51 protein-coding genes and 1 pseudogene (1 of these 52 running past the window's edge) are annotated in these 55847 nt (G+C 72.1%); 24 read left to right on the forward strand and 28 right to left on the reverse strand.

Translation table 11 applies throughout. The features are described 5' to 3' along the window. Positions 1–255 precede the first annotated feature (255 nt). The 4 genes from AWQ68_RS17730 to AWQ68_RS17745 all read right to left on the reverse strand — a co-directional run bounded on the left by AWQ68_RS17730 (position 256) and on the right by AWQ68_RS17745 (position 3630). Positions 256–774, reverse strand: a complete 519-nt coding sequence (locus AWQ68_RS17730; RefSeq protein WP_066941749.1) for a hypothetical protein — start codon at positions 772–774, stop codon at positions 256–258. Positions 775–872: 98 nt separating this feature from the next. Then, a complete protein-coding gene (locus AWQ68_RS17735) occupies positions 873–1769 on the reverse strand; it encodes an SMP-30/gluconolactonase/LRE family protein (RefSeq protein WP_066941751.1) in 897 nt (298 codons plus the stop codon). Continuing rightward, on the reverse strand, positions 1766–2545 hold the full coding sequence (locus tag AWQ68_RS17740; protein ID WP_066941753.1) for an IclR family transcriptional regulator: 780 nt from the start codon (positions 2543–2545) through the stop codon (positions 1766–1768). Before AWQ68_RS17740 ends, AWQ68_RS17735 begins: the two co-directional genes overlap by 4 nt. A gap of 233 nt (positions 2546–2778) precedes the next feature. Further along, entirely contained in the window at positions 2779–3630 is an 852-nt protein-coding gene (locus AWQ68_RS17745) for a fumarylacetoacetate hydrolase family protein (protein WP_306306808.1), read from the reverse strand. A 532-nt stretch (positions 3631–4162) separates the two neighbouring features. On the opposite strand from AWQ68_RS17745, the gene AWQ68_RS17750 reads away from it, so the two are divergent. The 6 genes from AWQ68_RS17750 to AWQ68_RS17775 all read left to right on the forward strand — a co-directional run bounded on the left by AWQ68_RS17750 (position 4163) and on the right by AWQ68_RS17775 (position 9139). Beyond that, positions 4163–4465 carry an urease subunit gamma gene (locus AWQ68_RS17750; protein ID WP_066941757.1) on the forward strand — a complete coding sequence of 101 codons (303 nt, stop codon included), beginning with the start codon at positions 4163–4165 and terminating at the stop codon, positions 4463–4465. After that, positions 4462–4785 carry an urease subunit beta gene (locus tag AWQ68_RS17755; protein ID WP_066941758.1) on the forward strand — a complete coding sequence of 108 codons (324 nt, stop codon included), beginning with the start codon at positions 4462–4464 and terminating at the stop codon, positions 4783–4785. The genes AWQ68_RS17750 and AWQ68_RS17755 overlap by 4 nt, the downstream gene beginning before the upstream one ends. Next, the gene (locus tag AWQ68_RS17760) at positions 4782–6530 is read left to right on the forward strand and encodes an urease subunit alpha (protein ID WP_066941760.1); all 1749 of its coding nucleotides are present in this window, start codon (positions 4782–4784) and stop codon (positions 6528–6530) included. The genes AWQ68_RS17755 and AWQ68_RS17760 overlap by 4 nt, the downstream gene beginning before the upstream one ends. An 81-nt stretch (positions 6531–6611) precedes the next feature. Continuing rightward, positions 6612–7484, forward strand: coding sequence for an urease accessory protein UreF (locus AWQ68_RS17765; protein ID WP_066942125.1), 873 nt, complete (start codon positions 6612–6614; stop codon positions 7482–7484). 46 nt (positions 7485–7530) lie between these two features. Further along, positions 7531–8265, forward strand: a complete 735-nt coding sequence (gene ureG / locus AWQ68_RS17770) for an urease accessory protein UreG (RefSeq protein ID WP_084464126.1) — start codon at positions 7531–7533, stop codon at positions 8263–8265. A gap of 49 nt (positions 8266–8314) precedes the next feature. Continuing rightward, on the forward strand, positions 8315–9139 hold the full coding sequence (locus AWQ68_RS17775; protein WP_066941762.1) for an urease accessory protein UreD: 825 nt from the start codon (positions 8315–8317) through the stop codon (positions 9137–9139). 39 nt (positions 9140–9178) lie between these two features. Here the strand turns inward: AWQ68_RS17775 and AWQ68_RS17780 are convergent, their stop codons facing one another. Then, a complete protein-coding gene (locus tag AWQ68_RS17780) occupies positions 9179–10786 on the reverse strand; it encodes a fatty acyl-CoA synthetase (protein ID WP_066942126.1) in 1608 nt (535 codons plus the stop codon). Positions 10787–11057: 271 nt separating this feature from the next. On the opposite strand from AWQ68_RS17780, the gene AWQ68_RS17785 reads away from it, so the two are divergent. Beyond that, positions 11058–11612, forward strand: a complete 555-nt coding sequence (locus AWQ68_RS17785) for a TetR/AcrR family transcriptional regulator (protein ID WP_218006912.1) — start codon at positions 11058–11060, stop codon at positions 11610–11612. 49 nt (positions 11613–11661) lie between these two features. Further along, complete coding sequence (locus tag AWQ68_RS17790) at positions 11662–13209, forward strand: MFS transporter (RefSeq protein WP_066941767.1); 1548 nt, start codon at positions 11662–11664, stop codon at positions 13207–13209. Positions 13210–13277: 68 nt separating this feature from the next. Here AWQ68_RS17790 and AWQ68_RS17795 read toward each other — a convergent pair whose 3' ends face one another. Continuing rightward, entirely contained in the window at positions 13278–13730 is a 453-nt protein-coding gene (locus AWQ68_RS17795) for an Lrp/AsnC family transcriptional regulator (RefSeq protein WP_066941769.1), read from the reverse strand. Positions 13731–13793: 63 nt separating this feature from the next. Here AWQ68_RS17795 and AWQ68_RS17800 point away from each other — a divergent pair, with 63 nt between their 5' ends. Both AWQ68_RS17800 and AWQ68_RS17805 read left to right on the forward strand, forming a co-directional pair. Then, on the forward strand, positions 13794–14540 hold the full coding sequence (locus AWQ68_RS17800) for an AzlC family ABC transporter permease (protein WP_066941771.1): 747 nt from the start codon (positions 13794–13796) through the stop codon (positions 14538–14540). Between the two features lie 6 nt (positions 14541–14546). Further along, positions 14547–14876, forward strand: a complete 330-nt coding sequence (locus tag AWQ68_RS17805; protein WP_066941773.1) for a branched-chain amino acid transporter permease — start codon at positions 14547–14549, stop codon at positions 14874–14876. 170 nt (positions 14877–15046) lie between these two features. Here AWQ68_RS17805 and fabG read toward each other — a convergent pair whose 3' ends face one another. Both fabG and AWQ68_RS17815 read right to left on the reverse strand, forming a co-directional pair. After that, the gene (fabG, locus tag AWQ68_RS17810) at positions 15047–15820 is read right to left on the reverse strand and encodes a 3-oxoacyl-ACP reductase FabG (RefSeq protein WP_066941775.1); all 774 of its coding nucleotides are present in this window, start codon (positions 15818–15820) and stop codon (positions 15047–15049) included. Positions 15821–15905: 85 nt separating this feature from the next. Next, positions 15906–16661: an SDR family oxidoreductase gene (locus tag AWQ68_RS17815; RefSeq protein ID WP_066941777.1), complete on the reverse strand. Its 756-nt coding sequence runs from the start codon at positions 16659–16661 to the stop codon at positions 15906–15908. Between the two features lie 218 nt (positions 16662–16879). Here AWQ68_RS17815 and AWQ68_RS17820 point away from each other — a divergent pair, with 218 nt between their 5' ends. From AWQ68_RS17820 to AWQ68_RS17835, 4 genes are all read left to right on the forward strand, one after another. Beyond that, positions 16880–17488 (forward strand): TetR/AcrR family transcriptional regulator, encoded by a 609-nt coding sequence (locus AWQ68_RS17820; protein ID WP_066941779.1) that lies wholly within the window; start codon positions 16880–16882, stop codon positions 17486–17488. A gap of 230 nt (positions 17489–17718) precedes the next feature. Beyond that, a complete protein-coding gene (locus AWQ68_RS17825) occupies positions 17719–18213 on the forward strand; it encodes a DUF8711 family protein (protein WP_066941781.1) in 495 nt (164 codons plus the stop codon). A gap of 213 nt (positions 18214–18426) precedes the next feature. Next, positions 18427–18939, forward strand: a complete 513-nt coding sequence (locus AWQ68_RS17830; RefSeq protein ID WP_157545409.1) for a DUF6640 family protein — start codon at positions 18427–18429, stop codon at positions 18937–18939. A 62-nt stretch (positions 18940–19001) separates the two neighbouring features. Continuing rightward, a complete protein-coding gene (locus tag AWQ68_RS17835; protein WP_066941786.1) occupies positions 19002–20825 on the forward strand; it encodes a glycoside hydrolase family 15 protein in 1824 nt (607 codons plus the stop codon). A gap of 145 nt (positions 20826–20970) precedes the next feature. Here AWQ68_RS17835 and AWQ68_RS17840 read toward each other — a convergent pair whose 3' ends face one another. Then, entirely contained in the window at positions 20971–22020 is a 1050-nt protein-coding gene (locus AWQ68_RS17840) for a LacI family DNA-binding transcriptional regulator (protein WP_169808939.1), read from the reverse strand. Between the two features lie 209 nt (positions 22021–22229). On the opposite strand from AWQ68_RS17840, the gene AWQ68_RS17845 reads away from it, so the two are divergent. The 4 genes from AWQ68_RS17845 to AWQ68_RS17860 all read left to right on the forward strand — a co-directional run bounded on the left by AWQ68_RS17845 (position 22230) and on the right by AWQ68_RS17860 (position 25724). Further along, positions 22230–22463 carry a hypothetical protein gene (locus tag AWQ68_RS17845; RefSeq protein WP_066941789.1) on the forward strand — a complete coding sequence of 78 codons (234 nt, stop codon included), beginning with the start codon at positions 22230–22232 and terminating at the stop codon, positions 22461–22463. Between the two features lie 2 nt (positions 22464–22465). Continuing rightward, complete coding sequence (locus AWQ68_RS17850) at positions 22466–23965, forward strand: sodium:solute symporter family protein (RefSeq protein WP_066942128.1); 1500 nt, start codon at positions 22466–22468, stop codon at positions 23963–23965. 15 nt (positions 23966–23980) lie between these two features. Then, positions 23981–25108, forward strand: a complete 1128-nt coding sequence (locus AWQ68_RS17855; protein ID WP_066941791.1) for a histone deacetylase-like amidohydrolase — start codon at positions 23981–23983, stop codon at positions 25106–25108. 382 nt (positions 25109–25490) lie between these two features. Continuing rightward, positions 25491–25724, forward strand: a complete 234-nt coding sequence (locus AWQ68_RS17860; protein ID WP_157545413.1) for a hypothetical protein — start codon at positions 25491–25493, stop codon at positions 25722–25724. A 183-nt stretch (positions 25725–25907) separates the two neighbouring features. Here the strand turns inward: AWQ68_RS17860 and AWQ68_RS17865 are convergent, their stop codons facing one another. Together AWQ68_RS17865 and AWQ68_RS17870 are read right to left on the reverse strand one after the other, a co-directional pair. Next, a complete protein-coding gene (locus tag AWQ68_RS17865) occupies positions 25908–27443 on the reverse strand; it encodes a class I adenylate-forming enzyme family protein (protein ID WP_066941795.1) in 1536 nt (511 codons plus the stop codon). After that, positions 27424–28230, reverse strand: coding sequence for a crotonase/enoyl-CoA hydratase family protein (locus AWQ68_RS17870; protein WP_066941797.1), 807 nt, complete (start codon positions 28228–28230; stop codon positions 27424–27426). Before AWQ68_RS17870 ends, AWQ68_RS17865 begins: the two co-directional genes overlap by 20 nt. A gap of 82 nt (positions 28231–28312) precedes the next feature. Between AWQ68_RS17870 and AWQ68_RS17875 the strand changes: the two genes are divergently transcribed. Together AWQ68_RS17875 and AWQ68_RS17880 are read left to right on the forward strand one after the other, a co-directional pair. Next, on the forward strand, positions 28313–29107 hold the full coding sequence (locus AWQ68_RS17875) for a hypothetical protein (protein ID WP_084464128.1): 795 nt from the start codon (positions 28313–28315) through the stop codon (positions 29105–29107). A 456-nt stretch (positions 29108–29563) separates the two neighbouring features. Then, positions 29564–30382 carry a (2Fe-2S)-binding protein gene (locus AWQ68_RS17880; protein ID WP_066941799.1) on the forward strand — a complete coding sequence of 273 codons (819 nt, stop codon included), beginning with the start codon at positions 29564–29566 and terminating at the stop codon, positions 30380–30382. Positions 30383–30388: 6 nt separating this feature from the next. On the opposite strand, the gene AWQ68_RS17885 is transcribed toward AWQ68_RS17880, so the two are convergent. The 6 genes and pseudogenes from AWQ68_RS17885 to AWQ68_RS17910 all read right to left on the reverse strand — a co-directional run. Beyond that, positions 30389–30670: a hypothetical protein gene (locus tag AWQ68_RS17885; RefSeq protein WP_157545415.1), complete on the reverse strand. Its 282-nt coding sequence runs from the start codon at positions 30668–30670 to the stop codon at positions 30389–30391. A 141-nt stretch (positions 30671–30811) separates the two neighbouring features. After that, positions 30812–32170: a TldD/PmbA family protein gene (locus AWQ68_RS17890; RefSeq protein ID WP_066941803.1), complete on the reverse strand. Its 1359-nt coding sequence runs from the start codon at positions 32168–32170 to the stop codon at positions 30812–30814. Continuing rightward, positions 32167–33642: a TldD/PmbA family protein gene (locus AWQ68_RS17895; RefSeq protein WP_218006914.1), complete on the reverse strand. Its 1476-nt coding sequence runs from the start codon at positions 33640–33642 to the stop codon at positions 32167–32169. Before AWQ68_RS17895 ends, AWQ68_RS17890 begins: the two co-directional genes overlap by 4 nt. Beyond that, entirely contained in the window at positions 33639–35687 is a 2049-nt protein-coding gene (locus AWQ68_RS17900) for an iron ABC transporter permease (RefSeq protein WP_066941805.1), read from the reverse strand. The genes AWQ68_RS17895 and AWQ68_RS17900 overlap by 4 nt, the downstream gene beginning before the upstream one ends. Further along, complete coding sequence (locus AWQ68_RS17905) at positions 35684–36652, reverse strand: ABC transporter substrate-binding protein (RefSeq protein WP_066941807.1); 969 nt, start codon at positions 36650–36652, stop codon at positions 35684–35686. Before AWQ68_RS17905 ends, AWQ68_RS17900 begins: the two co-directional genes overlap by 4 nt. A 331-nt stretch (positions 36653–36983) precedes the next feature. Then, positions 36984–37505: pseudogene (locus tag AWQ68_RS17910) on the reverse strand (ABC transporter ATP-binding protein); the annotation flags it as partial. A 119-nt stretch (positions 37506–37624) separates the two neighbouring features. On the opposite strand from AWQ68_RS17910, the gene AWQ68_RS17915 reads away from it, so the two are divergent. Continuing rightward, entirely contained in the window at positions 37625–38383 is a 759-nt protein-coding gene (locus tag AWQ68_RS17915) for a PAS domain-containing protein (RefSeq protein ID WP_084464130.1), read from the forward strand. A 22-nt stretch (positions 38384–38405) separates the two neighbouring features. Here AWQ68_RS17915 and AWQ68_RS17920 read toward each other — a convergent pair whose 3' ends face one another. From AWQ68_RS17920 to AWQ68_RS17960, 9 genes are all read right to left on the reverse strand, one after another. Then, on the reverse strand, positions 38406–39557 hold the full coding sequence (locus tag AWQ68_RS17920; protein WP_066941812.1) for an alanine racemase: 1152 nt from the start codon (positions 39555–39557) through the stop codon (positions 38406–38408). Next, positions 39554–40915 carry a serine hydrolase domain-containing protein gene (locus tag AWQ68_RS17925; RefSeq protein WP_066941814.1) on the reverse strand — a complete coding sequence of 454 codons (1362 nt, stop codon included), beginning with the start codon at positions 40913–40915 and terminating at the stop codon, positions 39554–39556. The genes AWQ68_RS17920 and AWQ68_RS17925 overlap by 4 nt, the downstream gene beginning before the upstream one ends. A 45-nt stretch (positions 40916–40960) precedes the next feature. Continuing rightward, a complete protein-coding gene (locus AWQ68_RS17930) occupies positions 40961–42361 on the reverse strand; it encodes an amidohydrolase family protein (protein ID WP_066941816.1) in 1401 nt (466 codons plus the stop codon). Positions 42362–42439: 78 nt separating this feature from the next. Then, on the reverse strand, positions 42440–44029 hold the full coding sequence (locus AWQ68_RS17935; protein ID WP_066941818.1) for an amidohydrolase: 1590 nt from the start codon (positions 44027–44029) through the stop codon (positions 42440–42442). Between the two features lie 25 nt (positions 44030–44054). Beyond that, a complete protein-coding gene (locus AWQ68_RS17940; protein ID WP_066941820.1) occupies positions 44055–44495 on the reverse strand; it encodes a RidA family protein in 441 nt (146 codons plus the stop codon). 209 nt (positions 44496–44704) lie between these two features. Next, complete coding sequence (locus tag AWQ68_RS17945) at positions 44705–46255, reverse strand: amidohydrolase (protein WP_084464131.1); 1551 nt, start codon at positions 46253–46255, stop codon at positions 44705–44707. A gap of 54 nt (positions 46256–46309) precedes the next feature. Next, positions 46310–47980, reverse strand: coding sequence for a PucR family transcriptional regulator (locus AWQ68_RS17950; protein ID WP_084464132.1), 1671 nt, complete (start codon positions 47978–47980; stop codon positions 46310–46312). A 193-nt stretch (positions 47981–48173) separates the two neighbouring features. Next, positions 48174–48788, reverse strand: coding sequence for an FMN-binding negative transcriptional regulator (locus AWQ68_RS17955; protein WP_066942138.1), 615 nt, complete (start codon positions 48786–48788; stop codon positions 48174–48176). An 89-nt stretch (positions 48789–48877) separates the two neighbouring features. Beyond that, the gene (locus AWQ68_RS17960) at positions 48878–50890 is read right to left on the reverse strand and encodes an AfsR/SARP family transcriptional regulator (protein ID WP_066941822.1); all 2013 of its coding nucleotides are present in this window, start codon (positions 50888–50890) and stop codon (positions 48878–48880) included. A gap of 128 nt (positions 50891–51018) precedes the next feature. On the opposite strand from AWQ68_RS17960, the gene AWQ68_RS17965 reads away from it, so the two are divergent. Further along, positions 51019–51897: an alpha/beta fold hydrolase gene (locus tag AWQ68_RS17965; RefSeq protein WP_066941824.1), complete on the forward strand. Its 879-nt coding sequence runs from the start codon at positions 51019–51021 to the stop codon at positions 51895–51897. 153 nt (positions 51898–52050) lie between these two features. Beyond that, a complete protein-coding gene (locus AWQ68_RS17970; protein WP_066941826.1) occupies positions 52051–52779 on the forward strand; it encodes a class I SAM-dependent methyltransferase in 729 nt (242 codons plus the stop codon). Positions 52780–52815: 36 nt separating this feature from the next. On the opposite strand, the gene speB is transcribed toward AWQ68_RS17970, so the two are convergent. Then, positions 52816–53844, reverse strand: coding sequence for an agmatinase (gene speB, locus AWQ68_RS17975; protein WP_066941829.1), 1029 nt, complete (start codon positions 53842–53844; stop codon positions 52816–52818). A gap of 182 nt (positions 53845–54026) precedes the next feature. On the opposite strand from speB, the gene AWQ68_RS17980 reads away from it, so the two are divergent. Beyond that, complete coding sequence (locus tag AWQ68_RS17980; protein WP_066941831.1) at positions 54027–54914, forward strand: hypothetical protein; 888 nt, start codon at positions 54027–54029, stop codon at positions 54912–54914. 22 nt (positions 54915–54936) lie between these two features. Here the strand turns inward: AWQ68_RS17980 and AWQ68_RS17985 are convergent, their stop codons facing one another. Beyond that, positions 54937–55847: the 3' portion of a TetR/AcrR family transcriptional regulator C-terminal domain-containing protein gene (locus AWQ68_RS17985; RefSeq protein ID WP_066941833.1), read on the reverse strand. The gene runs 4 nt beyond the window's last position; 911 of the gene's 915 nt are visible here — the last part of the coding sequence; its start codon lies off the right edge, out of view; the stop codon is at positions 54937–54939.

The raw sequence follows: 55847 nt of genomic DNA on the forward strand, positions 1-55847 counted from the left end.
GTGTTCGCATTTTACTAGCCCTTTGCCTAATCGGCAGGCGAAAGGAGAACGTCGTGAGCGCTTCGCGCTCTGGGCTGTCCCGGCTCCGCCGGGCCACCCTTTGTGGGGTCCGGATTCCTCCCGGCCCTGAAGGACCGGGCTTCCTCCGGAGGTTTCGGTGAGACCTCCCGTAGCCCTGGCCGAACGAGACGCATTTCCGGGGGCTGCTGCGGGGGCATTCCTGAACGGCACTCCGGGCAGCGCGCGACCAAAGGGTCAAGTGAGGTAGGGCAGGCGCGCCGACCTGTACAAGCTGATGATGAACCACGCGATGACGATGAAACCCGTGATCGCGACGATGAATGCGATGGCCTGCATCTGGACGACCGCGTACCCGAGCAGCAACGCCGCAACGCTGACTATCGTCAGAATCCAGCGGATCGCGTCGAAAGTCGAAGCAGTGGAGACATCGCCGAAATCTCGTGCCCGGGCGATGATGCCCGCCGCCACGAGCCATGTCGTGACCAGCTTGCTCGCTCCATAAAGCAGGCCGATGACGATGTTCCCCGTGAGCCCGGCGAGTTCCGCGAACGAGAGCACCAACGTCACGAGGGCGGCCATGCGAGCCTTGCCGAAGGCGGGATCGCTTGCTGATTCCAGGCGCGAGAGCCCCGAAACCACGAGCCCCCATCCGACGGCATCTATGAGCAGGTCGAATCCGTTGATGCGTAACGCCAGTGAGGCGATGAGGAATCCGGCCGCGACGCGATGGAGAGGAAACACGGTCGAGATCATCTCATGAGCGGCAAATGCCGATCGCCCCACGCGCTCTGCCAGAATTCGGTCACACGTCAAGAAGGAGGTACGGCAGCCGATGGGCGCCACGCACCGGATCAGGCGGCGGAGGTCTGCGGCTGCCCCGACCAAACCGGGACGGGCGAGCCGGGCACCTCGATGCGGGTGGTGAACAGCCGGCCCGAGTCCGGGTGGGCGAGGCGCCGGTCGTCGGTCAGCTCCGCCGAGGCGGTGGTGATGACCAGGGTGCGCAGGTCCTCACCGGCGAAGGTGAGGCTGGAGGTGTGCGGGGCGGGCACCGGGATGCGCTCGGTGAGGGTGGCGTCGGGGGCGTACCGGCGGACCTCGCCGATCTCCCACACGGCCACCCACAGGTGGCCTTCGGCGTCCAGGGCGATGCCGTCGGGCAGGCCGTCGTCCACCCGCAGGTGTGCCCGCCGCTTCCCCGCCGCGCCGGTCGCCGGGTCGTAGTCGCGCACGAAGACGGTGTGGCGGTAGGTGTCGACGCTGTACATCGTGCGGCCGTCGGCCGACCAGGCCAGGCCGTTGGACAGCTGCAGGTCGCCGTCGATCTCGGTGAGCCGGCCGTCGGCCTCTACCCGGACGAGCGTCTCGCGCTGCGAGGGACCGTCCAGGGACAGGGTGCCCACCAGGAAGCGGCCGGCCGGGTCGACGCCGGCGTCGTTGAGCCGCCGGCGCTGTCCGGCGGGGACGATGCGGGGCCCGCCCCGCCGGGTGCCGTCGGGGTGGAGCACGACGAGGTGTTCCTGGGCGGCCACCAGGAAGGTTCCGTCGGCCGCGACCGCCACCGCGCCGACCATGGAGTCGAACTCGTGCCGGCCGGTCACCTCGACGCGGCCGGCGTCGAGGCGGCCTTCGAGTACCGCTCCGGCGAGGATGTCGACCCACAGCAGGCGGTCCCGGGCGGCGTCCCACACCGGCCCTTCGGCCAGGTGGAACGTCTCGATGGTCGCGGGGACCGGAGGGTTGGTCATCGTGGTTCTCCCAGCTCGCCCAGCAGGGCACGGATGTCCTCGACGGCGTCGACCAGCGCCTGCAGGGGGGTTCGGTAGGTCAGGCCACTGACACTCAGCGCGCCCGAGGGAAGGGTCGGCGAGGTCGCGTAGACGGGGAGGGCGACGCAGTTGATGCCCACCTCGTTCTCCTGGTCGTCGACGGAGTAGCCCTGCGCGCGGATCGCCCGCAGTTCCTCATACAGCTCCTCGGCCGTGCAGCGCGTGTGCGGGGTGCGGCGCACCAGCGGCGCGTCGCCGACCCACTCGGCGACGGCTTCGGGGGTGTCCAACCGGTAGGCCAGCAGCAGCTTGCCGACGGCGGTGGCGTGCGCGGGGTTGCGGCCGCCGATCGTGGAGGTCAGCCGGATGGCACCGGTGGGCGGGTCCACCTTGGCCCGGTAGACGACCTCGCGGCCGTCGAGCACCGCGTAGTGCGCGGTCTCGCCGAACCGGGCGGCCAGCGTCTCCAGCAGCGGCCGGATGCGCACGTGCTCGGGGCGGGCCTCGTGGTGGGCGAAGGCCATCCGCAGGAACTCGTCGCCGAGCATGTAGTGGCCGCGGGCGTCCTGGTCGGCCAGCCCGGCCCGGCGCAGCGCGCCCAGCGCGCGGTGCACGGTCGGCTTGGGGCTGCCGATGGCCCGCGTCAGCTCCTCCAGTCCGACGCCGTCGGGGTAGCGGGACAGCTCCTTGAGAACGGCGAGGACACGATCGGAGCCCACCAGGCGGCCGTCGTCGGCTGGCACGTCAACCGTCATCTGCGTATCCTCCCTGCAATTCCAGAAATTAGACCGCCCGTGCGGTGTGGCGTCCCACGGTGCCGATGGCGGACGTCGCCCAGGGGTGCCGGCGAGTCCGCCCCCGGCTACCGGGACGACCATTCTGGCGAGTGGCCGGGAGGGATCTCACCTCCCGGCTCGCGCAGAACCGTGCGTGAATCTCTGGATTCACAGCCCCCGGCCGTACCGGCCGGGGCCCGTGGGGACGCCTCCTACCGCGGGGCCACGACGTGCTGCCGCTGCGCGCCGAGGCCGGCGATGCCGAGCTCCATCACGTCAGCCGGCCGCAGCCAGATCTGGGGGTCGTGGCCCATGCCAACGCCGGGCGGGGTGCCGGTGTTGATCAGGTCGCCGGGTTCCAGCACCATGAACTGGCTCAGGTGGTGGACGATGAAGTACGAATCGAAGATCATCGTCTTGGTGTTGCCGGTCTGCCGCCGCACGCCGTTGACGTCCAGCCACATGTCCAGGTCGTTGACGTCGGCGATCTCGTCGGGGGTGACCAGCCACGGCCCGGCCGGGTTGAAGGTCTCGGCGGATTTGCCCTTGACCCACTGGCCGCCACGCTCCATCTGGAAGGCGCGCTCGCTGACGTCGTTGACCACACAGTAGCCGGCGATCACGTCCGCGGCGTCCTCCACCGAGTCGAGGTAGGAGGTGCGCCTGCCGATGACGATGCCCAGCTCGACCTCCCAGTCGGCCTTGGTGGACCCGCGCGGGATGCGCACGTCGTCGTTCGGGCCGATGAGGGTGTTGGGCGACTTGGTGAACAGGATCGGCTCGTCGGGCACGGCCTGGCCGGTCTCGGCGGCGTGGTCGCTGTAGTTCAGGCCGATGCACAGGATCTGGTGCGGGCGGGCGATCGGGGCACCGATCCGCTCACCGGCGAACTCGCAGGTCTGCCCGGCGGCGATCCGCTCGGCGACCGGCCCGGCGAGTAGGGCGGTGCCGCCGGCGGCGAAGAACTTCTCGTCGAAGTCCGCGGTCAGGTCGGAGACGTCGATGTAGCGGGTGTCGTCGACGCGGACGACCGGCTTCTCGGCGCCGGGGGCGCCGATGCGCATGAGGTACAACGCTTCTTCTTTCGGGGTCGGGACGGGGCGGAGGGCACCCGGCGGGGCGTGGGGACACCGGCGCGCGACGCGTGCCCGGCCCGGCACCGGGACGGCGCCGGGCGGACCCGGAGGGCCGGTCCCACCGGGGCGCGGACCGGCTCGGGCGGCGCCGCAGACGCTCGGCCGGCGGACCCGCAGCCGGTCTTCGCGTCGCCGGAACGTCCCTCGACGCCGATCACATTCCGAATGTTAGACCACGATTCCGGCAAACGAAATACCACCCTCTCCGGCCCCGTTCATGCGGATCGCCGAACGGCGCGTACTCGGCTTCGAGGAACAACCCGCCAGCCACAAGGCGCCCTCCGCCGTGACCGCCCGGGACCTCGCCTTCCGCCGCTCCGGTCGCCGACGGCAACGGGACGGGCAACCACCTTGCTGCCTGGCAAAATGTCACGGCATCGGGAGAGCGCGGTTACCGGCTGACACGTCGGTGAAATGCGCGGGAAACGCGGCGGAAACGGCGGCTTCCTATGGTCCCGTCATGAGGCTCACTCCACACGAACAGGAACGCCTGCTCATCCACGTCGCCGCGGGCGTCGCCCGCGACCGCCGGGAGCGGGGCCTTCGCCTCAACCATCCCGAGGCCACCGCGATCATCGCGTCCTTCCTGCTGGAGGGCGCGCGGGACGGCCGCAGCGTGGCGGACCTGATGGACGCGGGCCGCAAGGTGCTCCAGCGCGAGGACGTCATGGAGGGCGTCCCCGAGATGCTGGAGTCGGTGCAGATCGAGGCGACCTTCCCCGACGGCACCAAGCTCGTCACCGTCCACCGGCCGATCACATGATCCCCGGCGAGATCGTGTACGGCGACGCGCCGGTCCCGCTCAACCCGGGCAGGCGGCGGATCACGCTGCGGGTCGTCAACACGGCGGACCGGCCGATCCAGGTGGGTTCGCACTACCACTTCGCCGCGGCCAACCCCGCGCTGGAGTTCGACCGGCGGGCCGCCTGGGGCACCCGCCTGGACGTGCCGGCCGGGACCGCCATCAGGTTCGAGCCCGGCATCGAGCGCGATGTGACGCTCGTTCCCCTGGCGGGCCACCGCGTCGTCCCGGGGCTGCGCCCGGAATGGGCGGGCCCGCTCGACCGCGAGGAGTCCCGATGACCGCCGTCGAACGGGCACACTACGCCGCGCTGTACGGCCCGACCGCCGGCGACCGGATACGGCTGGCCGACACGGATCTGTTCGTCGAGGTGACCGAGGACCTCGCGATGGGCCCGGCCGGCGCGGGCGACGAGGCCGTCTTCGGCGGCGGCAAGGTGATCCGCGAGTCCATGGGGCAGGCCCGCGCCACCCGGGCCGAGGGCGCGCCCGACCTGGTCGTCACCGGCGCCGTGATCCTCGACCACTGGGGCGTCGTGAAGGCCGACATCGGCATCCGCGACGGGCGGATCTCGGCGATCGGCAAGGCGGGCAACCCCGACACGATGGACGGCGTCCACCCGGATCTCGTCATCGGGCCGTCCACCGAGATCCTCGCGGGCAACGGCAAGATCGTCACGGCGGGGGCGGTGGACTCCCACGTGCACCTGATCTGCCCGCGACTCCTGGACGAGGCGCTGGCGTCGGGCGTCACGACGATCATCGGCGGCGGCACGGGCCCCGCCGAGGGCACGAAGGCCACCACGGTCACCGGCACGTGGTACCTCGCCCGCATGCTGGAGTCGCTGGACTCCCACCCGGTGAACGTGGCGCTGCTCGGCAAGGGCAACACCGTGAGCGTCGAGGGCCTGTACGAGCAGCTCAGGGCCGGGGCGTCCGGGTTCAAGCTGCACGAGGACTGGGGCACGACGCCCGCCGCGATCGACGCCTGCCTCCGCGTGTGCGAGGCCACGGGGGTGCAGGCGGCGATCCACACCGACACGCTCAACGAGGCCGGGTTCGTCGAGTCGACGCTCGCGGCGATCGGCGGGCGGATGATCCACGCCTACCACACCGAGGGCGCCGGAGGCGGGCACGCCCCCGACATCATCAAGGTGGCGGGCCATCGGAACATCCTGCCGTCGTCCACCAACCCGACCCGGCCGCACACCGTCAACACGCACCACGAGCACCTGGACATGCTGATGGTGTGCCACCACCTCAACCCGTCGATCCCCGAGGACCTGGCGTTCGCCGAGTCCCGGATCCGTCCGGCGACGATGGCGGCCGAGGACGTCCTGCACGACATCGGGGCCATCTCGATGATCGGCTCCGACTCGCAGGCCATGGGCCGGATCGGCGAGACGATCATCCGCACCTGGCAGACCGCGCACGTCATGAAGGGGCGGCGCGGCGCGCTTCCCGGTGAGTCCGGTACGGCGTCCGCCCACGGGACCGCCCACCCCGCCGACAACCTCCGCGCCCGCCGCTATATCGCGAAATACACGATAAATCCGGCGATAGCGCATGGGCTGGACGCCGAGGTCGGCTCGGTCGAACCCGGCAAACTGGCCGACCTCGTGCTCTGGAGTCCCGCGTTCTTCGGGGTGAAGCCGGATCTCGTGATCAAGGGCGGCGTGATCGCGTACGCGCAGATGGGCGACGCGAACGCGTCGATCCCCACCCCGCAGCCGGTGCTCCCCCGGCCCATGTTCGGCGCGGCGCCCGCCACCGCGGCGGCGACGTCACTGCACTTCGTGGCCCCGCTCGCCATCGAGGACGGCCTCGCCGACCGGCTCGGGATCGCCCGCAGGCTCGCCCCCGTCTCCAGCGTGCGGCGGCGCGGCAAGGAGGCGATGGTGCTCAACGACGCGCTCCCCTCGATCGAGGTGAACCCCGACACCTTCGCGGTGCGGGTGGACGGCGAGCTCGTCGAGCCCGCTCCCGCCGAGGTGCTTCCCATGGCCCAGCGCTACTTCCTCTTCTGAGACGACGGCCCCGGCCCCGGCCCCGGCCCGATGGTGGCCGACCGACCCTGGCCTCGACGACCACGACGAAGGACGGTGACCGTGGACGCCGCGCTCCTGTTGCTCGCCGACTCCCGGCTGCCCGCCGGAGGTCACGCTCACTCCGGCGGCGTCGAGGAGGCCGTACGCGTGGGTGCGGTGACCGGTCCCGATGACCTGGCGCGCTTCCTTCGCGGGCGGCTCGCCACGGCCGGCCTGGTCGCCGCCGCACTCGCCGCCGCCGCCTGTGAGTTGGGCTCCAGCGTCATCGACGCTGCGGCGCCCGCCCGGCGACGACCGGCCGACCTCGCCTCCGAGAGCACCGGCGGAGGGCCGGAGAGGACCGGCGGCCCGCCGGAGCCGATCGCCCTCTGGAGGCGGCTCGACGCCGAGGCGGACGCCCGTACCTCGTCGCCCGCCCAGCGGGAGGCCGCCCGCACCCAGGGACGGCTCCTGGTCAGGACGGCCCGGCGGATCTGGCCGTCGCCCGTCCTCGAGACCCTCGCGGGAGCCGTGCCCGAGGGCGCGCACCATCCGATCGCGCTCGGTGCGGCGGCAGCGGCGGCGGGCTGCGACCCGGGCCAGGCCGCGCTGGCCGCGACCTACTCGTCGGTGACGGGGCCGGCGACGGCGGCCGTGCGGCTCCTCGGCCTGGACCCGGTGACGGTGCACCGGCTGCTCGCCGACCTGGCTCCCTCGCTGGACGAGACCGCACGCGCCGCTCATACGGCCGCGCGCCCGGAGCGCGGGGCCGCCGATCCGGAGAGCCGGTGGACACCCCACCCGGACGGCGAAGGAACGGCGGACCCGGATCTCGCCGATCCGGGCTTCGCGGGCGACGCGTGGTGGGCGGCGTTACCCGCGGCGGCCGCGCCCGCGCTCGACCTCCTGGCCGAGAACCACCTGAAGGCCGGGACCCGGCTCTTCGTCTCCTGACCGGTTCCACTCCCTGACGGCTACATAGAAGGACGGTGACCCGGAGATGGGCGCACACCACGACGACCGGCACGACGCACCGGACGGCCACGACCGGGCGCTCCGCCTCGGCATCGGCGGCCCGGTCGGCAGCGGCAAGACCGCGCTGGTGGCCGCGCTGTGCCGCGGCCTCGGCCCGTCGATGCGGCTCGGCGTCGTGACGAACGACATCTACACGACCGAGGACGCCGACTTCCTGCGCCGCGCGGGGGTGCTCGATCCCGAACGCATCCTCGCGGTGCAGACCGGCTGCTGCCCCCACACCGCGATCCGCGACGACATCGCGGCCAATCTGGACGCGGTCGAGATCCTGGAGGAGCGGTTCGGGCCGCTCGATCTGGTGATCGTCGAGAGCGGGGGTGACAACCTGACCGCCACCTTCAGCCGCGGGCTGGCGGACGCCCAGATCTTCGTGCTCGACGTCTCCGGCGGGGACAAGGTCCCGCGCAAGGGCGGTCCCGGCGTCACCACGGCCGACCTGCTCGTGGTCAACAAGACCGATCTCGCTCCTCTCGTCGGCGCGGACCTGGCCGTCATGGCCCGGGACGCGCAAGCCGTACGCGAGGGCAGGCCCGTGCTGTTCACCTCGATCAGGGAGGACGGCGGCGCGCCCGGCGTCGCCGAATGGGTGTCCGGCGTCGTCCACTCGTGGCGGCACCGGCACGGCCACGCCCATGACCACGCGGACGGGCCGGGGCCGGACGGTTCCGGCGAGATCCCCGTGACCGTCGACCGCGCATGACGTCCTTCCCGAGTCGGCACCCGGCGGGCTCCCCGGCGAAGGAGACGCGATGACGGCGCCGCCACTCGACACCCGGTCGTCGGTGCGGGCGCACGCGGCGATCAGGACGGAGCGCGGTCCCGGAGGCCGTACCCGGCTGGAGACGCTGCGGTCGGATCCGCCGCTGACCCTCCGGCAGACCGGACCCGACGTGGTCCACCTCGTCTCGACGGCGGCCGGGCCGCTGGGCGGCGACCGCCTCGTGCTCGACGTCGCCGTCGCGCCCGGCACCACGCTGGAGGTCCGTTCGATCGCGAGCACGCTGGTCCTGCCCGGTCCCTGCGCGGCCGACTCCGTCATGCTCGTCACCGCCCGGGTCGGCGCGGGCGCCTCGCTGCGCTTCGTGCCCGAGCCGACCGTGCTGGCCGCCGGATGCTCGCACCGCGTCGCCGTACGGCTCTCGCTCGCGCGGGACGCCGCCGTGTTCTGGAGGGAGGAGATCGTCTTCGGCCGTCACGGCGAGCGGCCGGGCCGGTGCCGGTCCCGGTTCGACGCGGTCGTGGACGGGACGCCGCTGCTCCGCCAGGAACTCGTCGTCGGCGAACCGGCGATGGACGGCAGCCCCGCCGTGTACGGCACCGCCCGCTGCGTCGGAAGCACCCTCGTCACCGGGTACGGAGCCTTCCCCGCCATGCACAATCACGGGGACGGTCCGCCGCGCGGCGAGCACGCGCAGGCCGGTGCTCCGGAGAGCGCGCCGCGGCGGGCCGTGCTGGGCGACGGCTGCGCGGTACTCCCCCTGGCCGGGCCCGGCGTCCTGGTGTCGGCCCTGGCCGACGACGCCGTCCAACTGCGCGAACGCCTCCAATGGGGCGAAGCGCTCGCCGCGCCGTAGACGCCGCCGCATCCGAGCTCGGGGCGGCGGCGGACGGAGTCAGCGGCCGGCGCCCGGGATCCGGTCGGCGAGACCGGAGTGGAGATCCCGCAGCTCGCGCTTGAGGATCTTGCCGCTCGGGTTCTTCGGGAGCGCGTCGACGAAGGCGACCGCCTTGGGCACCTTGAAGGCGGCCAGCCGCGACCGCGTGTGGGCCCGCAGCTCCTCCTCGGTGACGGCCGTGCCCGGCTTGGTCACCACGATCGCGACGACCGCCTCGATCCAGCTCGGGTGCCTGACCCCGACGACCGCGACCTCGGCGACGGCGGGGTGCTCGTAGACGGCCTCCTCGACCTCCCGGCTGGCGACGTTCTCACCGCCGGTCTTGATCATGTCCTTGATCCGGTCGACGACCGTCAGGTATCCCTCGTCGTCCATCACCCCCAGGTCGCCGGAGTGGAACCAGCCGCCGCGGAAGGCCTCGGCCGTCTTCTCCGGGTCGTCCAGGTAACCGAGGACGGCGTGCGGGCTCCGGTGGACGATCTCCCCGATCTCCCCCGGAGGCACGTCGTCGCCGTCGGCGTCCACGACCCGGGTCTCGACGTTCAGGGCGGCCTGGCCGGCCGATCCCGCCTTGCGGATCTGGTCCTCCGGCTGGAGCATGACCGCGACCGGGGCCATCTCCGTCTGGCCGTAGAAGTTCCACAGACGCACGCCGGGCAGCCGCTCGCCGATCTCCCTGAGCACCTCGACCGGCATGATCGCCGCGCCGTAGTAGCCCTTCCTGAGGGAGGACAGATCGCGCCGGTCGAAGTCCGGGTGGCGCAGGAGGGAGATCCACACGGTCGGCGGGGCGAAGAACTTCGTCACCCGGTGGCGCTCTATCGCCTCCAGCACGGCGGCCGGGTCGGGGCCGGGCAGGATGTGGCTGACCGCACCGAGCTGGATGTCCGGCACCAGGAAGCAGTGCTGCTGCGCGCAGTGGAACAGCGGCATCGCGTGCAGCTCGACATCGTTGCGATCCATGCCGCCGTCGATGACGCAACTGCTGTACTGCGCGATCAGTGCGGCGTGGGACAGCACCGCGCCCTTCGGGCGTGACTCGGTGCCGGAGGTGTAGAGGACCTGGGCGGGGTCGTCGGCGCCGATGAGGACGACGGGGGCCTCGGCGTCCTCGTGGGCGAGCAGCGCGTCGAACGGCTCCCACCCGTCGGCGTCCCCGTACGCGACGCGGATCCGGAGGCGGTCGGACGCCTTGGCCGCGTCCCGCGCCACGGGAAGGAGCGCCTCCTGCGCGATCAGCGCGACGGCGGACGAATGCGCGAGCACGTAGCCGACCTCGTCGGCCCCGAGCATGAAGTTGATCGGCACGAGGACCGCGCCCGCGCGGGCGACCCCGAAGATCGTCTGCACGTACTCCACGCTGTTGCGCGAGAGCACCGCGACCCGATCGCCGGGCCGTACGCCTCGCGCGATCAGGGCGCCGGCCAGCCGGGAGGCGTCCTCGTCCAGCTCGGCGAAGGTACGGCCGGTCCTCCCGTCCGAGACGGCGAGCCTGCCGGGATGACGTCGGGCGGAGCGGCGCAGCAGGTCGGCGAGAGAGTGCCTGCGGGCGAGGGCGACGTCCGTCGCCGCTTCCGAGGGGGCCGAGGGTCCAGCGAAAGGCATGAAGTTCTCCAACCGGCGCAACCGACGAAACTTCCGGAAAGCGTAGTGACTTACGCCACCGTTGAGGAGATCCGTACGGACCGGAATTCCCCGCGCAGGCCGCCCATGTCGACCGCCGCCGCACCCTGATGTGGCACCTCACGTCGTTGACCCGCTGCCCAGCTGAAGCGCCTTTCGTGAAGTCGTCAGCCCTGTCGGCAGGCCACGCCGCAGACGAGTCACGCACGTCTTGTTTGAGACATTGATGTCTCATATGAGGTACATTAGTCTCATGCCGTTCGATCGTGACCATGTACTCCGCTGCGCGGCAGACCTGCTCTCGCACAAGGCGACCGCCACCCAGGACGAGATCGCCAAGGCCGCCGGGATCAGCCGAGCCACCCTGCACCGGCACTTCGCCGGGCGGGACGCGCTCATCCGCGCCCTTGAGGACCTCGGCGTGCGGCAGCTCCAGGAGGTCGTGGATCAGGCCCGGCTGGACGACGGCAGCGCCACCGAGGCCCTGGTACGGCTGGTCGAGAGCACTCGGCCGGTCGCGGGCTTCCTCGCCTTCCTGGCCACCGAGAACCAGCTCTTCGAGGGCGAGGAGGTCAACGAGGGCTGGGCGCGGATCGACGCCCAGATCGCCGCGTTGTTCAAGCGGGGCCAGGAGTCCGGCGAGTTCCGCATCGACCTCTCCCCGGTCTGGCTCACCGAAGCCCTCTACGGGCTCGTCTCCGCCACCGCCTGGACCGTCCTGTCCGGCAAGACCGCGCCCCGCGACTACACCGAGATGATCACTGGACTGATGCTGGGCGGCCTCGAGCGCCGCGCCCCGCAGCCCTGATCACTGCGGCATTCCACGAACCACACCCCGTCGAAGGACAAGCCCAGCCATGACCACCGTTCCGCGACCGACATCGGAGCCGACCGAGCGGTACGACAAGCACCCCGGCCGCTGGGCCGCGCTCGGCGTGCTCGTGCTCGCCGTTCTCCTGGTCGCCGTCGACGCGACGGTCCTCGCCCTGGCCACCCCGTTCATCAGCGAGGACCTCAAGCCGTCCGGCGTGCAGTTGCTGTGGATCGGCGACGTCTACTCGTTCGTCATCGCCGGCCTGCTCGTCTCCATGGGGAGCCTCGGTGACCGCATCGGCCGCAAGAAGCTCCTGCTGGCCGGTGCCGTCGCCTTCGGCGCCGCCTCGCTGTTCAACGCCTACGCCGCCAGTCCCGAACTGCTGATCGCCGCCCGCGCCCTGCTGGGCGTGGCCGGAGCGACGCTGATGCCCTCCACCCTCGCGCTGATCCGCAACATCTTCTCCGACCCGCGTGAGCGCTCCCTCGCCATCGGCATCTGGGGTTCCAGCGCCTCGGCCGGATCGGCCCTCGGCCCGCTGGTGGGCGGATTCCTGCTGGAGCACTTCTGGTGGGGCTCGGTCTTCCTCATCAACCTGCCGGTGATGGCCCTCCTGGTCCTGGTCGGCGCGAAGCTGCTGCCCGAGTCGAAGAACCCCGCGCCCGGACCGTGGGACCTGCCCAGCGTCGGCCTCTCGCTCGTCGGCATGATCGGCGTGGTGTACGCGATCAAGAACGTCGCGTCGCACGGTTGGTCGACGCAGATCGGCGTGGCAGGCGCGGTCGGTGTCGCCGCCCTGGTCTGGTTCGTCCGCCGGCAGAAGAGCCTGGCCACACCGCTGCTCGACGTCCGCCTCTTCCGCCACCGCGGCTTCTCCGCGGTCGTCGCCTGCGACCTCTTCGCCGTGCTGGGCCTGACCGGGCTGGTCTTCTTCCTCTCCCAGTTCCTCCAACTCGTCCAGGGCCTCTCGCCGCTTCAGGCGGGCCTGGCCGAACTGCCCGCCACCGCGGGCGCCGTACTCACCGGACTGCTGGCCGGGGCGGCGGTCCGCCGGACCTCGGCCCGCGCCGTCGTCTCCGGCGGACTCGCCGGCATCGGCGTCGCCCTGCTCCTGCTGACCGGACTCGAACGGAACACCGGCTACGCGCTGCTGCTCACCGCGCTGATCCTGGTCGGCGTCGGCGCGGGCCTCGCCTTCACCACCACCGCCGACATGATCGTCTCCAGCGTCCCGAAGGAGCAGGCGGGCGCGGCCTCCGCCGTCGCCGAGACCGCCTACGAGCTCGGCGCCGCACTCGGCATCGCCTTCCTCGGCTCCATCGTGAACGGCGTCTACCAGGGCTTCATCACCCCGCCCGGCATCCCGCCCACGATCGCGGAGGCCGCGCACGCCTCCATAGGCGGCGCGGTGGAGGCCGCCGCCTCAGTCGGCGGAGCCCACGGCCACGCCCTCCTGACAGCCGCCCAGGACGCGTTCACCGCGGGCCTGGCCGGTACGGCGACCGTCGGCGCGGTGGTCCTCCTGGCCACCGCCCTGGCCGCCTGGTTCCTCCTCAAGGGACAGCGGCAGGGCAGCGCCGCGGACCACTGACCGCAGGCGCACCGACCGCGGCGGTCGGCGAGTGCCCGGACGGCGCCCCGCGTCCTCGCGGGGCGCCGTCACTCCTTGATGCGCTTCATCGTGAGGTGGGAGTCGACGCGGGAGACCGCGGGCAGCGGCAGAATCCGCTGGCTGAGGAACTTCTCGTAGGCGATCTGGTCGGCGACCGCCACGCGCATGTAGTAGTCGGGACGCCCGAACATGCGCCGGAACTCCACGACCTCTTCCAGCGCCGCGACCCGGGATTCGAAGTCCTCCACCGTCTGCAGGTCGTTGACCGCGATCTCCACCGACACGACCACTTCCAGGGAACGGCCCAGGGCCTCGGGGGAGATCTGCGCACGGTATCCGGCTATCACCCCGGCGTCCTCCAGGCGCTTGACCCGGCGCAGGCACGGCGGCGGCGTCAGCCCCACCCGGCGGGCCAGCTCCACGTTCGGCAATCGCCCATCCTGAGCGAGATGAAACAATATTTCACGATCTATGCCGTCAAGGCTGATTACATTCCCCATATGCCTCACTCCCGCTAATTTTCGGTAATCATATTACGCGTCATACGCACTAAAATTGCGTATATGCGTGGAATACGAGCGCGGGACTTCACGGCAGCGGCGGCCGACACCGCCTCGGTGGGGCTGAGCCTGTTCCCCCTCGGGGTCAGCTTCGGCGTCCTGGTGGTGCACGCCGGGCTGACCTGGTGGTGGGCCACGGTGTTCACCGCCGTGATCTACGCCGGGTCGCTGGAGTTCCTGCTGCTGGGCCTGGTCGCCTCGGTGACACCCCTGGGGCAAGTCGCGGTCACGGCGCTGCTGGTGAACCTCCGGCACGTTTTCTACGCGCTGTCCTTTCCCCTGTCCAGGGTCCGGCCGCTCGGCCGCGTGTACGCCACCTTCGCGCTCACCGACGAGGCCTACGCCCTCACCGCCGGGGAACACGCCCGCTCCTGGAGCGGCGCCCGCATTCTCTGGATGCAGGCGCTGTGCCAGGGCTACTGGGTCAGCGGCGCCACTCTCGGTGCTCTGGCCGGCTCGCTGATCCCGCTCACCCTGCACGGTCTGGACTTCGCGCTGACCGCCCTGTTCGTGGTTCTGACGATCGACGCCTGGCGGGCACAACGGGACCTGCCCGCTCCCCTGTTGGCCGCGGCGAGCTTCGCCCTCGCCGCGCTCCTGGCGCCGGGGCAGGTGCTGCCGGCCGCGATGGCCGTGTTCACCACGAGCCTGCTCATCCGGTACGCCCTGCGCCGCCGCGCCGACTCACCCGTGCCCGACGGGCACCGCCACCCCGTGCCCGCCGGGGCCGCGGCGGGCGGGGAAGGGTAGGACCGCATGCCCACCCCGTTCTACCTGGCGGCCTCCGTGGCCGTCAGCGCCGCGATCACCTGGGGCCTGCGCGCCCTGCCCTTCGCCGTCCTGACCCCGCTGCGCCGCTCGGCCGTCCTGCGGTACCTCGCCCGCCAGATGCCCACCGGCATCATGTTGATCCTGGCCCTCTACACCCTGCGCGAGGTCCGCCCCACCGTTTGGGCGGACGTCGTGCCCACCGCGCTGGCCCTGGCGGCCGCCATCGGGCTGCACCTGAAAACCCGCAACGCCGTGATCAGCGTCCTGGGCGCCACGGCCCTGCACGTGGCGTTGTCGACCTTCTGGCCGATCTGACGACCCGCCGCCGCAGCGCGGCGGCCAGGTTTCACCATGTATCGCAACAGAGCCCATCCGCGGCTACCAGACCCTCCGGCCACCATCCGCTGACCGCCGCCGGGCGAGCATGTGGAGGCGTGGAGGCGCGCCCGACGCCGGCCGGGCTCGTACGCGCCTCCGCCGTGCCGTCAGTCGCAGGGCCCGCCCGCGACGTAGATCACCTGTCCGGAGACGAACGAGGCCTCCTCGCGGACGAAGAACGACACCGTCGCGGCGATGTCCTCGGGACGGCCGACCCGGCCGACCGGGATCTGCTTGGCGGCCGCCGCCTTGAAGTCCTCGAAGGGCACCCCGACGCGCGCGGCGGTGGCGGCCGTCATATCGGTCTCGATGAACCCGGGCGCGATGGCGTTCACGGTGACGCCGAACCTGCCCAGCTCGATCGCCAGCGTCTTGGTGAAGCCCTGCAGACCGGCCTTGGCCGCGGCGTAGTTGGCCTGCCCCCGGTTGCCGAGCGCGGACGTGCTGGACAGGTTCACGATGCGCCCCCATCCGGCCTCGGTCATGTACTTCTGCGCCGCCCTGCTCATCAGGAACGCCCCGCGCAGGTGCACGCCCATGACCGCGTCCCAGTCGCCCGCCGTCATCTTGAACAGCAGGTTGTCGCGGATGATCCCGGCGTTGTTCACCAGCACCGTCGGGGCGCCGAGCTCGGCGGCGACTCTCGCCACCGCGGCCTCCACCGCCTGCTCGTCGGCGACGTCCACGCCGATCGCCAGCGCCCTGCCCCCCGCGGCCTCGATCTCCTCCGCGACCGGCTTGCCGGCCGCCTCGTCCAGATCCAGGACCGCCACGGCGAACCCGTCCCGGCCGAGCCGCCGCGCGATCGCCGCGCCGATACCCCGTGCGGCCCCGGTGACCACCGCGGTGCGGCCCGGCTGCCGGGTCTCCTGCTCGCTCACTGCTTCTCCTCTGGTGTCGCGATCACAAATGTCACAGTGTCCGTCATCTCGTCCTCGAGACCGTCGCCCGTACAGGCGGCGTCGGTCACACGCCTCCCGTGAGGGTCAGCCCTCCGTCGACCACGACGACCTGACCGGTGAGCCAGGCCGCCTCCTCCGAGAGCAGGAAGGCCGTGACGCCGGCGATGTCCTCCGGCACGCCGAGCCGCTTCAGCGGGTACTCGGACGCGACCTGCTCCTCCCGCCCCTCGTACAGGGCGGTCGCGAACCTGGTCTTCACCACCGCCGGCGCGACCGCGTTGACACGGATCCCGGGGGCGAGTTCGACCGCGAGATCCTGCGTGATGTAGGTCAGCATCGCCTTGCTCGCGCCGTAGAAGCCGATGCCCGGCGCCGGCTTGACGCCGGCCACGGACGACACGTTCACGACCGCTCCCCCGTGCTCCCCCATCCAGGCGCGGTACGCCTGCTGGACCCACGACAGGGCGGCGAGGCAGTTGACCTCGAAGATCTTGCGCGCGGCGGCGAGGTCCATCTCGACCATGGGCCCGTAGACGGGGTTGATGCCGGTGTTGTTCACCAGCATGTCGACGCTGCCGAACGTCTCCAGGGTGCGCCGGACCGTCTCCTCCTGGTGCGCGACGTCGTCGCTCTTCCCGGCGGACGCGATCGCGTGATCGGGGCCGCCGAGCGCCTTGACCGCCTCGTCGAGCGCCTCCTGTTTGCGCGCGGTGACGCAGACCCGCGCCCCCTCGGCGACCAGCCGCTCCGCGACGGCGAACCCGATGCCGCGGCTCGCGCCCGTCACGATCGCCGTCCTGCCCTCGAACCTTCTCGTCATCTCCGTCTCTCCTCCGGCCGTCCGCTCGGATCGCGCCCTCGGCTCAGGCGCTCAAGGATCATGGCCATCCCCTGGCCGCAATGCTGCGTGTCACCGGCACCTCACGCGAACGGGGTAACTAAGCGCTTGCTTATGTCAGCGCGTTTGCTCAGCGTTCCCTAATTGCGCCATCCTTGTCAACGCTCGCGCCGTACGGGCCACGAACAGAGAGTGACGACGTGCCGGACGCCCATCCGAAGACCGGGGAGAGCCGCCCCGAGAGCGCCCGCGACCGGCTGATCGCCGCCGGGGTGGAGGCCTTCGCCGCCAAAGGGTTCCACGGCACGACCACCCGCGACATCTCCTCCGCTGCCGGGATGAGTCCCGCCGCCCTCTACGTGCACTACAAATCCAAGGAGGAGCTGCTCTACCAGATCTCCCGGACGGGGCACGAGGCCACGCTTCAGCTTCTGCGGGAGAGCAGGGCGAGCTCGGACGACCCGGCCGAGCAGCTCCTCGCCGCCGTCCGCGAGTTCGTCGCGCATCATGCCCGCGGCCACACGAGAGCGCGCATCGTCAACTACGAGCTCTCCGCGCTCAGCGCGGAGCACTACGAGGAGATCCGGGCCATCCGCCGGGCCATCAACCAGGAGATGCGCCAGATCGTGGAGTCCGGCGTCGCCCGCGGCATGTTCCACACCCCCAACGCGCGCATGACCGCGCTCGCGCTGCTGTCACTCGGCGTCGACGTCGCGCGCTGGTACCGCGACGAGGGCGAATGGAGCCACCAGGACATCGCCGACCACTACTGCGAGCTGGCCCTGCGCATGGTCGGCGCACGCGCGTAGCGGCACGCGCACACGAACCGCCGATCTCCGTGCTGACACGGATCACTCCCCGCCACTCGCGGGCCTAACTTGAGAGCCGTGGCACCTCCGCCCGCCGGGCCGCCCCAACGCCTTTCCCGGTCATGGCCCCGTCCGCCGTGTTCACCGGCAGGTGACAGGACTTTGAAAGCGAGTCTCAAGGGAGCGCGCGGAAGCTCCTTCTCAGTGACGACCCATCGGAAGGATCACCAATGAGCAACGTCCGGAAGACCCTCACAGCCGTCGCGGCGATCGCGCTCCTCTCCCTCGCCGCGGCCTGCGACGGCGGCGACGGCGGCGCCGGCGTCGCCAGCGGCACGAGCGGAAAGGACAAGCCGGCCGCCGTCAGCACGGTCACAGACGGTGCCGACGACAGCGGCACGAAAGACGCCGACGACAGCGGCACGAAAAGTGCCGCGGGCGGCGCGGACAACCCGGCGGTCTGCGCGGAGGCGGTCGCCGCGACGGGAGACTTCATGACCAAGGTGATGATGGCGCCCACCGACCAGCAGAGCATCAACAAGGCGATCTCGGGCCACGCCGACAAACTCAAGAACCTCTCCGAGCGGGCCGACGGCGATCTCAAGACGGCCCTGACCGAGATGGTCGACGCGTTCTCCCAGCTCGACGTCGGCTCCACCACGGCGAGCGAAATCAGCAAGAAGGTCGACGTGGCCAGCAAGAAGCTCCTGAAGTCCTGCTCCTGACCCCCTCAGGACTTCGGGCGTGCGGCCGACCAGGTAGGGCGCTCCTGACGTGGTCGTGTACGGCCGAGGATTCCCTCCTCAGGGACCGCGGAGAGTTTGCCGTCCGGGCGGCGTGACCCGCCGGCATGAGGGCAGGCCACACCGGAGGGCGGACCGCAGGTGGCCGCCACTACTTCGCCGGACGCCATCTGGCCAGGCACTCCCGGAGGACACATGGCGAGAGTAGGGCGGCTGCTCGTGACAGCCGCCGTCTTGGGCACGGGGATCAGCCATGCCCTGGCGGACCTGAACCGCACGCACGTCTTCAACCCCCGATGGACGCCGCACGCCCGCTTCCACGCGGCGTCGGCGATCGTGACCGACCTGGGCTGGACGATCGCCGGAGTGTGGCTGCTGTGGCGATCGGGAACACGGCGAGAGCAGGATCTCGCGCTGAAGGTCGCCGCACTGCACCCGATCTTCAGCTACGCGCCCTTCTTCGTCGCGGTCACGCTGCCGGGGGCCGAGGCCGAGGACAAGCCTGGGCAGATACCGCGTGTCGCCGGAGTGCCCGTGAACCTGTTCGTGGCCGGCGTCGCGTCGGGTCTGTCGGCACTCGGATACCTGCTGGCCCGTGCCGACGATCGCCGTGGCAGGCCTTCGGCGCGGTCGTCGGATGCCCGCCCGACCGCGGGCGTCCGCCCCGGCGAGGTTCGTGACCACCAAGCTCTGGCAGCGGGAACGTGACGGCCCCGGCGCCCACCCCCGGACCCGCGTGAATGGCTCCCGAACCGGGGCAGCACACCCGTATGACCGGCACGCGACAACCGTGCCCCAGAGCCGACTACCTGCCGATCGCCGACCATGGACTGATCGGCGATCTGCGCACCGCGGCGCTGGTGGGCACCGACGGCACCATCGACTGGTACTGCTGTCCGCGCTTCGACGCACCCAGCGTGTTCGCCTCGATCCTGGACGCCGACCGGGGCGGGTCGTTCGAGCTGGCCGCCGACGCGCCGACGAGGACCAAGCAGTTCTACTTCCCGGACACCAACGTGCTGATCACCCGGTTCTTCACCGAGGACGGTGTGGGAGAGGTCCAGGACTTCATGCCGATCACCGACGGCGCGGGCGAGCCCGGCCGGCACCGGCTGATCCGGCGCGTACTGTGCGTGCGCGGCTCGGTGCCGTTCCGCGCGCGGGTGGCCCCGCGGTTCGACTACGCCAGGAAGCCGCACACCGTCCGACGGCACGCCGGTCAGATCCTCTTCGAGTCCGCGGATCTCGCGCTCGCGCTGACCGCGACCGTGGCCGTCGAACACGACGCCCGGAACGCGACCGCGTCGTTCAAGCTCGGCGAGGGTGAGTCGGCGGTTTTCGCGCTCGACCGCGTCAGCGACGACATCGCGCCGCGGGGTTGCCCGCACGCCGAGGCCGAACAGCAGTTCACCGCCACCGTGGCGTTCTGGCGGCGATGGCTGTCCTCCTCCCGCTACCGCGGCCGATGGCGGGAGATCGTGCACCGCTCCGCGCTGACGCTCAAGCTGCTCACCTACGCGCCCACCGGCGCGATCGTGGCCGCGCCGACGACCAGCCTTCCCGAACAGATCGGCGGCGGACGCAACTGGGACTACCGGTACGTCTGGATCCGCGACGCGGCCTTCTGCGCCTACGCCCTGCTGCGCCTGGGCTTCTCCAGCGAGGCCGAGGCCTTCATGAAGTTCCTGGGCGAGCACATCAGCCTCCGCCCCGGCGGCCAGGGGCCGCTGCAGATCATGTACGGCATCGACGGCCGCACCGACCTCCCCGAACACGAACTGGACGAGTTGGAGGGCTACTGCGGCTCCGCCCCGGTACGCATCGGAAACGCCGCCGCCGACCAGCTCCAGCTCGACATCTACGGCGCGCTGATCGACTCGGTCTATCTCTACGACAAGTGGGGCCAGCCGATCCCCAGCTACCAGTGGGACAAGGCCTGCGAAGCGGTGGAGTGGGTCTGCGACCACTGGGACCAGCCCGACGAGGGCATCTGGGAAACCCGCGGCGGCCGCAAGAACTTCCTGTACTCGCGGCTGATGTGCTGGGTGGCGATCGAACGGGCCATGCGGCTGGCCCACCGCCGTGGCCTGCCCGCCGACCTCTCCCGCTGGGCGCAGGCTCGGGACACGATCTACCGGGAGATCATGCGCCGCGGCTGGTCTCCCACGCGGCGGGCGTTCGTCCAGCACTTCGACGACGACGTCCTCGACGCCTCTGTCCTGATGATGCCCCTGGCCAAGTTCATCTCCCCCACCGACCCGCAGTGGCTCGCCACGCTGGACGCGCTCACCGCCGACCTGGTGTCCGACTCGCTGGTCTACCGCTACGATCCCGCTGCCAGCCCCGACGGCCTGCGCGGCACCGAGGGCACCTTCTCGATCTGCTCGTTCTGGTACGTGGAGGCGCTCGCCCGTGCCGGGCGGCTCGACGAGGCACGGCTGGCCTTCGAGAAGATGCTCACCTACGCCAACCATCTCGGCCTGTACGCCGAGCAGATCAGCCACACCGGCGAGCAGCAGGGCAACTTCCCGCAGGCATTCACGCACTTCGCACTGATCAGCGCCGCGTTCAACCTCGACCGCGCCCTCGGCTGACCGCCGGTCGCGCCACGTGTGGGAGGGGCGGCCCCTGACCGGCCCGCGCGCCTCAGGTGGCGCGCTCTTTTCCCGCGCGGTCGCCGCTCGGTCGAGGCCGGCTTCCCGGTTCTCTCACCATCCCTCAGTCAGGACGCGAGATGGGTCATCGAGCGGCTCCCTCTTCAGCGTCTCGGGGGGTGGTGGGGGTGGAGATCCGGGCGCCGGAGCCGGTCGAGGCGCGAACCCGGAGCTCGGTCGGGTGCACCCGATTGACCGGCTCGTCGCCGGGCGCGTCCGTCGCCAGGATCTCCGCGAGCAGTTCGGCCGCGCTCACGCCGTAGGCACGCGGGCGCAGGTCGACGGCGGTGATCGGCGGGTCGCACATCTCGAGGCTCTGGCTCGCCACACACGACGCGAGCAGCAGTTCCTCGCCGACCTGCCGTCCGAGCGACCGGAGGGTGCCGAGCGCGCGCAGGGCGCTGCCGTCCGGGGCGCAGACGAGGGCGTCGAGGTCGGGACGGGCGGCCATCAGGTCACGCACGACCGCGTCGAGCGTCTCGGGCGAGGCGTCCACCGCGACGTCTCTGACGGCGGGTTCGACGCCGTGCGCCGCGCACCACCGCTCGTAGGTGTCCCGCAGCGTCAGCGACCAGTCGGTGAGGAAGTCCCCGTCCGTCGTGATCAGCCCGGGCATGGCGGCGCCGCGAGCACTGAGGTGCTCGAGGAGCTGGGTGGTCGTCGCCACGTGGTCCGCGCTCAGGATGCCGCGGGGCACGGGACCGGCACCCCGGTGGTGTCCCACGGTGACCACCGGAACGCCGCCGCCGAGCAGGTCGGCGACGACCGGGTCGTCCTGAATGGGGTCCAGGATGATCAGGCCGTCCACGCGGAGCCGGGGCGCCTTGATCCCGCTGGAATCGGGGCCGAGCAGGGTGAGGTCGAGCCCGGCCACCCGGGCCCGCTCGGCGATCCCGAAGGCGAACTCCATGTAGAAACCCGTGCCCATGACCTGGCGCGGCAGGTAGAGGCCGACGGCGCCGACGCGGCTGTTGCGCAGGTGGCGGGCGGCCGTGTTGGGGTGGTAGCCGAGACGGGCGGCGACCTCCTCGATCCGGGCCCGGGTCCGTGCCGAGACACGGCCGGCGCCGGACAGCGCGTCGGACGCGGTGGTCTTGGAGACCCCCGCGTGCCGGGCCACGTCGACGATCGTCACGGAACGGGCGGGCCCCGCGGGGGTTTCGGGGGGCGGCGGCGCGGCACCCGGCACGCCTGTCGGTGACTGCGCCCGCCCCTCGGCATTTTTCACGTCTTTAACTCCGAGGTCTTGCCGGAACGTTCCGGATGCCTTTACTTTAACGACGCCGGAACGTTCCGGCATCTTCAACGTGGTCCCCCCATCGCACATCGGCACGAAGGACCGCCATGAACCACGCCCCCCATACCCGTCCCCGGCCGCGCGGCCTGTTCGCGGCCCTGCTCATCCTCGACGTCGTCCTGACGCTCTGCCCGCCCGTGTACTGGCTGGTCGGAGGCCGCGCGGACGCCACGCTCTCCCTGCTCTACTTCATCGGCGGCGGAGCCGTCGTCCTCGCCAGCATCGTGATCATGTACGTGCTCGACCGCCCGCCCGCGGCCACCCCCGGAGGCCTGTCGTGAACATGCTGGTCGGGTACGGCGCGATCGCCCTGCTGCTCCTGCTGATCGTCCTGGTCCTCGAACGCTCCAAGAGGGCGAACGACGACTTCAGCGACTACACCGTCGCCGGACGTTCCTTCGGGTCCTGGTATCAGACCATGTCGTTCCTGAACACCTGGCTGCCCGGATCGATCTTCATCTCCTTCACCGGCCTGGCCGCCGGCGCCGGGGTGATCGGCTTCTACTACCTGCCGTACTCGCTGCTCGCCATGGTGCTGATGTTCTTCATGGCCCAGCGCGTGCACGACTGGGGACGCCGCTTCGACCTGCGCACCCAGGCGGACTTCCTCGGTCGGCGCTTCGGCTCCCGCCACGTGCGGACCGTCGCCGCCGTCATCGGTGTCGTGGCGTCGTTCCCCTGGCTCGTGCTGGGACTGCAGTCCCTCGGCCTGGTGTTCTCGTACCTGTCCTTCGGACGGGTGTCGGCGAACGCCGCCATCCTGATCGGCATCGGCTTCCTCGCGCTGCGCCAGATCTGGACGGTCCGCATGGGCATGCGCGGCGTCGTGGTCAGCGACATGGTGCAGGGCTTGGTGGCGTACGTGCTGGGGCTGTGCGTCATCCTCGGGCTGCTGGTGTGGCTGCTCACGAACGGGCACACGCTGGACAAGGTCCCCGGCACGTTCTTCTCGCTGCCCGGGCCCGGCAGCGAGGCCGGCCCGCTGTACCTGATGTCGATCGTGCTGACCGGCGCGCTCGGCGGCTGGTGCTGGCCCGACATCTTCGTACGGCTGTTCACGGCCCGCAGCACGGCGGTCATCAAGCGGTCGGCGGTCCAGATCGCGCCCTTCGTCCTCGTCTTCGCCACCGCGCTCAGCCTGCTGGGCATGCTGGCCTCGACGGTCCCGGGCGTCTCGGCCGAACCCGACCACGTCTGGTTCATCACCGCGGGCGTCGGCGGCACGGTTCTCGTGTCCCTGGCCGGGGTCATCGTCCTGGCCGCCACCATGGGCAACGTCGACGCCAACATGCAGGCCTGCGGCGCCCTGATCACCAACGACGTGCTGCCCCGCCGCGCGGACGACCGTCCCGACGACGGACGGGAGACCGCCACGGCCAAGGTGGCCGTGATCGTGCTGACCGTGCTCGCCGCGGCCGCCGCCGCCGCGACCACGACCAGCGAGGGCCTGTACAGCCTCGCGATCATCTCCTACCAGGGCATCTGCCAGCTCGCGCCGGCGCTCTTCCTCGGCATCTTCTGGAGGCGCGGAACCGCGGCCGGGGCGATCGCGGCCATGCTGAGCGGCTTCGCCGTCGCCGCGGTGCTCCAGGCGGTGTACGAGACCTCGATCCCCTGGCTCGGCGGCCTGACCTCCGGCGTTGCCGGGCTGATCGTCAACACCGCCGTCTATGTCGGCGTCGCGTTCCTCGGACCGCGCTCGCGGGCCGAGGAGGCCCGGATCGCCTCCCTCTTCGACGACGTCTCCGACGCGACCCACGGCGAACCCGTCCCCGCACAGTAAGGAGCCTGGAACATCATGACCACCGGATACGTCTGGCACGAGCGCTACGCCTGGCACGACACCGGCACGCACGCCGGGTTGCTGCCCGCGGGTGGGGCCGTCCAGCCCTTCCGGAACTTCGAGAGCCCGGAGTCCAAGACCCGGTTCGCCGGGCTCGTCGAGGTCTCCGGGCTGCTCGACCACCTGGTCCGCGTTCCGGCGCGACCCGCCGCGGAAGAGGACCTGCTGCGCGTGCACACCCCCGAGTACGTGGCGCGCATCCGGGCCCTGAGCGAAGCGGGCGGCGGCGACGCGGGCGACGGCCAGTCCCCCTTCGGGCCGGGTTCGTACGAGATCGCCCGGCTCGCGGCGGGCGGGACGATCGCGGCGACCGAGGCGGTGCTGATGGGGAGGGCGGACAACGCGTACGCGCTGGTCCGCCCGCCGGGGCACCACGCGGAGCGCGACAGCGGCATGGGCTACTGCCTGTTCGCCAACATCGCGGTCGCCGTGGAGTGGGCGCGCGCCAACCATGGGGTGCGCCGGGTGGCGGTCGTCGACTACGACGTGCACCACGGCAACGGCACACAGTCGGCGTTCTACGAGGACCCCGACGTGCTGACCGTCTCCATCCACCAGGAGCACCTGTTCCCGCAGCACAGCGGCACGTTCGCGGAGACCGGCGAGGGAGCGGGCGCGGGCGCGGCGCTCAACATCCCGCTCCCGGCCGGCTGCGGCAACGGCGCCTACACCGAGGCGTTCCGCCGCGTGGTGACCCCCGCCGTACGGGCCTTCGCCCCCGAACTGATCATGGTGGCGAGCGGGTTCGACGCCTGCGCGGCGGACCCGCTGGGGCGGATGACCGTCACGGCCGCCGGGTACCGCGCGCTGACCCGGCAGCTGATGGACGTCGCCGACGAGGTCTGCCAGGGCCGCCTGGTCATGTCGCACGAGGGCGGCTACTCCCCCGTGTACGTCCCGTTCTGCGGGCTGGCCGTGCTGGAGACCCTGTCGGGGTACGAAACCGGCGTCGGAGACCCCTTCGACGACATTTGGGCCCCCTCTCCGCAGCACCCGCTCACCCCGTGGCAGGACGACGTGCTGAAGCGCGCCGAGGACGTGGCCCGCGGCCTCGGCCTACTTGCCCCCTCGCGGCCGATTTGAGCACCGATCGCACAAGTCGCGGGAGGTGAGGCTCGGCCGACCGGTCGGCATGGATTGTCCAGATGTCCGGCCCACGAGCGTCGGCGACGGTTCCGCTTCTCAACAGGCAGCCCCCCGATGTGGCGGAGCCACGGAAGACACAGGGGCGAAGGTCGTTCTTCCAGCAGGGAGCTCCACCTTCGCCCCTGGCCCTCGGCCGCTTCCCTGCCGTTGGTCTTCGCGAGCGGAGATCCATCTTGGCAAGTTCTCGGCGTCTTTGCGCTGGTGGTCCTGGTCGGCCTTGTCCTTCGCATCGAAGGGGCGATACGGCGCTGACACCTGGTCTCCGGAATCGTCCGTTGCGATCCCTGTTGCAGTTCAAGGGAGTCGCACACGGTTCAGTGTGGACCACGTAAGGTCTCTGAGCTACACGGTGTGGACCCTGCTGGTATGGGTCGCCTCGGCGGCGGCCGACTTCGGGCTCGGCCTCATCTCCGGAGCGTCGGAGGATGTACGGCCGATCACGCTGTCCATCGGGGTGAGCCTGCTGGGCGAGGCGCTCACCCTCGGCCTGCGCGCCCTGGCCGGCGGGATTCCGTTCGCCCCTGAACGCTCCTCCGGGAGAGCGGCAGGGTGACGTCCGTCGTGCCCGCGAATGAGCCCAGGGCGAGTCCGATCGGGACCAGGGGCACGGTGGCTCGGCGGTGGGCTCCGCCGTGTGCGACGGCGGCACATCCAGGCCGAGCGGATTCGGCCCTCCGGCGCGCGCTCGGCCAGGCGCTTTGCCGACCAGGGCACGCGCTGGATGCGCGCGTGCCCCTCAGCGCTCGGCCGCGAGTTCGACGCGCAGGCGCTTGCGGTCGAGCTTGCCGACAGCCGTCTTGGGGATGGCGTCGCGGAAGACGACCTTGCGCGGCTTCTTGTAGGACGCCACCTTCTCGGCCACGTGCGCGACCAGCTTCTCGCGCAGTTCGTCGTCCGGCTCGACACCGTCGGCGACGACCACGACGGCGGTGACCGCCTCCACCCAGCGCTCGTCGGGGGTGCCGACGACGGCGGCCTCGCGCACCGCCGGGTGCTCCAGCAGCGCGTCCTCGACCTCCCGCGGATAGACGTTGTAGCCGCCACTGATGATCATGTCGGAGGTCCGGTCCTTGAGGAACAGGAAGCCGTCGTCGTCCAGGACCCCGATGTCGCGGGTGTGGACCCAGCCGCCGCGGAAGGTCTGCGCGGTCAGTTCCGGGGCGTTGAAGTACCCGGCGATCGCCGAGGGCCCGCGCACCACGATCTCCCCTGGCTCGCCCGGGGCGACCTCGCGGCCGTCCTCGTCGAGCAGGCGCAGGTCGATCTCGATCGCGATCTGCCCGCACGCGGCGAGCCGCTCGCCGACGTGGTCCTCGGGCCGGAGTACGGCGATGCACAGCGGGATCTCGGTCTGCCCGTAGTACTGCCAGAAGCGCTCCCGGCCCCACCCGCGCATGGCGCGCTCGATGGTGGGACGCGGCATGGGCGAGGCGCCGTAGATGACCCGGCGCAGCGTGGAGACGTCGGTGGTCTCGAAGGCCGGGTGCTCGACCAGCATCTGGATCATGGTCGGCACCAGGGTGGTCGCGGTCGCCCCGTAGCGCGGGATCGCCTCCAGGAACGCCCCGGGCAGGAAGCCGGGGAGGATCACCGTACGGCCGCCGCGCAGCCACAGCGGCAGCACGAACACCCCGCTGGCGTGGATCAGGCTCGCGGCGTGGAGCATGACGTCGTCACGCGTGGCCGGGAAGAGGTTGAGCAGCACGTTCCGGCAGATCGCCGCGTAGGACGCCTGCGTGTGCCGGGCCGCCTTCAGGGTGCCGGTCGTCCCGGAGGTGAACAGGGTCAGGATCACGTCGTCGGGCTCGACCGGGACGTCGGGCGGACTCGCCGGCGCGTTCTCCGCCCTGCGCATCAAGCTCGGCTCGTCCCCCAGGCCGGTCTCCAAGCCCAGGAAGACGACATGAGGGAGCGCGGCGGCCAGTTCACGGGCGCGGCCGGTCAGGTCCGGCCCGAACACCACGAGCTCGCATCGGGTGTCGGTGAGCATGGTGACGTGCTCGGCGACCGACAACCGCGCGTTGAGCGGGACCCGGTTGATCCCGGCCTTCACGCAGGCGAAGTCGAGCGGGACGCTGAGCAGGCTGTTGTTCACGAGAAGACCGACCCGCCGGCGGTGCCCGGCGCCCGCTTCCCTCAGCACGTGAGCGAGCCGGTTGCTCAGCCGGTCGACCTGCGCGTAGGTCAGTTCCTCCTCGCCGAACACGACGGCGACCCGGTCGGCGTGCTGCCGCGCGCCGCGAACGATCAGCTCACGGGTGGTGGGGCTCATGCTGGTCTCCTCTCGGGGTGAAGCTTCCGTGCCGGCCTTCGCCGGCGGCGAAGCGGGCGGCGCCGGCCACGCCCTCGCGCTCCACGACGGGGACGCCCGCGGCTCCCTCGGCGCGCAGCGCCTCGGCGACGGTCAGATCGAGCCCGGCGTAGACCGAGGCGCGGTCGGTCAGCACGCACTCGAACGGGAAGGCCGCGATCTGGGCGGCGAGCTCCCGTGCGGCGTCGACCGCCTGGCCGGGTTCGACGACGCGGTTGGCCAGTCCCATCGCGAGCGCCTCGTCGGCCTTGACCGGACGTCCGGTCAAGATCAGGTCGAGTGCCCGGCCCAGGCCGACGATCCGCGGCAGGCGGACCGTGCCGCCGTCGATGAGCGGCACCCCCCACCGGCGGCAGAAGACGCCCAGCACCGCGTCGCGCTCCACGATTCGCAGGTCGGCGAGGAGGGCCAGCTCGAGTCCGCCCGCGACGGCGTACCCGCCGATCGCGGCGATGAGAGGCTTGCCGAGCTGGAGCCGGGTCGGTCCCATCGGGCCGCTGCCGCCGCCGGAGGGGTCGAGCTCGTTGCGGCGAGCCGGGTCGCCCACCGCGGTCAGGTCGGCTCCGGCGCAGAACGTCCCGCCCGAGCCGGCGAGCACAGCCACGCGTTGACCCGGATCGGCCTCGAACTCCTCGAACGCCGCCCGCAGCTCCGCGGCCATCGCGCCGTCGACCGCGTTGCGCCGGTCGGGACGGTCCAGCCAGATCGTGGTGGTCGTGCCCTCGACCTCGACCCGCACATCAGCCATCACTACCTCCGTGGTCCTACAGTGGAGCAACGGAGTGCCTTTATAACGCGCCATGGAAATTTTTGTCTAGGAGCCGTTACAAATGACCGAGCTGACGGCCCGCAAGCTCCTGTTGGACCTGGTGACAGCCCGCCCGCACACCAGGTTCTCGATCTCGGCGCTGTGTCGCGCCGGCGAGATCGTGGGACTGAGCGGGCCGAGCATCCGCATGGCGACGACGCGGTTGAACGAGGAGGGGGTGCTGGACCGCGACGGCCGCGGCACCTACACCCTGCATCCCGACCGTCTGCGCACCTACCCCCATGTCGAGCACTGGGAAGACCGGCACCTCTCCGTCGTTCCGTGGAACGGGCGCTGGGTCGCGGTCGAGAACTCCACCACCGCCCGCACCGACCGCGCGACCCTGCGCCACCACGAGCGCGCGCTGCAACTCCTGGGGTTCCGCGCCTGGCGCGGCGCGCTCCACGTACGCCCCGACAACCTCCGCGACGGCGTCGACGGGCTGCGCGGGACCCTGGGGAACACCGGCATGGCCCCGGGAGCCGGCGTGTTCGGGATCGATCAGCTCGATCCGGCGACCGACCATGAGCTGCGACGACTTTGGGACACCGGCGAGCTCGTCGCGCGACTCGACCGGACGGCGGACGAGCTCACCAGGAGCCGCGACCGCCTCAGCACGCTGAGCGCCGAGGAGTTCGCACGCGAGTCCCTCCTCCTCGGCAGCCGGGCGATCGCGACGATCGTGAACGACCCCCTGCTGCCCGAAGAACTCTGCGCCCCTGAGCCCCACCGACGACTGGTCGCGCTGACCAGGTCCTATCAGGAGACGGCCCAGGCCGTCTGGGGGCGACTGCTCGGCCTCGACGAACCGAACTGAGCGCCTCGGCGAAAGCCGTCCTTGTGCCGACAGCCGGAGACTGACGCACGGTCGGAACCGCGAGAAGAACGGCTCCGACTCGAGTCCAGGCGGCGACGCGAGCAGGATCCATCGACTGTGCGATCTATTGACATATCCGGCATGGATATTGAAGCATAAGATGCAGTGAAACACCTGTTACATAGTACCGCGCAGGCGCAACCCGGGGCGTCGTCGCCTCAACCCTCCAGTTCGTCGAAGGCGAAGACGGCAGCGGCGATCTCCAGTCGTCGCCGCTGAAGCCAGTCGGCGGCGCTTCGCTCGCACCCCTCAGCGGCCCCGCCGCCCTTGAGGGGCGAAGTGGGTGATCGGCGCCGTGCTTTCGCTCACAACAGTGACCACCACCTTCGGCGCTCCCGCAGTGATCGCCGTACTGCCGCGCGTCCGCGCGGCCCTGACCTCACCGGCGGTGTGACAATGGATCAGCACAGGCTGCCCCTGACGAAGCTCCAGACGGGCCTGCCGCCCGCCTCTCCCTCGGCCGTCCTCCGCGTGATCGCCGACATCTCCTCCGTCGGCGGCCGCTTCGAGCTCGGCGTCAGCCGGGCCGAGGCCGGCTGGCGGCCCCTCACCGACCTGCTCACCGATCCCGGCGGCCTGGAGGCCGTGATCCGTGACATGGCCGGACACATGGGCACCGACGAGACCCGGGTGGCCGCCTCGATCCTGTTCCAGAAGGTCGCCTCCCGGCTGTGCTCACCCGCCTTCGGCGCGGCCGTGGCCCACGGCCTGCTCATCGACCTGGACCCCCGGCACGTCCACTGGCACGCGGCCCCCGACGGCGTGCTGCCCCTGCGCGTCACCGATCCGGCCGGATGGGAGGTCCGCGACCCGGTACAGGCCGCCGATGCGCTGTACCGGACTGTGGTGATCGGCCTGCTGGAACCGCTCGGCGAGGCGGTCCGGGCGGTCGTGAAGATCGCACCGGGCCTGCTGTGGGGCAACGCGGCCTCGGCCCTGGCCGGGACCATGCGGGCCCTCGTCCGCGTACGTCCCGAACTCACCGGACCGGCGCTCACGCTGGGCCGGGAACTGCTGGACATCGGCCCGTTGCGCGACACCGGGGAGCTGGCGGAGCCCTCCCCTGGCCACCCGTTCTTCGTCCGGCGCAGTTGCTGCCTGTACTACCGCGTATCGGGTGATAAATGCGGCGACTGCGGCCTGACCGATCCCGGCGCCCCCCGCGACCGGCGTGCTCACGCCGTTCACGGATCGCGGCGAGCCCGGCCTGCGTAGACCTGCCTACGCGGATCCGATCGCCGCCGCCGCGGGCATGCGCGTGGAGCTGGGCCGGCCCCGGTAGACGCGCACCCCGGTGAGAGTGCTGGGGTAGCCGTTGGCGGTCCGCCGAGCGGCAAGGAACTGCCCGAGATTGAGCGGGTCGACGTGACCGACCGCCGGATGGGTTCCTTGTGGCCAGAACGACTGGAGGGCGGCGCCGTGCAGGTTCTGGTAGTCGACGAAGACGACAAGCCGAGCGTGGGGGGTGAAGGTCAAAGCCGTCGGAACCAGCGCCCCCTTCATCCTTCTTCCACGCCGCTGTCCGGTCGGGCGGCCCTGGCAGATCCCTCATGTGCGCTGGTCACCGGACAGCCCTCGGCTGTTCGATCTTCTTCCTGTGAGCGGAAGGATGATCGGCCAAGGGCTGTCTCGCCGCCCCCGGAGCTAGCCGGAGAAGCGGAATCCGTCGACGAGCACGGCGGGGACGGTGATGTCGCCGAGAACCGACACCCCTCCGAACCAGCCGCGTACTGTCCTGCGGTCCCGGCCGATCGCGCTGACCCTGCGCAGCACGTCCAGATAGCTCTGGCTGAAGCGCAGGTCGCGAACGGGCGCGACGATCTCTCCGTGCTCGACGAGGAAGACGCCGTCCCGGGTCACGCCGGTGACGACCGCGCGCTTGGGATCCACCGGGTTGGTGTAGTAGAAGCGGGTGACGAGGAGCCCCCGATCCAGCCGTCCGACCAGTTCCTCCCGGGACAGCCGCCCCGGCGCCATGAACATGTTCGTCGGGAGGGGCCCGACCGGGTTGGGCGCGGGGAGCGCGTGCCCGGTGGAGCGGATCCCCGCCCTCGCCGCGGTTCCGGTGTCGTGGACCAGTCCCACGCACCTGCCGCGGTCGATGAGGCTGACGCGTTCCTTGCCGACGCCCTCGTGGTCGAAGGCGCTGGGCAGCCCCGCCGGGTCGGTTCCGTCGTCCCAGACGGTGACGAGGTCGCCGGCGACGCGGACCCCCGGCGCGGCGAAGGACTGCCCCTCCTGCACGGCGCGCGCGTTGAACCCGCATCGGCCCAGCTTGGCCAGCAGGTCCGCCACCGCGTACTCCTCCAGGACCACGGGGCACTCCCCCGGGTTGAGGACGACGGCGTTGTCGGCGGCGCGCGCCTTACCGGCCGCCTCCCGGCCGAGGGCCGCGCCGTCGACGTCCGCCACGTCCACCGCGCAGGTCTCGGCGTAGCCGGTGCCGCCGTCGGGTGACATGTGCACGGTGACCAGCCAGGCGTCGCTCCGCGTCTGTACGGCACGCACGCCCCGGCTGTTGAGCACCGCCGTCGTGACGGTGCCGGTCGCGTAGGAGCCGTACGCGCCGACGCCGGCCGCGTCGGCCGCCGCGATGACCTCGCGCACGATGCCGGCGCGGAGTTCGGGCGTGGCCTCACCGGTCGCGGCGGCGTAGGCGCCGGTCACGTCCGGGATCGGCCCCGGCTCCGGCAGGCCGGGCCAGTCGTCGGTCTCGGCCGTCCCGGCCGCGTTCGCCGCGGCGCCCTCGACCAGGGTGTCGAGCGCGGCGTCGTCCAGCCGCCCCGTCGCCGCCATGCCGTACCGCCTGCCCTGCACGTAGCGGAGATTCACCCGGACGGTGTCCTCCGTGACGCTCTGGTGGATCTCCGAGTCGGCGAACCTGGTCAGCGCCGACAACCGGCTCTCCACGCTCACCTCGGCGTCCGTCGCGCCGTGCCGTCGCGCGCGTTCCAGCAGCCGTTCGGCGTATCTTTCGAGTTCCGCGGATCGCTCGGTCGTCATCGTCCCGCCGCCATCCGCACACCTCGGAACCGCGCGCCCGAACAGCCGTGGCCGACCTGTACGCACTGCGGCGGCAGGCCCTTGGCGCAGTTGGGATTGCCGTACATGACGTAGCTCCGCTCGTCGGCGACCGCGTCGCAGGAGCGCCAGAACTCCGGCGTGATCCCCGAGTAGACGGGGTTCTTCAGGATGCGTCCCAGCCTGCCGCCCTTGATCTCGTACGCGATCTCGGTGCCGAACTGGAAGTTCCACCGGCGGTCGTCGATGGACCAACTGCGATTCGTGGTCAGGTAGAGGCCGTCGTCCGTGTCGGCCACGATGTCCTGCAGGCTCATGCCGGGCACCGGCATGAGGTTGACGTTGGTCATCCGGACGAGCGGAAGCCGGTTCCAACTCTCCGCGCGTACGGTGCCCCCGGACGGCCTGCCGACACGGGAGGCCGTGTCGCGCGACGTCAGGTATCCGGTGAGGATGCCGTTCTCCACCAGGGTGGTCCGCTGCGCCGCCACCCCCTCGTCGTCCCAGCCGAACGATCCCGGGCCGCCGGGGACGGTCGCGTCGGCGACCAGGGTGACGAGGTCGGAGCCGTATCGGAAGCCCGAGTCCAGCAGGTCCGTGGTCAGGAAGCTGGTCCCCGCGTAACTCGCCTCCGCGCCGAAGACCCGGTCGAGCTCGGCGGCGTGCCCGCACGACTCGTGGATCTGCAGGTAGAGCTGGCTGGGGTCGATGACGACCGTGGCGGGGCCCTCCGGGCACGACGGCGCGGAGAGCAGGGCCACCGCCTCCTCGCCGCACCGGGCCGCGTTCCCCTTCAGGTCGAGCTCGCGGACGAACTCGTAGCCCGCCTGCCGCCACCGGCCGCCGCGCGCCTCCGGGTAGCTGCGCCGCTGGTGCTCGTTCCCCCGCACGGCGTGCGCCTCGACGCCCGCTCCCACGTGGGTGAACACCTGCTCGGTGAGGCTGCCGTCCGTGGCCGCGAAGGTCTTCCACTCCCGCTGGGCGGCGTACGTCGACATGGTGGACACCACTCCGGGTACGGCCAGGGCGGCGTCGGCGTCGAGCAGGTCGGCCACCTTGGCCTCCAGCGGCAGCGCGAAGGGGTCCTCGCGCACCGGCGTGGCGTAGGTGCCGTACGCGCGGGGCCGCTCGGCCAGGGTCACGCGACGCCGCAGCGAGGGCGCCGCGGCGCGGGCGAGCCGTACCGCCTCGTCCGCGGCGCGGTCGATCGCGTCGGCGTCGTAGCGGCGCGTCGCCGCGAAGCCCCAGGCGCCGTACGCGAACACCCGGATGCCGACGCCCTCGCTCTCGTCGGAGGCGACGCTCTCCACGCGGCCGGTGCGCACGGTCACCGACTCCTCCACCCGCCGTACGACGCGCACGTCCGCGTAGTCGGCGCCCATGCTCATGGCGGTGTCGAGCGCCCGGTCCGTGATCTCGCGCAGCGCGCCGGTCGGCGCGCCCTGTGCCGTCATCCGCTCGCCTTCCTGCTCGAACGGAGCAGCCAGATCATGTACGGCGTGCCGACCAGGGCGGTCATCACTCCGACGGGGATCTGCCGCGGGTCGATGACGACGCGTCCGATCGTGTCGGCGACGACCACGAGGGTCGCCCCGAGCAGTGCCGCGAGGGGCAGCATCCGCTTGTGCGAGGAGCCGACGAGCCCGCGCGCGAGGTGCGGCGCGATCAGTCCGACGAAGCCGACGGCGCCGATCGTCGCGGCGGTCCCCGCGGCGAGCGCCACCGCGCCCATCAGCACGAGGAGGCGGACCCGGCCCAGTCCGAGCCCGAACGCCCGCGGCAGGTCCTCGCCCAGCGCCAGCATGTCCAGCGGCCGGGTGCCGGCGACGAGCAGCACCGTGACGACCAGCGGGGCGACCAGCCAGAGCAGATCGCCCGGCGCGCGGCCGTAGGTGGAGCCCGCCAGCCAGGTCAGCACCGCCCCGATCGTCATCGTGGAACGCAACGCCAGCACCTGGACGACCGCTGACGTGGCCGCGGCCAGGCCGATGCCGACCAGCACCACGCGGGTGGGGTCCAGGGTCCCCTTCCGCCTGGCCACGGCCATCACCAGCAGCAGCGCGAGGAAGCCGCCGAACGACGCCGCCGCCGGGATCATCCAGTGCGGGGCGGTGGACGCCAGGGTGATCACGGAGACGGCGCCGATGGCCGCTCCGCCGGTGACCCCGAGCAAGGACGGCTCGGCGAGCGGGTTGCGGATGACGGCCTGGACGGCGCCGCCCGCCGCGGCGAGGCAGGCTCCGCCGCCGACGGCGGCGAGCACCCGCGTGAATCGCTGGGACAGCACGCCCTGGATCAGCGGATCGGGGTTGAGCATCTGCGACAGATCGATGCTCAGCGTGCCGACGGAGAGTCCCGCGAGGATCCCCGCGACGAGCAGGATCGCCGCCGCCGCCACGATGGTGGCGTAGCGTCGCCCGGTCACCGGCTTCGCCTCGGTGACCGAGGCCCCGGTCTCGGCGTCGCCGGTGGTCAGCCGGCGTACGAGCACCAGGAAGACCGGGCCGCCTACCAGGGCGGTGACGACGCCGACCGGGATCTCGCCACCCGCGGCGGTCTGCAGGGCCTGCCCTGCGCCGTCGGCGAGCAGCACCAGCAGCGCCCCCACCGAGCCGGACAGGGGGAGCAGCCACGCGTGCCGGTGGATGCCCGCCATCCGCACGACGATCGGGGACACCAGGCCGACGAAGCCGATCGGGCCCGCGACGGTGACCGCCACGGCGGCGAAGCCGACGGAGAGCAGGAGGACGTACAGGCGCATGCGGCCCGCGTTCACGCCCATGGCCTCCGCCGTGTCGTCGCCGAGCGAGAGCAGGTCGAGGGGACGGACGAGACCGGGCAGGGCCGTCGCCAGGAGCAGCGTCGCCGCGCCCATCCAGAGAGGGACGGTCAGCCCGGTCTGGATCAGCGAGCCGTTGCCCCAGAAGAACGTGCCCCGGGCGGTCTGCTCGTCGAGCATCTGCAGCGTCAGCGCGAGGGACATGGCCGCCAGGGCGACGGCCGTGCCGGCCAGCAGCACCCGTCCGGGCGCGTACAGGGACCGCCCGGCCAGCGCGTACACGAGGGCCGCGGCGCCGACGGCTCCGGCCAGGGCGGCGGCGCCGGTGCCGAGCACGCCGACGCTCAGTCCGGTCGCGCTGGCGACGGTGACCGCCAGGTAGGCGCCCGCGTTCACGCCCAGCGTGTCGGGGGCCGCGAGCGGATTGCGGGTGCCGCCCTGGATCAGCCCTCCGGCGAGGCCCAGGGCGAGTCCCGCCACCAGGCCGGCGAGCGTCCGGGGCAGCCGGCCGCTGAAGACGATGTCGTCCGCGAGCTGGTCCCCACCGCCGGTGAGCACCCGGAGCACGTCGCCGACGCCGAGGTGGGACGCGCCCTGCCCCAGATGCCAGAGGAACACGAGGGCCAGCAGGCCGAGCACGGCGCCGCAGGTCAGAGGGACGGCCGGTCGCCGGGCGGGCCGCGCCGGGGCGGGGGCGGAGGATGCGAGGACGGCGCTCATTTGACCAGCGCCGCCACGGTCTGGGTGAGCAACTGCTCGGCGGACGACGGTCCGCCGTAGAACCACGGCGTCGGATCGAGCTTGTAGGTATGGGCCGCCTTGACGAAGGGCAGCCCGGTCCAGACCTTGTTGCCCGCGAGCCGTGTGAAGGTGTCGTCGGAGGACGGGGAGACGTACAGGAAGTTGACGTCGGCGGGGAGGGCGGTCAGCGCCTCGACGCTGACGGTGCTGAGTCCGTCGGTGTCGGCGTTGCCGGTCCACGCGTTGGTCAGGCCGGCCTCCTCAAAGATCTGGGAGGCCAGCGAGGGCTTGGCGAAGATCGTCACGGTCGACGCGCCCGCTCCTCCGGCCGGGTAGGCCAGGGCGAACTTCTCGCCGACGCCGGTGAGCTTCTCCTTCGCCGACGCCATGGCGGTGTCGAGGCCCGCGAGCACCTGGGCGGCCGCGGCGTCCTTCCCGACCGCCTTGCCGAGCTGTCCGAAGGTGTCCTTCATGACCGCGAGCTGCTTCTTCGCCGGATCGTTCCAGCGGAACGCGACGACGGGAGCGATCCCCTTGAGACTCTCGATGTTGTTCGCGAGCCGGTCGGAGTTGCCCACGATCAGATCGGGCTTGAGCGAGGCGATGGTCTCCAGGTTGGGCTCCTGGCGGGTGCCGACGTCGACCGTGGTCTCGGCGATGCGCGGTCCGGCGGTCACCCAGTCGTTGTAGAGGGCCTTGTCGGCGACGCCGACCGGGGTCACGTCGAGCGCGAGCAGCTCTTCGGTGTAGGTCCACTCCAGCGAGACGACGCGGGTGGCCGGGGCGGGGAGCTCCACGGTGCCGAAGCCGTCCTGTATGGTGATCTTCGTCGCGCCGGGGGCGGACGCGGCGCCGGACCGGCCGGCGGTGGCGGTTGAGGAGCCACACGAGGCGAGGGCGAGCACCGCGACCACGGTGCCGAGAAAGATGGCGGATCTGCGCATCGTCGTCTGCCTTAGCTGGTGGGGGGTCATCCGTGTAGGTCGACTGCGGGGGTCGGCTGCGGGGTCAGTTGGGCGAGGTACGGGGGAAGCAGGCGATCCCACCGGTCTCGGGATCGTGCACGACCTTGACGTCGAGCCCGAAGGCGCGGGCGATACTGCCGGAGGTGAGCACCTCGGCCGGTTCGCCGTGGCCGAGGATCTCGCCTCCGGCGGTCAGCATCACCCGGTCTCCGTACGAGGAGGCCTGCCCCAGGTCGTGGAGGACGAGGCCGCATGCCATGCCGTACTCGTGGGCGAGGGTCCGCACCACCTCCAGCACCTCGATCTGGTAGCGGAGGTCGAGGTAGGTGGTGGGCTCGTCGAGCAGAAGGATGTCCGCCTTCTGCGCGAGCACCGCGGCGAGCCAGGCGCGCTGCCGCTCGCCGCCTGACAACTCGTTCATCCGCTTGTCGGCGAGGGGGAGCGCGTTGGTCACGCGCAGCGCCCACTCGACCGCCTCCAGATCCTCGGCGGTGTGCCGCGAGAAAGCGCCGCGGTGCGCGTAACGGCCGTTCCTGGCCAGCTCTCGGACGGTGATTCCGGCAGGGACCAGCGGGGTCTGCGGCAGGAAGGCCAGGCGCCGGGACAGCTCTCTTCTGCTCAGCTTGTCGAGCGGGTCGCCCAGGACGCGGACCTGCCCGCCGGTCGGCCGCTGCAGGCCCGCGAGCGTACGCAACATGGTGGACTTTCCGCAGCCGTTGGGACCGACGAGTACGGTGACCGTGCTCGCGGGGAGGGTGAAGTTCACATCGGCCACGACGGTGCGGCCGTCATGACCGACGCTGAGCCGTTCGGCGACCAGTGGACTCGACATAATTCCGCCTTTCTCATCGCCGGCCGCCGTCAGGGGGCTGACGAGGTAAGACAGCTCGCGCGAGGTGGGGGGTTTCGGTTGGTAGCCCGCAAATTAGGCTGAATTTGGACCTGTTGTCAATGGGTTCGACTAATCGTAAAATTCCTGTTGCCGGGCCCGCACAGCCCGTCCGGAGATATTTCGCGAGAAAGGACAATCCGATCAGCCAGAAATCTTCGGCCGTCGACCCGTCGTCGGAAGCCGACGCGCTGTTCGCCGCCATGCGCCCGGTCGTCGACGGAATCCAGGCCACGTTCGGCCGTAAGTGCGAGGTCGTCCTCCACGACTACCGGCGCGTGGAGCACTCGGTCATCGCCGTCGCCGGTGATGTCACCGGCCGCAAGGTGGGGTCGGCCATGAGCCAGATCGGCCTCAGCATGCTGCGGCAGGGCGACGACGCCAAGGACGACCTCAACTACGTGACGCGGCTGCCCGACGGCCGCGTGATCAAATCATCGACCGTCCTGCTGCGCACATCCCAGGGGCACGTGGTGGGCGCCGTCTGCGTCAACCTGGACGTCACCGAGATGCGGGTGGCCGGCCGGCTCCTCACCGAGCTGGCGGGGGATCTCGACCCGGCAGAATCCCCTGCCTCCATGTTCGGCACCGACATCGAGTCGGTCGTGGACGGGGTGCTCGCCGAGGTGGAGGAGGCCCTGGGGCACCCGCTCACCCGGCTGACCGTGGCCGAGCGGACGGAGGTGTTCCGCCAGCTCGACCAGCGGGGGCTGTTCCAGTTGCGCCGGGCCGTCCCCATGGTCGCGGAGCGGCTCGGGATGTCACGCCAGTCGGTCTACAACTACATCACCCGGCTCAAGGAGGAGTCCGTGGACCGGTGAGCCGGCGGCCGGAGGAAGGCACTCACTCTCCCCCGCCGGTCGTGGGCTCGTGGTGGCGCGCGGTGACCGGCTCGACCCTGACCCGGCCGTCCACGCCTATGACGTGCATCTCGCCGAACTGGCTGACGGCCGTGTCCACGTGGCGCGGCACCAGCGTGACCAGCTCGCCGACCTCGGGTTCGGCGCCCGGGACGCACGACAGCACGAGGTGTTCCTGCGCGGCCGAGACCGCCTCCAGGCCCGAGCTCTGCGCGTGCGGTCGCCCGGCGTCCACCTGGATCGCGGTGAGCCCCGCGTCGACGGTGACCCGTCCCGGGGCGGGACGGCTCACCACGCGGGTGAGCACGGCCGCCGCCGCCGTGAACCCGACGTCGCCGAACCTGGCCAGGCTGCGGGCGTCGTTGTAGACGACCGTGCCGGCGCCCACGGTCACCCGGTCCAGCCACGGCGTGGGCGTGGCCAGGATCTCCCGGAACGTGTGACTTCCGCCGGCCACCAGTTCTCCGACCGCGTGCCCTGCCGCCTCCAGCGTCTCCGCCAGGTCCGTCATCGCGGCCAGGCCGTCGGCCGCCCGCCGCTCCCGCTCGGACGGGCTCAGGTCAGCGAGGTGCCCGTCGTAACCGTGCAGGCCGCGCAGCGGGACGCCCCGCCGTGCCAGCTCGTCGGCCACGCCGAGGGCGACCGTGTGATCGTCCACGGGAACGCCGGTACGGCCCATTCCGGTGTCCACGTCGATGAACGCCCCGACCGGGCCCGGCCGCCACGTGCCGATCGCCGCCACGCTGTCCACCAGCACGGAGACCGCCGCGGACGGGTGCGCCGAGGCGAGCCGCGCCGCGCGCCACTGGGTGGGCCCGACCGCCGGATAGGCGAGGAGCACGTCGGCCACGCCGAGCGAGAGCAATGTGGCCAGCTCGGCCGTGGTGGACGCCTTGAACTTGGTCACCCCGTGCGCGACGAGCCGCTCCATGGCCCAGCGCGCCTTGGCCGTCTTCACGTGCGCCCGCCAACGGTCCGGAGAGCCGACGAGCTTCAGCGTGAGCCGGAGATTCGCGTCCACAGCCGCCTCGTCGACGACCAGAGCCGGCGTCCTGACCTCGGCGAACATGGCGGCGAGCGCGGGATCGGGCCGGGCGCCGAACCCCGGCCCGCCCGGGGAGTGCGGAGGCGTCACGAGAGCCTGCCCCCCAGCCGGAGCGCCAGCCTGATCACGGAGGACCCGGGGAAGAAGACGAGCCGCGATCCGAGGTGCGGCCCCCGGACGATCTCGAACTCCGTCTCCGACGTGGCCCGGCAGATCGACTCCTTCGCCGGCGCCGCGCCGTTGATCAGCTCCAGGCGCAGCCCGCCCTCATGCGGGGACACCCGGACCCGGTCCACGCCCGGGATCGCGTAGTCGCCCGCGTACCCCGCCAGCAGATCGGGACCGAGGTCGACGTACTCCACCTCGGCGGGCCGCCAGCCGGTCAGCCGCTCCAGCGCGGCCTCCTTGACGGCACGGCAGAGCCGGCCGCCGTCGTCGCTGTTGGTGAGCACGGCCACGGCGACCCCCAGGTCCGGCAGGAGCGTGAGCCGGGTGCAGTACCCCTTGTAGGAGCCGCTGTGCTCGACCGTCGGGGTGCCGCCCGGAGTGGAGGTCATCCAGCCGAGGCCCTGGTGGTCGCCCGCGTTGTCGCCCGGGATCAGGGGTTCGCGCATCGCCGTACGGGCGGCCTCCGACAGGACGGCGGGGCCGGTCCCGAGGTGCAGGCCGGCGAACCTGAGCAGGTCGTCCACGCCCGCGATCACCCCGCCCGAGGGCACGCGCGCCCGCGGGAAGGCGAAGGACGGGATGGGGACGTGCTCCGGCGAGCCGGCCGAGACGCGGCGGTGCGGCAGCGCGACGCGGCGGAGCACGGCGTCCTCGGCCAGGAAGCAGCTTCCCGTCATGCCGAGCGGCTCCAGCACGCGCAGGCGCGTCGCCTCTTCGAACGACGTGCCCGCGAGCCGCGCCAGCACGGCTCCGGCCAGCCAGTAGCCCGTGTTGCAGTACCCCCAGATCTCGCCTGCCGGGGCGAACTGGCGGAGCGAGCCGTACCCCGACACGACGCGGTCGAGGGCGTCGGCGTTCCGCCCGAAGCTCTCCAGGTCACCGCGCAGCTCGCTTTCGAGGCCGCTCGCATGGGTGAGCAGGTGGCGCATGGTGAGCGATGCCCGGGCGTCCGCGTCGGCGAGCGCCAGCTCCGGATAGTAGGCGACCACCGGCACGTCGAGGTCGAGCACGCCCTCGTCCACGAGGGTCATGGCGAGGGTGGCGGCGAAGATCTTGGTGATGGAGCACAGGCGGAACAGCGTGTCCGTCGTGACCGGACGCGGGTCGGCCACATCGGTCACCCCGAGCCCGGTCGAGGCGACCTCGCCGCCGGCGGCCACGCCGAGCGCGACACCCGGCACCCCCATGTCGAGGCGGTGCTTCTCGGTGATCTCGGCGAGCGAGGCGAGCAGGTCGGAGGCGGTCAGGTCGGAGGCGGTCGGTACGGAGACGGTCGTCATGCGAGGCGTTCCCTTTCTGTCACTCTCAGGTCCCTTCCGGCGCTCTCAGGCGGCCAGGCCGTCGCCGGTGTAGAAACCGCTGCCCGCCGGATCGACGGGCTCGTGGACCCCGCACACCTCGACGGCCGCGGCGGCCCCGTGTTCCGTGCTCAGGAAGCGGGTGCCGCGGCCGAGGACGGCGCCGCGGTGCCAGACCAGCCGGCCGGCGCTGATCGTGGTCGTGACGGTGCGGCTCGCCGGGTCGATCACCGCGATGTCGGCGTCCGCCAGCCGTCCCTTGCCGGGCAGTCCGAGGATCCGCGCCGGGGTCCAGGACGCCTTGGTGACGAACTCGGAGAGCGTGAGCAGGCCCCACTCGACCATGGACAGACCGGCCGACACCGTGACGTTGCGGGGGAACGCGCCCCCGTCAGTGGCCAGCGCGTGCACGTCGAAGGCGCCGTCGGCCCTCCTGGAGGAGCCGAGCACGAGGCGGGAGATGGCCGGGTTGACGGGCAGGCAGATGGGCACGCGCGTCTCCGCCTCCTCCCAGAGGGCGACCCCCTCGTCTCCCGAGAGCAGGATCACGTTGTCCGGCTCCATCCGGGTGACGCAGGCCCAGCCCTCGCGGATCGCACGGCGCAGGCCGTCCTCGGTGCCGGGATATCCGGCCCCCTCCAGCCAGGCGCGCACCCGCTTGTTCTTGGGCAGGCCGTCCACGCAGGTGCCGTTGGAACCGTTGATCTCGGCCAGGTACGACTCGGCGAACACGTGCGGCGACTTGCGGAGCAGCTCGACGGCGGTGTACGCCTCGGCCCCCGCGTCCTCGACGTCACCGCGGCAGTAGCTGTTGACGTGGGCGACGTGCAACCGGTTGTCGCCGGCGAGCTCCAGGGTCTCGCGCAGGCCCACGATGTCGCTCGCGGTCGCGGTGGTGCCGCAGTGGCTCGCGATCCAGACGCCCGCGCGGTTGCACTCCTCGATGATCATGCCGGTCGGCTCGGGTTCCCAGCCCTTGTCGACGTGCAGCTTCACCCCGATGCCGCCCGCGGCCAGCACCCGCTCGATCGCCCGCCGGATCTCGGCCCGGGTCGGTCGCGCCGGAAGGTGCTGCCCCGGGCGGAACGCCTCGACCGCCGCGATGTGCAGCCCGGCGCCCGACCTGGCCGCCGCGGTCAGGACGCCCGTGACCGGGCCGGACAGGTCGAGCGCGGTCGTCACACCGGCGCGGGCCAGCATGGCGTGCCCGGCCCCGCCGCCCGAGTGCTCGGGGATGTGGACGTGCAGGTCCACCAGGCCGGGGACGACGTAGTGGCCGGCGACGTCGATGACGGTGGCGGCGCGTCCCGTCAGCTCTGGACCGACCGCCTCCACCTTTCCCCCGGCCACCGCCACGTCGGCGACCTCGTCGACACCGGCGGCCGGATCGATCACCCGGCCGCCGCGCAGCAGGATGTCGTACTCCATGCGCACTCCTCAGACTTGATGTGGCGGAAGGCCTCGGCGAGGGGCACGTACGTTCGGACGGCCCCCGACAGAGGTGAATCAAGGGGCGCGGTGGACCACGAGGCCGCCGGCGATCGTCGCCGTGACCCCGGTCCCCCGCACGTCCCCGGTCTCCAGCGGATCCCGGTCGAGCACGACGAGGTCCGCGTCCATCCCGACGGCGACGCTGCCCCGCCGGTGCTCGGCGTGCGCCGCGTAGGCCGAGCCGTGCCCGTACGCGGAGAGCGCCTGCGGCAGGGTGAGCGCGTGGTCCGCGGAGGTCGCGGCGTGCAGCGTCGCGAACGGGTCGAAGTCCACGACGGGCCAGTCGGAGCCGAGGGCGATGACGCCTCCCGACTCGTGGATCGCGGACATCGGCCAGTTCGCGGCCGCGCGGCCCGGTCCGACCACGTCGTGCCAGTCGTGCGCCCGGTCCGGAGCGGAGAAGGCGTGCGCGGGCTGCATGCTCGCCACGACGTCCAGCGCCGCGAAGCGCTTGACGTCCTCCGGATGGACGATCTCGGCGTGCTCGACACGGTGCCGCCGCCGTCCCGCCGCCTCGAAGGCGTCCAGGGCCATCCGGACGCCGCGGTCGCCGATGGCGTGCAGTTGCACCTGCCAGCCGCGGCGGTGCGCCTCCACCGTGAACGCGGTGAGCTGTTCCGGTTCGAAGGCGGGTACCCCGGCGCTCTCCTCGCCTTCGTACGGCGCCAGCATCGCGGCCGTCCGGCTCTCGATCACACCGTCGACGAAGCCCTTGACGATCCCGCTGGTCAGCCAGTCGCCGCCGCGGAGCGGCGCCACCAGTTCCTCGTGCTCGTCGAGCGTCGTGCGCCATTCGGCGAGCGACTGCTCGGGCGCCATGGGCAGGGCGATCCTGGACCGCAGCGTGAGGCGGCCCTCGGCCAGCGCCTCCCGCCACACCGGCACCTCCACCGGATCGGTCCGGGCGTCCTGGACGGCGGTGAACCCGGACGCGTTCAGCGCCCGCACGGCCCGCAGCAGCGCGTCCTTGAGGTCCTGGTGGGTCGGGTCGGGCATCACCCGGTAGATGAGCTGGCCCGCCCGCTCCTTCAGCCAGCCGGTGGGCTCGCCGGTGGCCGGGTCGCGCACGATCACGCCGTTGGGAGGGTCGGGGGTGTCGCGGTCGATGCCCGCGGCCCGCAGGGCGGCCGAGTTGACCCAGTAACTGTGGCCGTCCATGCAGACCATCATGGCGGGACGATCGGGGACGACCGCGTCGAGCTGCTCCTTGGCGGGCCCGGCGTCGCCCCAGGCGGCGTAATGCCACCCTCCGCCCCAGATCCACGGCAGCTCGGGGTGGGCCGCGGCGTACTCGGCCACGAGCGACTGGAGCTCCGGGACCGTCACCGCCTCGCGCAGCGCGAGGAGGCCGCTCCACTGGCCGCCGGGGATCACGTGGATGTGCGCGTCGTCGAACCCCGGGAGGACCAGCCCGCCCGCGGCGTCGATCACCTCGGCGCGCGGGTGGCGGAGCCGTAGCGCCTCGGCGTCGGAGACGAGGGCGGCGATCCTGCCGTCCTCGATCACCACGGCGGTGGGCCCCTCCTCGGGACGGGGGCCGGTGGAGGCCCCGGGTCGGAACAGACGGCCGTTGACGACGATCAGCTGCGTGGGGGTGGCGTCCATCGTTCCTCCTCTGCGGCGCCGGATGTCAGCCGACCAGGGCCGTGGCCTCGATCTCCACAGGGGAGTCCATCGGCAGCCGGGCGACGCCGACCGCGGAACGCGCGTGCTCGCCGACGTCGCCGAGCGCCTCGACGAACACCTCCGAGGCGCCGTCGGCGACCAGATGGTGGTCCAGGAAGTCCGGACCGGTCGCCACGAACACCGTCACCTTGACGAGCGCGCGGATCCTGGACAGGTCGTTCAGCTCACGCTTGAGCGCGGCGAGGACGTTGAGCGCGCACTGCCGCGCGGCCGCCCTCCCCTGCTCCGGCGTGAGCTCCGCGCCCACCCGGCCGCGCAGCGGGAACTCTCCCTCCCGCGCCGCGACCTGCCCCGAAACGTGCACCTCATCACCGCTCCACCGGCACGGCACGTAGCGCGCGAACGGCGTCAACGGCTCGGGCAGCGCGAGATATCCGACTTCCATGCCGACCTCCTGGGCGCTTCAGACGGCTCGCCGCGATCCCGTCGGGAGCCTTGGGCGCTGACGCTATCCGAGCCTTGGACTCTTGGTCAATGGCTTGTACGTTTTGTAAATGCCAGTGGAATGGCGGGTCGGACACCCCGGAGCGTCCGCGCGGTGCGCGCCCCGCCGCCGGCCCGGGGGCGGGCGGCGGCGAGGGCGCACCGGAGATCTCACAGGGAGCGGCGGTGCGTCCACCGGCCGCCCAGAAGCGTGCCGAGGACGCCGGGGCGGCGCAGCTCCCCGGGCGTGAGGAGCGACGGGTCGCGTTCCAGGATCATCAGGTCGGCCGGATCCCCCTCCCGCACCGAGGAGCGCCCCCGGGAGGCGGCGGCCAGCGCGTCCCGGAGCGAGATGGCCTGCTCGGGATGCCACGGCGGACGCTCGTCGTCGGTACGCGCGACCGCCGACGCGATGCCGTCCCACGGGTCGAGCGGCGACACCGGGGCGTCCGAGCCGATCTCCAGGGTCGCCCCCGCCGCGAGCAGGTCGGCGTACGCGAACGCCCTGGAGGTCCGGCCGCACCAGTGCGTGTCGGCGACCTCGCGGTCGTCCGGGGCGTGCGCGGGCTGCACGCCGGCGACCAGGCCGGGCCGGGCGAACCTGGCGAAGTCCTCCGCGCGTACGAGCTGCGCGTGCTCGATGCGGCCCGGGCAGCCGACGCTCTCGAAGGCGTCGAGCGCGATCGCGGAGGCGAAGTCGCCGATGGCGTGCACCGCGGGGTGCAGCCCGTGGCGGGCGGCGCGCGCCATCGTCGCGGCCAGCTCGTCCGGCGGCGTCTCCAGCCGCCCGCGGTCGCCCGTGCCCGGGTACGGATCGTCGCAGTACGCGGTGCGGGTGTTCAGCGAGCCGTCGACGAACATCTTGACCGGGCCGACCTCGATCAGCCCCCCGGAGCCCGGCACCGTGTCGCCGGTGCGCAGACCGCGGGCGATCGCCTCGTCGAGCGCGGCGCGGGGGATGGAGCAGACGACGCGCATGTCGACCGTCTGCCGCTGAACCCGCCGCAGCCAGTCCGTCACGTTGTCGGCCATCTCGAAGTCGAGCATGCCGGTGACGCCGACCGCGGCGGCGGCGGTGGTCGCCTCGGCCACCCACCGGTCCAGCAGCTCAGGAGGGGGCGGCGGTAGCGCGATCATCGCGTTGGCGCACTCCGCCTCACGCAGCACCCCGGTCGGATGGTCGCCCCGGCCGATGAGGGCGAGCGCGGCGCCGCTGAGCCACGCCATGTGCAGATCGTTGCTGATCAGCACCACCGGATGGTCCTCAGGGAGCAGCGACCTGTGCGGCTCGTCCGGCCAGAGCGCGTCGCGGAAGCCGTACCCGGTGATCACCTCGGCGGCCTGCCCGGACGGCGGCAGGTGCGGCAGGACCAGCTCGGCGGCCTCGCGCGCGGAACGCGCACCGCTGAGGTCGATCCGGCGCCGGGCCTGCGCCCACTGCACGGAGTGCACATGCGCGTCCCACAGGCCCGGAAGGACGGTCGCCCCGTCGAGGTCGACCTCCTCGACGGCTACGGCGGACGCGATGTCGCGGATCTCGGTCGCGCCCGGCGGCTCCTCGCGCACGGCGGCCACCCGCCCGCCGGTGATCACGATGTGTCGCAGAGGACCGTCGAGCCCGACTCTGGCGTTGCGCAGCACCAGGCCCGGCCCTCCGTCGGGCGCGGAGGAGGCGGTCGAAGGGACGTCCGGGGATGCGGGATGCGTCGAAGGAGATGACATGCGGGAGACGGTAGGCGCTGCCTCCACGATGGCTCATCGTTGAAACCGGACGTATCACCCCGGCGATCTTGTGGTCGCCGACGAGAACTCGTCACGCAGGTGGAGCAGCCGGAGCTGGAGCCAGATCACGAGCCGCTCCGTCGGATCGGCGAGATCCACTCCGAACAGCTCCTGCAGACGGCGGATGCGGTAGCGCAGCGTGTTCTCGTGGACGGAGAGCTGGGCCGCGGCCCTGGCCGCCTCGCCGAACGCGTCCAGGTACGCCAGCAGCGTCACGGCGTGCGTGCTCGAGTGCGCCGCGTCGTACTCCAGCATCCGCCGGACCGGTTCGAGCAGCCGGTCGGCCGCCGTGTCACCCCTCTCGACGAGGTCGAGCAGGGCGATCCTGCTGCGCACCTGCTCGTCCGTGGCGACGCGCATGGCCTCGCCCGCCGTCTCGGCCAGCACGCGGATGACGCGGTCGGCGAGTCGGCGGGACTCCGGGACCCCCTCCAGCCTGGCCGCGACCGGCCCGATGCCGACGTGCAGCGTGATCGCGGCGGCGTTGCGCACCGAGGCGGCGGTGTCCGTGGCGAACCGGACCAGCCGGGCGGACGGCGTGCCCTCCGGCACCGGCATCAGGGCGTAGACCGCGTTCCAGCCGGTGGTGCAGACGGCCTCGTGATGCCACGCCTCGCACGCGAGGGTGACCAGGTCGAGGACGGTCGTGGCGGCGACCCCGGCGGCTCCCGGCCGCGGGGCCGGTCTCGTCGGCGCGAACGCCATGACGGCCACGGGGGTGTCCGCGGGCAGGCCGAGCCGCGCGGCGGCGACGGACTCGGATACGTCGCCGTCGAGCAGCGCGCGCAGCGTCTCCGCGCGCTGCCAGCGCCGCGGGTCGCCGGGGTTGCGCGAGCGGAGCAGGTGCGGCGCCGCGATCCGGCCCGCGTCGTCCAGCAACCGCATGGCCTCGGGGACGACGGGGGACGTTCCGTCCAGCACCCAGATGAAGCCGAGGAGCTGGGCTCCGGCGCGCACCGCCGTGGCCAGCCGTCGCATGTGCCCCGGGCCGAGGCTGGGGAAGCGCACCGGCCCGTCGGCGCGGAACACGCGGCTGTACTCCAGCCTGTTGGTCGGCCGCTGCGGCGTCTTGCGACCGAGGATGCCCTGCGCACGTATCTCGTCGATCTCCTGCCCGGGGACGTTGGAGTACGCGAGCACGTTCCCCTGGGCGTCCTCGATGCAGGTGGCGCCGCCGACGGTGGTGGCGATGGCGTTGGCCAGGGCGAACAGGTCCCCCACGCCGACGGAGGAGAAGGCCGCGGTGGTCGTCCCCGGACCGGAGACGGCGGTCGTCAACAGGGCGTCGAGCTGGCGCCAGGGCATCCGGGCCGGTGCGGCGAGGAGCGCCACCCCCGCCTCGCGGGCGACCTCGATGAGCTCTCCGAGTTCCGCGCCCCGATCCTTGACGACGACGGCGTGGTAATTGCAGGCCGCCGCCAGCCGAATGAGGTCGCGCGTCTCGGGGGCCGACGGCCGCGCGCCGACGGCGAGCAGCACGCACGCGGGGCGGTCCTCGAGGTGGTCGTCGGGATCGTGCACCACCGGCTCGCCGATCGGCAGGTCGGCGTCGGGGACGTGAACGGCCGACAGCACGTGTGGGCCGAGCGTCTCCAGCACCTGACTGATCGGGGGACGATACGGGCGAGCCATGGTGCCGTCGGGGATCAGATCAATTCGGGTCACGAGCGCCCCTTCCTCAACGCAGGGGGTGAATCCCTCTATTTAGCGCGGACCGATATCGACCCTGGCAAGTGCCCGAAGCCCGGTCGTCCCTCCCATGCGGCCCACGGGCGGGAGCGCCCGGGGGGCCGCTTCGGAGCCGATCGCCGGAGCCTACACGTCCCGTCGCCGACTTCCCCTCCCCCCGCGCGCTCCGTCAGCCGAACGCGGCGCGCATCGCGGCGGCGAGCGCCGGGTTCCGGTGGACGGCATCGGCGTCCAGGGCCCGGATCACCCGCTCGACGACCTCCGCCGGCTTGTCCTGGCTCAGCTTCGCCTTGCCCACGACCCTGGCGGGCACCAATCGGAAGCCGGTGGTGCCGGGGGCGATCCGCCGGGAGTACCCGGCCACGTCCGTCAGCCGGAACGGCTCGGGACGCGCGGACTCGAAGTGGTCCACGGTGGCCGAGAGCACCGCGTAGGTCTCCTCGGGACCGAGCACCTCCGGCGTTCCGTGCAGATGCACGGTGACATGGTTCCAGGTCGGGACGTACGGTCCCGCCTCGTAGAAGGAGGGCGACACGTACCCGTGCGGTCCCTGGACCACCAGCGCGACCGGCCGCTCCCCCAGCCCCCGCACGACCGGGTCCGTACGGGCGAGATGGCCGACGACGGCCGGTCCGGGGTTCTCCGGATCGGGGATCACCGGCACGTGCGTGACCAGCGGCTCCCCCTCTCCCGAGACGGTCACGAGCGTCGCCCAGCCGTGGTCGCGGACCAGCCCGCGCAGGGCGTCGGGGTCGTCAAGCGCGTAAATCGATTGTTCCAGCATGGACAGATGAAACATGTGTTACATGCCTGCTGTCAGTGTGGAGGACATCAAGGCCCGGCACCGGATCTTGGTCCCCTCGACAAGAGCGGCTACCTCTCCCCGGCGGGCGGGCAGGCTGAGGGGTTGAGCGCGGTGGTGAGGGCGGCGAGCCAGTGGTCTACGGGGCCGAGGGTGATCAGGCCGCTGCCCGCACCCGCCAGCTCACCCGCCGCCGGCAGGAGACGGGCGCGTACCTGTTCCAGCACGGCCTGGTCCCGGAGCTCCAGGGCGGCCGCGGCCTGCAGGCAGCACAGCGCCTCGTACATGAGGTCCGCGGGCGGCTCCGGCAGGGCGCGCAGCGCCGCCCGGCCCTCGGCGTGGCGGCCCGCGCGCAGCAGGAGGAACGGCTCGGCCCAGGGACGGTACGGGCCCCAGTCCGCGTCCGGGTCGACGGCCGCGGCCGCCTCCCGCACGAAGGAGGGACCGCCGGCGAGGCGCAGGCACAGCCGGGTGAGCGGGACCAGACCGTGCTCCATGCCGGGCATGCCGGCCCCCTCCAGCCGCGCGACGGCCTCCCGGTAGGCGGCCTCGGCCTGCGCGAACCGGCCGGAGGCGGCGAGCCGCAGCGCGCGGTACCACTGGGTGAAGACGCCCACCAGCGGCCGTTCATGGCGCTCGGCCAGCGAGTCCGCCGTGGCGGCGTGCTCGTCGGCCGCCGGGAAGTCGGCCAGCGCGCTGCGTGCCTGCAGCCGGATCAGATGCCCGAGCACCTCGAAGTTCACCAGACCGTGCCGGGCCGCCGACGCGACCAGTTCCGCGCCGATCTCGTCCCGCCGGGACGCGAGGCCCGCCCGGGTGCAGGACTGCATGAACACGCCGTTGAGGGCGAACGCCAGCAGCGCGGGATCGTCCAGTCGGCGGGCGATCTCCTCGGCCTCTCCTGCGGCCTGCGGCCCACGCGGGGAGCGGGTGCCGCGCATCTCCAGCGCGATCGTCGCCAGCAGACGGCACCGCGCGGCGTCGTACGAAGGAGCGCGCGGCAGGGCGGCCAGGGCGCGCTCGGCGGCGGCGACGATGCTCTCCGCCTGCTGCGGGTCGTCGCCGCGGGTCCAGATCGCAGGGACGTCGTAGGCGCCGATCACTCGGGCGGTCAGGTCCGGATCGCCGAGTTCCTCCGCCGCCGCGATGGCCGCCAGACGGTGCTCCCGGGCCGCCTCCAGGCCGCCGCCCCCGGTCACCGCGAGGTTCCTCAGGAGGCCGACCGCCGACTCGATCCGGGCGCGTGCGCCGGTGGCCGTGCGCTGGTAGGCCGCGGTCGCCTCCGCCCACAGCCGGCCCGCCGCGGTCTCCGGCCCGTCTCGCGGCTCCAGGCGCGGGTCCTGGGCCAGGATCTCCGCCTCCAGGCGGCGCAGTTTCGGGCCCGGGTCCAGCCCCAGATGGTCGGCCAGGGTCGCCCGGGCCCGGCGCAGCACCGCCAGCGCGTCCCCCTGGCGGCCCGCCTGGTACAGCGCGAGCGCCAGCAGTCGCCAGGCGTCCTCGCGCCACGGGTGCTCGGCCAGGTGCGCGTCCAGATCGGGCACCGCCGCGGCCGCCGGCCCCAGGGCCATCCGGGCCTCGGCCTGTCGCTCCACCGCCTGCAGCCGCAGTTCGGCCAGACGGGAGCGCTCGCCGCGGGACCACCGCTCCTGGGCGAACTCGGCGTAGGCCGGGCCGCGCCACCACCCCAGCGCCTCGTCGAGTCGCGCCAGCGCCCGCCCGGCCGGAAGCTTCGCGGCGGCGCCGACGGCAGCCTCGAACCGCCAGGCGTCCACGGCCTCCGGCGCGGCGCGCAAGGCGTACCCGGACCCCTCCGTGACCAGGAGACGAGCCGGGGACCGTGGCGGGCGATCCGGCTCAAGGACCCGGCGCAGTGCGGCGACGAACGTCTGCACGGCCCCGACGGCGCCCGCCGGCGGCTCGTCCCACAGCTCCGCCACCAGGCGGGAGACCGGGACCACACGGCGGCGGGCCACGATCAGCCGCGCCAGCACCGCGCGGTGCCGCGGTCCCTTCAACGCCAGCTCGTCACCGGCGTCGTCCCAGGCCACGACCGGCCCGAGCACGCCGAAGGCGACCCGCTCCATCCTCGCCTCCCTGCCCTCTCCGCCAGCCGCCACGGTACGCGCTGACCGGATGCTGATTCGCGCCCGGGATGCTCGACGGGTCCGCCGATCGGCGGGCGTCCCCGACGACTGATTGGGAGCGGAAACCCATGGCACCGACCATCCCCGGCTTCGATTACCAGCGAGTCCAGGTCGCCGAGGGCGTGTCCCTCAGCGCGGCCGTCGGCGGCTCCGGCACCCCGATCGTGCTGCTGCACGGCTTCCCCCAGACGCACCTGATGTGGCGGCACGTCGCCGCCGATCTCGCGGCCGACCACACGGTGATCTGCCCGGACCTGCGCGGCTACGGCGCGAGCGACAAACCGGCCGAAACCGGCCCCGAGACCTACGCCAAGCGCACCATGGCCGCGGACATCGTGGCCCTGGCCCACGCGCTCGGGCACGACCGGTTCGCGCTGGCCGGCCACGACCGCGGGGCCCTGGTCGCCTTCCGTGCCGGACTCGACCACCCCGAGACGATCACTCACCTGGCCTGCCTCGACGTGCTCCCGACCCTGGACATGTGGGACGTGATGCGCGGCAGAAGCGCCGCCGTCGGGTTCCACCTCTACCTGATGGCTCAGCCCCCGGGCCTGCCCGAGCGGATGATCGCCGCAGAGGCGGACGCCTTCTTCGACTACTTCCTCGGCATCTGGACCCGGAACCCCGAGGCGATCCCCGCCGAGGTCCGCACCGCCTACCTGGACGCCTGCCGCGACGCGGTGCCCTCGATCGTGGCCGACTACCGCGCCTCGGCGGGGATCGACGTCGAGCACGACCAGGCCGACCGGGACGCCGGCAACCGGCTGCGGATGCCGGTCACCGTGCTGCAGCAGGACTGGGGCGCCGCCCTCGGCTACGACGCGGCCGCCCTGTGGAGCGCCTGGGCGGCGGACCTGCGGCACGCCTGCGTCACCTGCGGCCACTTCATGGCCGAGGAGGCCCCCGCGCGGATCACCGCCGAACTTCGCACGCTCCTGAGCCGCTGACCCGAATGCTCGGCCGCGACACACTCCCGCATCGTCGAGGTGATGCGACGACCAGGTGAATCCACCCGGTGGCCGTCGATCGGCGGTGCCGAGTGCCCGGCGGCGGACCGAAAATCCGTCGCCGGAGCGCTCGGGCGTGAATATCGTTGCCTGATGCCCGATGCGATCTTCAGCCACTCCCGCCTCGCCCCCGTGTACGACGCTTTCGACGGAGACCGCGACGATCTGGCGGCCTACCTCGCCGTCGCCGACGAGTTGGGCGCGGAGCGCGTGCTCGATGTCGGGTGCGGGACGGGATGCCTGGCCATCCTGCTCGCCGACGGCGGCCGCACGGTCGTGGGGGTCGATCCGGCCGAGGCGTCGCTCGAGGTCGCGAGGTCGAAGGATCCGACCGGAAGGATCACCTGGGTTCACGGCGACGCCACGACCGTTCCGGCCCTTGACGCCGATCTCGCGGTGATGACCGGCAACGTGGCGCAGGTCTTTCTCAGCGACGACGACTGGGCACGGAATCTCCAGGGCATCCACACCGCGCTGCGCCCGGGTGGTCACCTCGTCTTCGAGACCAGGCGTCCCGAACGCCGGGCGTGGGAGGACTGGGCCGCCGACACCGCTCCGGTCACCCTCGACGTCCCGGGGATCGGACCGGTGGAGCAGCGTCTCGAGGTCACCGACGTGAGCCTGCCGTTCGTCTCCTTCCGCTACACCTACCGGTTCCTGGCGGACGACGCCGTCGTCACCTCGGACTCGACGCTCCGGTTCCGCGACCGCGACGAGGTGGAGACGAGCCTGACCGCAGGCGGCTACCGGGTGGTGGACGTGCGAGAAGCCCCTGATCGGCCGGGTCGCGAGTTCGTGTTCGTCGCGGAACGCGCGTCCTGAAGCCGCCCGGCCTACCCCCTTACCGGCGCGGCGCGCTCATCGCTCCCTGCCGTACCGGCTGAGGAGCGGCGTGCTCCGATCCCACGGCTCCAGTCGCCCGCGCCTCTCGGCCCGCTGCCGGGCGATGCCCGACAGCGCTTCCAGGACCACCCGGCTGCCGAGCATCGCCGTCACGTCGGCGTGATCGTAACCCGGCGCGACCTCGACCACCTCCACGCCGACGATCGGCAGTTCGTAGGACAGCCTGCGCACCGCGTCCAGCAGCGCACGCGAGGTCAGCCCGCCCGGCTCAGGGGTCCCCGTGCCGGGGGCCATTCCGGGATCGACGACGTCGATGTCCACCGAAAGGTACACACCGTCGCACTCGTCGAGGGCGATCCGCGACGCCTCGGTCAGGCAGACGTCCAGACCGCGCTCCACGACCTCGGTCATCTCGTACGAGCGCATCCCCTGGTCGGCCATCCAGCGCAGGGTCTCGGGGCCCGGCCAATAACCGCGCAGACCGATTTGCAGGAACCGGTCACCACGGGCCGCGCCCGATTCGATGAGCCGCCGCATCGGCTGGCCGTGCCCGATGAGCGAGCCGTACGAGCTGTCCCCGGTGTCGGCGTGCGCGTCGAAGTGCAGAACGGACACCCGTCCCCAGCCGACGGCCCGGGCGACGCCGGTGACGTCGGGCAGCGCGATCGAGTGGTCTCCGCCCAGCACGAACGGGATCTTCCCGGCCGCCGCGACCGCGTGGACCGCCTGCTCCAACGCCGCGTGGGACTTCTCCGCGTCACCGCTGAACATCATGACGTCGCCGGCGTCCCTGACCCGCAGGTCGAGCAGGCCGTCGACCCCCAGGGCCAGGGACGGACGGCTGCCGTCGTGCTCCAGGTAGCAGGCCTGCCGGATGGCCCCGGGCCCGAAGCGGGCGCCCGGCCGGTAGGAGGTGCCTCCGTCGTACGGGGCGCCCAGGATGACGACCTCGGCGTCGCTCCAGGAAGAGGGGCTCTCCAGATCACAGGGCGGCGCACCGAGGAAGGTGACGTCCGGACCGTACATCGCACCGAAACGGGTCATGGCAGATCCTCCGTATTGAACCGGTTCGTCACATCCTCACAGCCGTCGACGCCGCCCGGAATCCCCCACCACTGGTACGCCCTATGAAGAACCGCGCACCGCCACTCCACGACAAGAGCCTGCCCCTCCCGGCGGCCGATTCCTTCAAGACTTCGACCTCCTCCCCGGGGCAAGCTGAATGCATGAACGTCGACCTCTCCGCGGCGGAGGCCTTCATGGCCGCGCACGCGCGCGTCCTGGACCGCCGCCGCTTCGAACTGTTGCTGAACCGAACGGACCCCGCCGCCGCGCTGGCCGCCCTGGACGGCTACCGCAACCCCGACGGCGGATACGGCTGGGGCCTGGAACCCGATCTCCGCTCGCCGGAGAGCCAGCCCGGGGCCGCGCTGCACGCCTTCGAGGTGTTCGAGGACATCGCGCCGGTCATCGCCCCGAACGCCTCCGCACTGTGCGACTGGCTGGAGTCGGTCTCCCTGCCCGACGGGGGCCTGCCGTTCGCGCTGCCCCTGACCGTCACCGCGGGCACGGCCCCCTGGTGGAAGGAGGCCGACCCCTCGGTGTCGGCGCTGCAGACCACCGCCGTGACCGCGGCCGCGGCCTGGCGCGTCGCGGCCCACGACCCCGCCGTGGCCGCGCATCCCTGGCTGGAGCGGGCCACCCGCTACTGCCTGCGCGCGATCGAGGCGATCGACCGGGCCCCCTTGGCGTACGTGCTGCTCTTCGCGGTGCGCTTCCTGGACGCCGTCTACGACACCCGCCCCGAGGTGGCCGATCTGCTGCGACGGCTGGGCAAGTACGTCCCCGCCGACGGACGGGTACGCGTCGAGGGCGGCACGGAGCAGGAGATGGTGCGGCCGCTCGACTTCGCCCCCTACCCCGACCGGCCGGCGCGTGATCTGTTCGACCCGGCGGTGATCTCGGCGGACCTCGATCGCCTGGCCACCCTCCAGCAGGACGACGGCGGCTGGATCGTCGACTACGCCACGATCTCTCCGGCGGGCTCCCTGGACTGGCGCGGCCACACCACTGTCCGGGCGGTCGACATCCTGCGCCGCAACGGCAGGCTCTGACCGCTCGCCGCCGTCCGGCCCGTCAGGACGTGGTCTGCCGGGAACCTTCGACGCGCAGGCCGTCGAGGAGCGCCTGGAGCCCGGTCTCGAAGAGCTCGTCGAGGTCGAAGTCGTAGCCTTCCGCGCCGAGTCCCCTGATCATCTTCGTGAACATGGGGTACCGGCCGGAGGTGACGACGGCGCTCATCGCCCTTCCCTGACTGTCGAGCCACTGCTCGCTGGACAGCCCGGTGGCCGAGATCGCCTGCGCCTCCCGTTCGATGTGCACGGCGAACCCCTGCACGTAGGCGTAGATCAGGACCTCGATCGTGAGCATGGTCTCGGACGCGAGGCCGAGGCCGTCCACTGCGCGCAACAGCTGCTCTCCGTGTCGGAGCAGCCCGGGCAGTGGAAGGGGGCGGTCGAGCGGAGTCAGGTGGGGCAGCCACGGATGCCGTCGATAGGTCTGCCACAACGTGCGCGCGACCGTCTCAAGCCGCTCGCGCCTGCTGAGTGTGTCGGCCGGGTAGCGCGACTCACCGTAGGCGAGATCGGCCATGCTCCGGACCAGCTCGTCCCTGCCCCGCACGTGCCGGTGGACCGCCGTAGCCGCGACACCGAGCCGCGCCGCCACCGCCCGGATGGTCACCGCGCCCAACCCTTCGGCGTCCGCGATCGCGATCCCCTCGCGCACGATCCCCTCACGCGTCAGCTCCACCGGTCCGGTGCGCCGTCGCGGCCGGCTCAACGTGGCGGCCACCACCGTCGCCGACCTCGGTCTGGCCTCCACGAGGCCCTCTTCCTTGAGTACGGCGAGCGCCCGCGCCGCGGTGGCCAGCGCCACCTTGAAGTCACGGGCGACGGCGCGGGTCGAGGGCACTTTGTCGCCGGGGGCGAGTTCGCCTGAGTGAATGCGCCGCCGGAGGTCGGCCGCGATCCGCAGGTACGGGGACT

Origin of the sequence: Microtetraspora fusca, from assembly GCF_001570365.1 — a bacterium.
Classification (GTDB): Bacteria; Actinomycetota; Actinomycetes; order Streptosporangiales; family Streptosporangiaceae; genus Microtetraspora; species Microtetraspora fusca.

Excerpts from the sequence above, each read along its gene's own strand:
- AWQ68_RS17825 (WP_066941781.1), top strand. The coding sequence starts at position 17,719 with ATGAGCAACGTCCGGAAGACCCTCACAGCCGTCGCGGCGATCGCGCTC.
- AWQ68_RS17915 (WP_084464130.1), top strand. The coding sequence starts at position 37,625 with ATGGGTTCGACTAATCGTAAAATTCCTGTTGCCGGGCCCGCACAGCCC.
- AWQ68_RS17835 (WP_066941786.1), top strand. The coding sequence starts at position 19,002 with ATGACCGGCACGCGACAACCGTGCCCCAGAGCCGACTACCTGCCGATC.
- AWQ68_RS17780 (WP_066942126.1), bottom strand. The coding sequence starts at position 10,786 with ATGCCTTTCGCTGGACCCTCGGCCCCCTCGGAAGCGGCGACGGACGTC.
- AWQ68_RS17965 (WP_066941824.1), top strand. The coding sequence starts at position 51,019 with ATGGCACCGACCATCCCCGGCTTCGATTACCAGCGAGTCCAGGTCGCC.
- AWQ68_RS17755 (WP_066941758.1), top strand. The coding sequence starts at position 4,462 with ATGATCCCCGGCGAGATCGTGTACGGCGACGCGCCGGTCCCGCTCAAC.
- AWQ68_RS17790 (WP_066941767.1), top strand. The coding sequence starts at position 11,662 with ATGACCACCGTTCCGCGACCGACATCGGAGCCGACCGAGCGGTACGAC.
- AWQ68_RS17830 (WP_157545409.1), top strand. The coding sequence starts at position 18,427 with ATGGCGAGAGTAGGGCGGCTGCTCGTGACAGCCGCCGTCTTGGGCACG.
- ureG (WP_084464126.1), top strand. The coding sequence starts at position 7,531 with ATGGGCGCACACCACGACGACCGGCACGACGCACCGGACGGCCACGAC.
- AWQ68_RS17955 (WP_066942138.1), bottom strand. The coding sequence starts at position 48,788 with ATGCTGGAACAATCGATTTACGCGCTTGACGACCCCGACGCCCTGCGC.
- AWQ68_RS17900 (WP_066941805.1), bottom strand. The coding sequence starts at position 35,687 with ATGAGCGCCGTCCTCGCATCCTCCGCCCCCGCCCCGGCGCGGCCCGCC.
- AWQ68_RS17785 (WP_218006912.1), top strand. The coding sequence starts at position 11,058 with ATGCCGTTCGATCGTGACCATGTACTCCGCTGCGCGGCAGACCTGCTC.
- AWQ68_RS17845 (WP_066941789.1), top strand. The coding sequence starts at position 22,230 with ATGAACCACGCCCCCCATACCCGTCCCCGGCCGCGCGGCCTGTTCGCG.
- AWQ68_RS17855 (WP_066941791.1), top strand. The coding sequence starts at position 23,981 with ATGACCACCGGATACGTCTGGCACGAGCGCTACGCCTGGCACGACACC.
- AWQ68_RS17775 (WP_066941762.1), top strand. The coding sequence starts at position 8,315 with ATGACGGCGCCGCCACTCGACACCCGGTCGTCGGTGCGGGCGCACGCG.
- AWQ68_RS17885 (WP_157545415.1), bottom strand. The coding sequence starts at position 30,670 with ATGAAGGGGGCGCTGGTTCCGACGGCTTTGACCTTCACCCCCCACGCT.
- AWQ68_RS17945 (WP_084464131.1), bottom strand. The coding sequence starts at position 46,255 with ATGTCATCTCCTTCGACGCATCCCGCATCCCCGGACGTCCCTTCGACC.
- AWQ68_RS17805 (WP_066941773.1), top strand. The coding sequence starts at position 14,547 with ATGCCCACCCCGTTCTACCTGGCGGCCTCCGTGGCCGTCAGCGCCGCG.
- AWQ68_RS17930 (WP_066941816.1), bottom strand. The coding sequence starts at position 42,361 with ATGGAGTACGACATCCTGCTGCGCGGCGGCCGGGTGATCGATCCGGCC.
- AWQ68_RS17905 (WP_066941807.1), bottom strand. The coding sequence starts at position 36,652 with ATGCGCAGATCCGCCATCTTTCTCGGCACCGTGGTCGCGGTGCTCGCC.
- AWQ68_RS17935 (WP_066941818.1), bottom strand. The coding sequence starts at position 44,029 with ATGGACGCCACCCCCACGCAGCTGATCGTCGTCAACGGCCGTCTGTTC.
- AWQ68_RS17735 (WP_066941751.1), bottom strand. The coding sequence starts at position 1,769 with ATGACCAACCCTCCGGTCCCCGCGACCATCGAGACGTTCCACCTGGCC.
- AWQ68_RS17970 (WP_066941826.1), top strand. The coding sequence starts at position 52,051 with ATGCCCGATGCGATCTTCAGCCACTCCCGCCTCGCCCCCGTGTACGAC.
- AWQ68_RS17760 (WP_066941760.1), top strand. The coding sequence starts at position 4,782 with ATGACCGCCGTCGAACGGGCACACTACGCCGCGCTGTACGGCCCGACC.
- AWQ68_RS17795 (WP_066941769.1), bottom strand. The coding sequence starts at position 13,730 with ATGGGGAATGTAATCAGCCTTGACGGCATAGATCGTGAAATATTGTTT.
- AWQ68_RS17895 (WP_218006914.1), bottom strand. The coding sequence starts at position 33,642 with ATGACGGCACAGGGCGCGCCGACCGGCGCGCTGCGCGAGATCACGGAC.
- AWQ68_RS17880 (WP_066941799.1), top strand. The coding sequence starts at position 29,564 with ATGGATCAGCACAGGCTGCCCCTGACGAAGCTCCAGACGGGCCTGCCG.
- AWQ68_RS17940 (WP_066941820.1), bottom strand. The coding sequence starts at position 44,495 with ATGGAAGTCGGATATCTCGCGCTGCCCGAGCCGTTGACGCCGTTCGCG.
- AWQ68_RS17800 (WP_066941771.1), top strand. The coding sequence starts at position 13,794 with ATGCGTGGAATACGAGCGCGGGACTTCACGGCAGCGGCGGCCGACACC.
- AWQ68_RS17865 (WP_066941795.1), bottom strand. The coding sequence starts at position 27,443 with ATGAGCCCCACCACCCGTGAGCTGATCGTTCGCGGCGCGCGGCAGCAC.
- AWQ68_RS17745 (WP_306306808.1), bottom strand. The coding sequence starts at position 3,630 with ATGCGCATCGGCGCCCCCGGCGCCGAGAAGCCGGTCGTCCGCGTCGAC.
- AWQ68_RS17740 (WP_066941753.1), bottom strand. The coding sequence starts at position 2,545 with ATGACGGTTGACGTGCCAGCCGACGACGGCCGCCTGGTGGGCTCCGAT.
- AWQ68_RS17875 (WP_084464128.1), top strand. The coding sequence starts at position 28,313 with ATGACCGAGCTGACGGCCCGCAAGCTCCTGTTGGACCTGGTGACAGCC.
- AWQ68_RS17870 (WP_066941797.1), bottom strand. The coding sequence starts at position 28,230 with ATGGCTGATGTGCGGGTCGAGGTCGAGGGCACGACCACCACGATCTGG.
- AWQ68_RS17890 (WP_066941803.1), bottom strand. The coding sequence starts at position 32,170 with ATGACGACCGAGCGATCCGCGGAACTCGAAAGATACGCCGAACGGCTG.
- speB (WP_066941829.1), bottom strand. The coding sequence starts at position 53,844 with ATGACCCGTTTCGGTGCGATGTACGGTCCGGACGTCACCTTCCTCGGT.
- AWQ68_RS17730 (WP_066941749.1), bottom strand. The coding sequence starts at position 774 with ATGATCTCGACCGTGTTTCCTCTCCATCGCGTCGCGGCCGGATTCCTC.
- AWQ68_RS17925 (WP_066941814.1), bottom strand. The coding sequence starts at position 40,915 with ATGACGACCGTCTCCGTACCGACCGCCTCCGACCTGACCGCCTCCGAC.
- AWQ68_RS17750 (WP_066941757.1), top strand. The coding sequence starts at position 4,163 with ATGAGGCTCACTCCACACGAACAGGAACGCCTGCTCATCCACGTCGCC.
- AWQ68_RS17980 (WP_066941831.1), top strand. The coding sequence starts at position 54,027 with ATGAACGTCGACCTCTCCGCGGCGGAGGCCTTCATGGCCGCGCACGCG.
- AWQ68_RS17850 (WP_066942128.1), top strand. The coding sequence starts at position 22,466 with ATGCTGGTCGGGTACGGCGCGATCGCCCTGCTGCTCCTGCTGATCGTC.
- AWQ68_RS17815 (WP_066941777.1), bottom strand. The coding sequence starts at position 16,661 with ATGACGAGAAGGTTCGAGGGCAGGACGGCGATCGTGACGGGCGCGAGC.
- AWQ68_RS17960 (WP_066941822.1), bottom strand. The coding sequence starts at position 50,890 with ATGGAGCGGGTCGCCTTCGGCGTGCTCGGGCCGGTCGTGGCCTGGGAC.